Annotated in this window: 39 protein-coding genes and 1 pseudogene (2 of these 40 only partly in view); 16 read left to right on the top strand and 24 right to left on the bottom strand. The window is 50.1% G+C overall.

Annotated features, from left to right (window positions below):
• Together ACN4EK_RS00810 and ACN4EK_RS00815 are read left to right on the top strand one after the other, a co-directional pair.
• A protein-coding gene (locus tag ACN4EK_RS00810) for an efflux RND transporter periplasmic adaptor subunit (RefSeq protein WP_431655420.1) crosses the window boundary here: on the top strand, nt 1-1,176 show its 3' portion. The gene continues 177 nt to the left of window position 1, outside the view; the window shows 1,176 of its 1,353 coding nt (coding positions 178-1,353); its start codon lies off the left edge, out of view; the stop codon is at nt 1,174-1,176.
• Nucleotides 1,177-1,299: 123 nt separating this feature from the next.
• Nucleotides 1,300-4,620: an efflux RND transporter permease subunit gene (locus ACN4EK_RS00815; protein WP_431655421.1), complete on the top strand. Its 3,321-nt coding sequence runs from the start codon at nt 1,300-1,302 to the stop codon at nt 4,618-4,620.
• Here the strand turns inward: ACN4EK_RS00815 and ACN4EK_RS00820 are convergent.
• The 5 genes from ACN4EK_RS00820 to ACN4EK_RS00840 form a co-directional block, all read right to left on the bottom strand.
• Complete coding sequence (locus ACN4EK_RS00820) at nt 4,606-6,429, bottom strand: CHASE2 domain-containing protein (protein WP_431655422.1); 1,824 nt, start codon at nt 6,427-6,429, stop codon at nt 4,606-4,608. The two genes, ACN4EK_RS00815 and ACN4EK_RS00820, sit on opposite strands and share 15 nt — an antisense overlap.
• Before the next feature lie 2 nt (nt 6,430-6,431).
• Nucleotides 6,432-7,163: a DUF928 domain-containing protein gene (locus ACN4EK_RS00825; RefSeq protein WP_431655423.1), complete on the bottom strand. Its 732-nt coding sequence runs from the start codon at nt 7,161-7,163 to the stop codon at nt 6,432-6,434.
• Nucleotides 7,164-7,320: 157 nt separating this feature from the next.
• Entirely contained in the window at nt 7,321-9,690 is a 2,370-nt protein-coding gene (locus tag ACN4EK_RS00830; protein ID WP_431655424.1) for a CHAT domain-containing protein, read from the bottom strand.
• Nucleotides 9,626-14,068, bottom strand: a complete 4,443-nt coding sequence (locus tag ACN4EK_RS00835; protein ID WP_431655425.1) for a two-partner secretion domain-containing protein — start codon at nt 14,066-14,068, stop codon at nt 9,626-9,628. Before ACN4EK_RS00835 ends, ACN4EK_RS00830 begins: the two co-directional genes overlap by 65 nt.
• 160 nt (nt 14,069-14,228) lie before the next feature.
• Nucleotides 14,229-14,711: a MarR family winged helix-turn-helix transcriptional regulator gene (locus ACN4EK_RS00840; RefSeq protein ID WP_431655426.1), complete on the bottom strand. Its 483-nt coding sequence runs from the start codon at nt 14,709-14,711 to the stop codon at nt 14,229-14,231.
• A 473-nt stretch (nt 14,712-15,184) separates the two neighbouring features.
• Between ACN4EK_RS00840 and ACN4EK_RS00845 the strand changes: the two genes are divergently transcribed.
• Complete coding sequence (locus ACN4EK_RS00845; protein WP_431655427.1) at nt 15,185-16,111, top strand: lipid kinase; 927 nt, start codon at nt 15,185-15,187, stop codon at nt 16,109-16,111.
• Between the two features lie 29 nt (nt 16,112-16,140).
• On the opposite strand, the gene ACN4EK_RS00850 is transcribed toward ACN4EK_RS00845, so the two are convergent.
• From ACN4EK_RS00850 to ACN4EK_RS00860, 3 genes are read right to left on the bottom strand one after another with little or no spacing between them, the layout of a single operon-like run.
• Complete coding sequence (locus ACN4EK_RS00850) at nt 16,141-16,836, bottom strand: DevA family ABC transporter ATP-binding protein (RefSeq protein ID WP_431655428.1); 696 nt, start codon at nt 16,834-16,836, stop codon at nt 16,141-16,143.
• A 10-nt stretch (nt 16,837-16,846) separates the two neighbouring features.
• A complete protein-coding gene (gene devC, locus ACN4EK_RS00855; RefSeq protein WP_431655429.1) occupies nt 16,847-18,022 on the bottom strand; it encodes an ABC transporter permease DevC in 1,176 nt (391 codons plus the stop codon).
• Nucleotides 18,019-19,209, bottom strand: coding sequence for an ABC exporter membrane fusion protein (locus ACN4EK_RS00860; RefSeq protein WP_431655430.1), 1,191 nt, complete (start codon nt 19,207-19,209; stop codon nt 18,019-18,021). The genes devC and ACN4EK_RS00860 overlap by 4 nt, the downstream gene beginning before the upstream one ends.
• A gap of 90 nt (nt 19,210-19,299) precedes the next feature.
• Here ACN4EK_RS00860 and ACN4EK_RS00865 point away from each other — a divergent pair, with 90 nt between their 5' ends.
• Together ACN4EK_RS00865 and ACN4EK_RS00870 are read left to right on the top strand one after the other, a co-directional pair.
• Entirely contained in the window at nt 19,300-19,983 is a 684-nt protein-coding gene (locus tag ACN4EK_RS00865; RefSeq protein ID WP_431655431.1) for a TetR/AcrR family transcriptional regulator, read from the top strand.
• Between the two features lie 60 nt (nt 19,984-20,043).
• Entirely contained in the window at nt 20,044-20,826 is a 783-nt protein-coding gene (locus ACN4EK_RS00870; protein WP_431655432.1) for an ABC transporter ATP-binding protein, read from the top strand.
• Here ACN4EK_RS00870 and ACN4EK_RS00875 read toward each other — a convergent pair.
• The 6 genes and pseudogenes from ACN4EK_RS00875 to ACN4EK_RS00900 form a co-directional block, all read right to left on the bottom strand.
• Entirely contained in the window at nt 20,816-21,703 is an 888-nt protein-coding gene (locus tag ACN4EK_RS00875) for a sensor histidine kinase (RefSeq protein WP_431655474.1), read from the bottom strand. The genes ACN4EK_RS00870 and ACN4EK_RS00875 overlap by 11 nt on opposite strands.
• A gap of 93 nt (nt 21,704-21,796) precedes the next feature.
• Nucleotides 21,797-22,177, bottom strand: a pseudogene (locus ACN4EK_RS00880) (response regulator); the annotation flags it as partial.
• Between the two features lie 5 nt (nt 22,178-22,182).
• Complete coding sequence (locus ACN4EK_RS00885; RefSeq protein ID WP_431655433.1) at nt 22,183-25,470, bottom strand: PAS domain-containing sensor histidine kinase; 3,288 nt, start codon at nt 25,468-25,470, stop codon at nt 22,183-22,185.
• A gap of 238 nt (nt 25,471-25,708) precedes the next feature.
• The gene (locus ACN4EK_RS00890) at nt 25,709-27,658 is read right to left on the bottom strand and encodes an adenylate/guanylate cyclase domain-containing protein (RefSeq protein WP_431655434.1); all 1,950 of its coding nucleotides are present in this window, start codon (nt 27,656-27,658) and stop codon (nt 25,709-25,711) included.
• Between the two features lie 89 nt (nt 27,659-27,747).
• On the bottom strand, nt 27,748-30,882 hold the full coding sequence (locus tag ACN4EK_RS00895) for a GAF domain-containing protein (RefSeq protein ID WP_431655435.1): 3,135 nt from the start codon (nt 30,880-30,882) through the stop codon (nt 27,748-27,750).
• 537 nt (nt 30,883-31,419) lie between these two features.
• A complete protein-coding gene (locus tag ACN4EK_RS00900; protein ID WP_431655436.1) occupies nt 31,420-33,174 on the bottom strand; it encodes a PA14 domain-containing protein in 1,755 nt (584 codons plus the stop codon).
• 1,360 nt (nt 33,175-34,534) lie between these two features.
• Between ACN4EK_RS00900 and ACN4EK_RS00905 the strand changes: the two genes are divergently transcribed.
• Together ACN4EK_RS00905 and ACN4EK_RS00910 are read left to right on the top strand one after the other, a co-directional pair.
• Nucleotides 34,535-35,146, top strand: a complete 612-nt coding sequence (locus ACN4EK_RS00905; RefSeq protein ID WP_431655437.1) for a hypothetical protein — start codon at nt 34,535-34,537, stop codon at nt 35,144-35,146.
• Nucleotides 35,147-36,226: 1,080 nt separating this feature from the next.
• A complete protein-coding gene (locus ACN4EK_RS00910; RefSeq protein ID WP_431655438.1) occupies nt 36,227-36,562 on the top strand; it encodes a hypothetical protein in 336 nt (111 codons plus the stop codon).
• A gap of 108 nt (nt 36,563-36,670) precedes the next feature.
• On the opposite strand, the gene ACN4EK_RS00915 is transcribed toward ACN4EK_RS00910, so the two are convergent.
• The 5 genes from ACN4EK_RS00915 to ACN4EK_RS00935 all read right to left on the bottom strand — a co-directional run bounded on the left by ACN4EK_RS00915 (nt 36,671) and on the right by ACN4EK_RS00935 (nt 42,133).
• Nucleotides 36,671-36,826 (bottom strand): hypothetical protein, encoded by a 156-nt coding sequence (locus ACN4EK_RS00915; protein ID WP_431655439.1) that lies wholly within the window; start codon nt 36,824-36,826, stop codon nt 36,671-36,673.
• 208 nt (nt 36,827-37,034) lie between these two features.
• Nucleotides 37,035-37,421 carry a response regulator gene (locus tag ACN4EK_RS00920; protein WP_431655440.1) on the bottom strand — a complete coding sequence of 129 codons (387 nt, stop codon included), beginning with the start codon at nt 37,419-37,421 and terminating at the stop codon, nt 37,035-37,037.
• A 228-nt stretch (nt 37,422-37,649) separates the two neighbouring features.
• Nucleotides 37,650-38,030 (bottom strand): response regulator, encoded by a 381-nt coding sequence (locus tag ACN4EK_RS00925; protein ID WP_431655441.1) that lies wholly within the window; start codon nt 38,028-38,030, stop codon nt 37,650-37,652.
• 2 nt (nt 38,031-38,032) lie between these two features.
• A complete protein-coding gene (locus tag ACN4EK_RS00930; protein ID WP_431655442.1) occupies nt 38,033-40,198 on the bottom strand; it encodes an ATP-binding protein in 2,166 nt (721 codons plus the stop codon).
• Nucleotides 40,199-40,225: 27 nt separating this feature from the next.
• The gene (locus tag ACN4EK_RS00935) at nt 40,226-42,133 is read right to left on the bottom strand and encodes a response regulator (RefSeq protein ID WP_431655443.1); all 1,908 of its coding nucleotides are present in this window, start codon (nt 42,131-42,133) and stop codon (nt 40,226-40,228) included.
• 112 nt (nt 42,134-42,245) lie between these two features.
• Between ACN4EK_RS00935 and ACN4EK_RS00940 the strand changes: the two genes are divergently transcribed.
• Complete coding sequence (locus tag ACN4EK_RS00940; protein ID WP_431655444.1) at nt 42,246-42,851, top strand: DNA-3-methyladenine glycosylase family protein; 606 nt, start codon at nt 42,246-42,248, stop codon at nt 42,849-42,851.
• Nucleotides 42,852-42,972: 121 nt separating this feature from the next.
• Here ACN4EK_RS00940 and ACN4EK_RS00945 read toward each other — a convergent pair whose 3' ends face one another.
• From ACN4EK_RS00945 to ACN4EK_RS00955, 3 genes are read right to left on the bottom strand one after another with little or no spacing between them, the layout of a single operon-like run.
• Nucleotides 42,973-44,178, bottom strand: coding sequence for a glutathione S-transferase family protein (locus ACN4EK_RS00945; RefSeq protein ID WP_431655445.1), 1,206 nt, complete (start codon nt 44,176-44,178; stop codon nt 42,973-42,975).
• A gap of 49 nt (nt 44,179-44,227) precedes the next feature.
• Nucleotides 44,228-44,896 carry a response regulator transcription factor gene (locus ACN4EK_RS00950; protein ID WP_431655446.1) on the bottom strand — a complete coding sequence of 223 codons (669 nt, stop codon included), beginning with the start codon at nt 44,894-44,896 and terminating at the stop codon, nt 44,228-44,230.
• Nucleotides 44,893-46,137: a sensor histidine kinase gene (locus ACN4EK_RS00955; protein ID WP_431655447.1), complete on the bottom strand. Its 1,245-nt coding sequence runs from the start codon at nt 46,135-46,137 to the stop codon at nt 44,893-44,895. Before ACN4EK_RS00955 ends, ACN4EK_RS00950 begins: the two co-directional genes overlap by 4 nt.
• Nucleotides 46,138-46,385: 248 nt before the next feature.
• Between ACN4EK_RS00955 and ACN4EK_RS00960 the strand changes: the two genes are divergently transcribed.
• From ACN4EK_RS00960 to ACN4EK_RS00980, 5 genes are all read left to right on the top strand, one after another.
• Nucleotides 46,386-46,982 (top strand): hypothetical protein, encoded by a 597-nt coding sequence (locus tag ACN4EK_RS00960; RefSeq protein WP_431655448.1) that lies wholly within the window; start codon nt 46,386-46,388, stop codon nt 46,980-46,982.
• Between the two features lie 183 nt (nt 46,983-47,165).
• Nucleotides 47,166-47,348 (top strand): hypothetical protein, encoded by a 183-nt coding sequence (locus ACN4EK_RS00965; protein ID WP_431655449.1) that lies wholly within the window; start codon nt 47,166-47,168, stop codon nt 47,346-47,348.
• A gap of 28 nt (nt 47,349-47,376) precedes the next feature.
• Nucleotides 47,377-48,888, top strand: a complete 1,512-nt coding sequence (locus tag ACN4EK_RS00970; protein ID WP_431655450.1) for an efflux RND transporter periplasmic adaptor subunit — start codon at nt 47,377-47,379, stop codon at nt 48,886-48,888.
• A complete protein-coding gene (locus ACN4EK_RS00975) occupies nt 48,836-50,245 on the top strand; it encodes an ABC transporter permease (RefSeq protein ID WP_431655451.1) in 1,410 nt (469 codons plus the stop codon). The genes ACN4EK_RS00970 and ACN4EK_RS00975 overlap by 53 nt, the downstream gene beginning before the upstream one ends.
• A 9-nt stretch (nt 50,246-50,254) precedes the next feature.
• The gene (locus ACN4EK_RS00980; RefSeq protein WP_431655452.1) at nt 50,255-50,926 is read left to right on the top strand and encodes an ABC transporter ATP-binding protein; all 672 of its coding nucleotides are present in this window, start codon (nt 50,255-50,257) and stop codon (nt 50,924-50,926) included.
• A gap of 91 nt (nt 50,927-51,017) precedes the next feature.
• Here the strand turns inward: ACN4EK_RS00980 and ACN4EK_RS00985 are convergent, their stop codons facing one another.
• Together ACN4EK_RS00985 and ACN4EK_RS00990 are read right to left on the bottom strand one after the other, a co-directional pair.
• Nucleotides 51,018-54,149, bottom strand: a complete 3,132-nt coding sequence (locus ACN4EK_RS00985) for a CHASE domain-containing protein (RefSeq protein ID WP_431655453.1) — start codon at nt 54,147-54,149, stop codon at nt 51,018-51,020.
• Between the two features lie 485 nt (nt 54,150-54,634).
• Nucleotides 54,635-55,867 carry a TetR family transcriptional regulator gene (locus tag ACN4EK_RS00990; protein WP_431655454.1) on the bottom strand — a complete coding sequence of 411 codons (1,233 nt, stop codon included), beginning with the start codon at nt 55,865-55,867 and terminating at the stop codon, nt 54,635-54,637.
• 100 nt (nt 55,868-55,967) lie between these two features.
• On the opposite strand from ACN4EK_RS00990, the gene ACN4EK_RS00995 reads away from it, so the two are divergent.
• The 3 genes from ACN4EK_RS00995 to rpsU form a co-directional block, all read left to right on the top strand.
• Nucleotides 55,968-56,810, top strand: a complete 843-nt coding sequence (locus ACN4EK_RS00995) for an acyl-CoA desaturase (protein WP_431655455.1) — start codon at nt 55,968-55,970, stop codon at nt 56,808-56,810.
• Nucleotides 56,811-56,977: 167 nt separating this feature from the next.
• Nucleotides 56,978-57,277 (top strand): RNA recognition motif domain-containing protein, encoded by a 300-nt coding sequence (locus ACN4EK_RS01000; RefSeq protein WP_431655456.1) that lies wholly within the window; start codon nt 56,978-56,980, stop codon nt 57,275-57,277.
• 237 nt (nt 57,278-57,514) lie between these two features.
• Nucleotides 57,515-57,671 carry the 5' portion of a 30S ribosomal protein S21 gene (gene rpsU / locus ACN4EK_RS01005; RefSeq protein WP_431655457.1) on the top strand. Its footprint extends 29 nt past the window's final position, so only the first 157 of its 186 coding nucleotides appear in the window; the start codon lies at nt 57,515-57,517; its stop codon lies off the right edge, out of view.

The following is a 57,671-nucleotide window of genomic DNA, read 5'->3' on the forward strand; positions in this document are numbered from 1 at the left end:
GAAGGCACAATTCGCGCCGCCCGAGAATATACCGGCACAACTCAACCATTTCGGCTAGTGTCGCTGCGATCGCAGGTTGAGGGTCAACTCCTAAATTTAGACGTAACCGTCGGCGATGCCGTTCAACAGGGGCAGGTATTAGCGCAAGTCGATAGTACGGTATTAGCCACCAGTGTGACAGAAGCCCAGGCAGAAGTCGCCGCCCGTGAGTCAGAGGTGGCTCAAGCCCAGATTGGTGTCAGTGATGCCCGCACTCAGGTGAATCGGGCTCGCGCCGAACTCCAACAGGCGCAATCGGATCTGAAGCGGTTGCAATATTTAGTGGATCAGGGTGCTATCCCAGCACAACAGGCGGAACAAGCCAGTACCCAGGTTACAACCGCCGCCGAAACGCTGCGATCGGCGCAGGAACAGGTTCGCACCCGCCAACAGGCTGTCGTGGCTGCCCAGAGACGGGTCGCCGCTCAGCAAGCCGTGGTCAATCGAGAACGGGAACGCCAATCCTTTGCCGCCTTAAGTTCCCCGGTGACGGGTTCGGTGGTTGAGCAACCGATCGATCCGGGTAGCCTGGTACAACCCGGCACTGAAGTCTTGAGATTAGGTGACTTTAGCCAGGTGAAAGTTGCCGTCCAAATTTCCGAGTTGGAATTAGGCGATTTGCGCTTAGGGCAATCTGTCCGAGTGCGTCTGGATGCCTTTCCCCAGCAGGAGTTTAATGGCACAGTCACCCGCATCTCACCCGCCGCCGATCCCGTCGCCCGACTCGTCCCGATCGAAGTCACCATTCCCAATTCCAGCGGGCGGATTGGCAGTGGCTTGCTGGCCCGGGTGACGCTGAACCAAGCCAGTAATCGTCCCCGGATTCTAGTTCCAGAAACCGCGCTGGAGGTGAATCAGGAACGTCGAGGCGGCCAGGGTGGGGGCAATCAGCAGGCAAACCAGGGCGATCGTCGCCAGAATCAGACCGCCTCCAATCGGGGTACCGTATTTGTCGTAGAAGGGAATGGCAACGAAGGTAAAGTAACTGCCCGTCAGGTGACTCTAGGGAGTCGGGGAGACGGACAGGTTGAGATCGTTTCTGGCTTGCGGTCAGGAGAACGGTTTGTTGCCCGCAGTAGTAGAGCTCTGAAACCCGGTGATACGGTGCGGCTGAGTGTGCTTTCAGACGCGAGTTAGATACCAGACTGCCTTCATGGGTCAGTTCTGGCTACAGATACAAACGATCGCATCTCTAGACAGGATCGAATCATTCACCTTAACTAGCCTCTGCTGTTCATTTATCAGTTTGCTCCCAAGCGTATGACCCAAGCTCCTAACCCTACTGGCTTTAGCATCAGTGCCCTCTCAATTCGTCGGCATATCGGCACGTTGATGCTGACCCTCGCCGTGATTGTCGTTGGGGTGTTCTTTGTCTCTAACCTGCCCGTCGATCTCTTGCCATCCATTACCTATCCCCGAATTGGGGTACGGGTTGATGCGCCGGGAGTGTCGCCAGAAGTGGCTGTTGATGAAATTACTCGACCGCTAGAATCTGCCCTGTCGGCCACCGAAGGGGTCGTGCAGGTCTATTCCCAAACCCGCGAGGGACAGGTCAGTTTGGATCTGTACTTCCGACCTGGGGGCAATATTGACCAGGCATTAAATGATGCTACGGCAGCCTTTAACCGAGCAAGAGGGCGTTTACCCAGTACGATTCAGGAGCCCCGGTTATTTAAAGCCGATCCCTCGCAGTTGCCGGTATATGAAATGGCATTGTCGTCACCGACACTTAGCCCCGTTGAGCTTCGGGTGTTTGCCGATGAGGAGCTATCGCGGGAATTAGGTGTGGTTGAAGGGGTTGCCGCCGTTGATGTGGCAGGTGGGGTCGATGAAGAGGTGCGGGTAATTGTCGATCTGAATCGCCTGCAAGCCGTTGGTGTGGGGCTACAAGATGTGCTATCGGAACTGGAGCAGAGTAACCAGGATATCTCTGGCGGACGAATTCTGGGGGAGAATACTGAACCACTGACGCGCACGATCGGGCGGTTTCAAAGTGCGGCAGAAATTCGAGATTTGTCGTTTGAAGTAGGGGGAAATTCGACCGGGAGTAGCAATCAAACTGACACAGGCAACACAACATCCTCAGCCAATTCCTCCAATTCCTCGAACACACCCAGTCGTCGAGTTTACCTGCGCGACTTCGCTGAAGTCATTGATGGCACCGAAGAGCAACGGATTTTTGTCAATTTAAACGGGCAACAGGCGGTGAAGGTCAGCATTCAGAAACAGCCTGATGCCAATAGTATTGTGGTCGTGGATGGGGTAAAACGGCGGTTAGACGAATTGCGGCAGCAAGGGGTGATTCCCGCCGACATGCAGCTATTGCCGACCCTGGATGAATCTGTATTCATTCAAAATGCGATCGCCAATGTGGCGAGTGCTGGCTTAATTGGAGCGGGGTTAGCCGCGATCGCCGTCCTGTTATTCCTGGGTTCTGTCCGGCAAACCCTGATTATTGTACTGTCGATTCCTCTGGCAACCCTGGCAGCAATTATTTTCATGGGCATCTTTAAGCTATCGCTGAACGTGTTTAGTTTAGGGGGTTTAGCCTTAGGAGTTGGCATTGTCGTAGATAACTCGATCGTCATGCTCGAAGCGATCGCGGAAGGAGCGGGAGTCACCCCCGGACAGGAGAGCCAAACCCGGCTGAGTGCCAAACAATTACTCCGACAATCAATTCAAAGTAGTCAGGAGGTGGAATCAGCCCTGATCGCCTCCACCAGTACCAACCTCGTCGCCGTCCTCCCCTTTTTGCTGATTGGTGGCTTTATTGCACTCCTGTTTAATGAACTGATTCTGACGATTAGTTTTGCGGTCGCTGCCTCAATTTTGATTGCCATTACCGTAGTGCCGATGGCAACATCGCGGCTACTAGCCATTCGGTGGTCTACTGGAGTCAATCGCTTCTGGTTACTGCGGCAGTTTAACCAGCGATTCCTGGCAGCCACTCGCGGCTATGGTCAACTCCTGAATTGGGTGTTGGATCATCGGCTGTTCGTGGTTGGCTTTACGGTCGTCGTGTTTATCAGTAGTGGGCTATTCATGGTCAGCCGCATTCCCCAGGAAATTCTGCCCCGGATCAATACCGGACAGGCAAACCTGATTGCCCAGTTTCCGCCAGGAACCCCATTGAATGACAGCCGTAGGGTGATGGCAGAGGTAGACAAAATTTTGATGGAGCAGCCAGAAACAGAATACGCGTTTAGTACCGTGGGCGGCTTTTTGTTTGGCAGTAATACCAGTGAAAACGCCTTACGCAGTTCCAGCAACATTACCCTGAAACCGGGCAGCAATGTCGAACAGTTTGTGTCCAGAGTCACCCGAGAGTTCCGCAAACTGAATTTAGTCGATGTGCGACTGCGGATTAACCCGGGACAAGTCCGAGGTCTGGTGTTAAGTAACTCTCCGGTGCGGGGAGCCGAAGTGGATGTGATGTTGCAGGGAGTGGATGAACAGACGCTAACGCAGGCAGGACGGCAGGTACTTCAAACCCTGGAAGAAAAGGCAACGCTAGTCAGCTTCCGCCCCGATGCCGATCCGCGTCAGCCCGAAATTCAGATCCGGCGCGATCGCGAACGATTAGCCGCCTTAAATCTGACCACTCAAGATATCGGACAGACGATCGCAACTGCCATTCAGGGGAGTACGCCCACGCAAATTCAACGGGGCAATCGGTTAGTGGATGTGCGTGTGGAATTAGATAAGGCAGCGATTCGTCGTCCCTCCCAACTGGCAGACCTGCCCTTGTTCGTTTCTAATAACCGCCCAGTTCGATTAGGAGATGTGGCTGAGATTACCGAAGGTCAGGCTCCGGGACAAATTCAACGGATTAATCAACGACAGGTATTTATTATTGCTGGTAACTTAAATGAAGGTGCCAGTTTAGGGGATGCCCTTCAGCAAGTTGACCAGATTACCCGAGAGCTTGAACTCCCAGCCGGGGTCAGTTTTCTCCCCAGTTCGGCGGCTCAAAGTAATCGGGAGTTACAGTCCTCTTTGCCGCTGTTAGGGGGACTGGCGGCGTTTCTCGTCTTTGTCGTCATGGCAGTGCAATATAACTCGCTGATTGATCCGTTGGTGATTATGTTCACCATTCCCCTGGCATTGGTCGGTGGCATTTTTGGACTGTTCATTACCCAAACCGCGATCGGGGCAACCGTGATCGTCGGAGCAGTGTTGCTCGTGGGGATTGTCGTCAACAACGCCATCATCATGGTGGAACTGGCCAATCAGATTCGGGAACGGGAGGGCTGTACCCGCCGAGCGGCGATTTTGAAAGCGGCTCCCCAACGATTACGACCGATTTTGATGACGACGATTACCACCGTGTTAGGCATGTTTCCCCTGGCATTAGGGATCGGACAGGGCAGTGAGTTTCTCCAACCGCTTGGCATTGTCGTGTTCTCAGGGTTATCTCTCGCCACCCTGCTGACTCTGTTTATGATTCCCTGCTTCTACCTGCTGCTACATGATCTATTTGGCGGTAAGTGGTTCCGTCGCCAACGGCTGAGAACATCATCGCTCCCCCTGGATCCCGAATTCGTCGAACCCCAAGTCAGTGAGAAATCATCGCGTGGGTAGTTCAATAGTAACGACCCGATCGCGCCCTTGGGTTTTGGCTTGATACAGGGCTTCGTCAGCTTTACTAATGAACTGTCCCAGGGAAATCTCCGGAGTGGGCACGATACAAACCACTCCCAAACTTAAGGTGACATAGGCACTGACATAGGAGGACTCATGGGGAATTTGTAACTGCTGGACTTTGGCGCGAATCTCCGTTGCCAGTTGAATTGCCCCTGCTAAAGGAGTGTTGGGCAGAATCATGGCAAACTCCTCGCCGCCATAACGAGCCACACGATCGGCGGGACGTTTGGCAGTTAATTGGAGAGTGCTGGCAACCTGCGACAAACAGCGATCGCCCGCCGGATGCCCGTAGGTGTCGTTGTAGAGCTTAAAACAATCAATATCAAGCAAAATCAACGCTAGCGGCAGTTGCTCTCGCATCATCCGGTACCACTCTTGATTCAGGTACTCATTGAAAAAGCGACGATTCGCTACCTGGGTTAACTCATCGGTGCGGGCAAGGTGTTCCAGTAATTGATTGGCATTTTCCGCCGCCTGTCGGGCTTGTTCCAGGGCGTGATTTTTTTCTAACAGTTCCTGGGTTCGCTCCTGTACCTTCAGTTCCAGAATTTGGTTGGCTTGCTTGAGGGCTGCCCATGCCCAATAACTCCGACTCAGTAGCACTGAACCGATTAAGGCGAGTCCCGGAGAAACCGCAACGATCCACCATCCCTGAATAAAGGCAACGTAGGCGATCGCAAATACCCCGGCGATCGCGCCAGGAATGAAGATGATTGCCCCCCGTAGGGAACGGATCGACCAGCCCAAGCCCGTCCCTACGGCGGCCCACACCAGAATCCAGACCCATCCCCCCAATTCAGGAACGCCCTGAAGCAGCGATCGCCCCTCCAGAGCACTACTGATGATTTGAGCCGCTACATTCGCGTGGATCTCTACCCCTGCCCAGGTGGTATCGCCATCCGTGGAGTAGGGAGTATAGAAGCGATCGCCCCAGACACTATCCGCCTTAGCTCCCACTAAGACAATGTTGTCCTGAATCAGGCTCGCCGGAACCTGATCGGTCATGACCTGTTGCAAGCTGACGGTCGGAATGCCACCGGGAATTTGCAGGAAATTGGCTAGGGTTTGGTTACCGCGCGTATCGACTCGCACATAACCGCCAGCATTGGGATCCAGCCGACAAAAGCTGGCTTTACCTAACTCCGTACAGGCTCCGGCTTTGCCCCCCTGCGGCGTAATTCCCCGTTGACTTAAATAGATCAAGGCGAGTTTTGTGCCTAACGCGAGCTTGTCCTCGCCATGCTGTTCGATCGCCAACAAATTGCGGCGCACCTTACCATCCGCGTCTAGCAGGAGATCATTGACCCCGACCTGAGCGCGATCGCGCAGAATCGGCGGTGGTGACACCACGGGACCTTCCAGATTGCCAACGGCTTTACTAATGCCAATTACATTCGGAATCGTCTTAAACGCGGCTAACAATTCCGCATGTCCTGGTTCCACCGGCATATCCCGGTAAAGATCGATCCCGATCGCCGCCGGATGATCGCGGTAGAGGCGCTGTAACAGCTTGGCAAGCTGCCGATCCTTGAGGGGCCAGCGCCCTGCCCACTGAATGTCTGCATCATCAATGGTGACTAACACAATGGGCACAGTCCGAGGTTCAGGCGGTCGCCATCGAAACCACTGATTCAGAACTTCCCACTCTAGCAGTTGCAATGCCCCCGATAACTGCAATCCAATTACCGTCGTTGTCACCCCAACCGCGATCGCTGCCAAACTGCGCCACTGCGAAACCCGCTGCATACTTAATGGCTAACCTGAGTGATCCGAGTCGGAGCGGCGATCGCCCGTAATCCCGCCATGTTTAGTAAATCTGCCCATAGCCCAGCCAAAGTTTCATTACCCGATTGCGATCGCGATAGTTCCAGATAGGTATTCAGCGCATCGTACCAAAATCCTGCCTGGGCATACAGTTTCACCTGCTGTTCAGAAGTGGCTGCGGCTAATTGTTGCTGCTGCTCCGGAGTGAGAGGTTGCTGCCGAATCCACCCGCCGACTAACCAATCCTTCGTGCGCCGTTTTGGATCACAAACGAGAGCGGCTGTCCAGTAATAGGGCTGGTTGGACGCTAACGTGACGGCATTGGTAGGCAGCGTAATTTTAACGAGACCAGAGGTAGGAATAGGAAGATTCGCCTGATAAATCCCCTCTTGCCCCTGCGTAAACAGGCTGAATTCCAGCATCGTCGCGGTTGTGTTCGGAATATACACCCAAACCGTTGGATTCGTCTGGGTCGTTAGTCCTACACCCTGCGTGGGAGCTAATGCGATCAAGTTTTCTTGACTATTCGGTTGCTGCAAACAGATCAGATGGGTGGCTGGACGAGAACCACCTCCTGCCGTTCCTTTCGGAGTGCCTTGTCCGGGGGGAGAACCAAATTGGGCATGCGCTACTGGAGTCACCAGACCCCAGACGATCGCAGCCAGCAGTAGTCCAGTTCCTCTGGATAAAGGATGGGGGCAGATCATTCGTTTCATCTCAGTTTCCTCAAGTGAGCAGTTAAGCAGCACGAACATCCAATGGCTTGATGTTGACTTCTGCCAGGGCAACCGATCGCCCATCGGCAGGCATCAATTATTCTTCTTAACGAGGCAATCACTGTAGTAACTCATTTCAGTGCAGTTTTCAGTGATCTCATAACCAATTCCCTACCAAAATAAAGGGTGCCCAGTAGAACGGATGTTTGAACTCCTGAGATTGAATCAGCGTCAATTGAGCCGCGCGGATCGCCTGGGCTTTAGTGGCATTTGGTTGGATTAACGATTTGTAAAAGGCAGCAATAAAGGTCGCAGTTGAAGCATCATTCACCATCCATAAGGTCGCCAGGGTACTGAGTGCGCCCGATCGCACCGCCACTCCTGCCATCCCCAGGGTTGCCCGATTATCTCCTTCCGCCGTCTGGCAGGCACTCAGTACCAGCAATTCAATCGGCTTGACATCGGTCAGCGATCGTTGATTCAGCAACCGTTGCAAATCATCGATCGTTAACTGCCCATCCCAGGTCTGGATGTAAGTCTCTTCAGCCCTGGAACTAAACTGTCCGTGGGTCGCCAGATGCACGATATTAAACGGAGCCGTTTGCACCTGAGCGGTTAAGGCAGTCGCCGTAAACGATCGATCCAGCAACACTTGAGCCGGGATTTGTCGCTGAATCTCATCCACCTCCTGGCGTACCCCGGGTAATGGTGTGGCTCTATTCGTGCCCTCACTTAATCCACCCACCAGGGCATGAATTTGCTCCCGGTGTAATCGTTGAGGACTGAGTAATCGCAGGCTGGGAGCCAGGGCAATTTGGTACTGCTCAATCAAATACTGGTTGCCATCATGCAAGGCTGCCATCGGTAGACTGCGGAGCGCTCCATCAAGGACAAATACCAGGGTGGTGATGGGCGGCTGTTTCAGATCCGCCGCGATCGGTTGGATTAACCACTGATAGATCTGTTGGGCAGCCACTAACCGTTCTTGAGCAAAGGAGGTTTGGCGTAATGAGTTTTGCATCTGCTCAATGCCAGCTTCGATCGCAGCGCGGGGTAAGGCAGTGGCATAGTGGCGGAGGGGTTGCCCCGGTAAGGAGAGAATCACCTCCAGGCGATCGGTCAAAATCACCGGATAAATGACGGCGGCATTGGGGTCTACCTCATCAACAGAACGGGCAGTAGGGTCGAGACAGGCTTCCCGAAAGAAGTTATTCAATTCGGCTAATTGCAGGGATTCAATCACCTGACGCGCCTGTTTCAGTTCGGCTTGAGTAGCATTCGGTTGCAGCAACAAATCCACTAACTCCCGATAAACGGGTTCGACCTGATCGCGGAAGGAGAATTGCACATCCTGCCCGATCGCGACTAAATCATTGCGGAGGAATTGCAACGTGTTGACGGCTTCGGTGTATGCCTGAGTTGCCGCCGCTAAATTCGCCTGCGATCGTAAAATCCGCCCCAGTTGCCACTGCCACTGATACAGGATCTCAGGCACATTAATCATACGGGCGAGATCCAGAGCTTCCTGAGTCAGGCGCTGTGCCGCTTGCCACTGTTGCGTTTGCTCATACAACTGTCCCAATCGCCCGATCGCGTAGGATTGCGCCCGTCGATCGCCTAGCCGTTGGGCTTGCTGCGCGGCTGTCCCTAAAAGTTGGGCGGCTGACAGCGTTTGAGCGTTAATGGGAACCGTTGCCTGACTGATTAATTCGGCTAATTCAATCCGTCCATAAATGGCTAATTGCCCCGGTGGTAAAGTGTCCAGTTGGGCAGTAATTTGTGGCACTAACGCAGCGACTTCTGAACGGCGATCGAGTTGTTGGAGCAAGCGCAGTTGCCGTAGTTGTGCCGAAATTTGCAGGGGAGCCGCGATCGCAGCGGCCTGGTTAAAGTATGCCAGGGCTGGTTGCACCTGGGCTTGAGCCAGCAGGGTATTCCCGAGGTGCAGATAAGCCGCCTGGATATCCGGTGATGAATTCACCTGTTGGGCAATCCGCAAACTTTCGGTTAACATCTGTTGCGAGGATTGATACTCTCCGCTTAACCGCAGCACATTCCCCAACGTTAGCAGGGCATTCGCTTTCAGGGCGGAATCAGGTTGTTGCCGTTGGCTCGCCGTCACCTCCTCTAACACGGTTCGAGCCCGTCGATAATATCCCAACGCTTGCCATGCCTTAGCCTGGTTCAGTTGCGCCCCGATCGCTCCCTCTTGATTACCACTCTGGCGATATAGTTGCTCTGCTGCCTGCCAGCGTTCCAATGCGGCTTGGGGGTTCCCTCGCTCCAGAAGTTGCTGTCCTTGTTGATTCAGAGATGGGGCAGGATCAAGACGGACGATCGCCGGGAGTTGGGCGATCACAGGTAATTGCGGCAATCCCACAGTAATGAATATTCCCAACAACCCATACAGCAGCCAACGGCGGTAGCCAGTCCCCCAACGTTGAATCAACCCAATTGCCATATTATTGTCCTTCTCCGACCACAGCGGTCTGGCAGGTTTGTCCTGCGATCGGCGACGCGACGGCATCATCCTCCGTCACTAACGAGATGGAACCGTCTAAATTTCGCCGCCAACCCGTTGCCTCAGTAATCACATTAGAGTTCGGCAGCACTGCCCTATCTCCCTGCACCTCCCCATCTCCCCCCTCTGCTCCACCGCCCTGCCAAACGATCGTCTGATTTAACGCCTCCGTCGGATCGGGAGACACCCCACCCCGTCCGGTAATCACAAAGCTATTCCGGCGTTCTTGAGCCGAACAGGTTTGCGTCATTTGATTACTGGAGTCGGTGACATCAGTCGGTAACTGCACTAAGCCGCGACTCGGATCCACATTGGGCGTATTCAGCGTGACAATCCCATTGATGCCAAACTGTGAACTGGCGGTGATGTCGCTATCGGGAGTCAGTCGCGGTTGAAACCGTAAGCCGAAGATCCCCTGAGCCGTAATCTCAATCCGTCCACCATTCCCAGTAAACGCATTTGCCGTGATGTCGCTGTTTTCTCGCAACACGCCCACGACAAAGCCAGCGTTGATCCGAATGTTGCCGCCATTGCCTCCGGCTTGAGCGGTTCCGGCACTGGCAGAGATCAGACTATTGCGACGCAGCAGCAGTAAATCCCGCACTTGCATCTGAATATTGCCTCCCTGAGTGCTGGCGGTTTCCGCAAAAATAGTAGCGCGATCGTTCAGAATCACTCGATTAGCCGTCAGTCGAATATCACCGCCAGTTCCCAGCCCCCGGCTACCAACATTAATTCTGGCTCCGTCCTGCATCAACAATTCACCCGTATTCAGGACAATGTTGCCACCATTCCCCGTAGCTTGCCGACCAACAATCCAGCCAGTGTTAGCAAAGATGCCACTGGGGCTACCCGACATCACGATGCGATCGCGAGCAGCCACGGTAATATTACCCGCATCCCCTCGGCTTTCTGTCGTAGCAGATAATTGCCCCCGACTGGTCAGTTCCACGACTCTAGCCACAACATCGATATTGCCACTGCGACCATCACTGAAGGTGGATGCACTCACGATGCCCGCATCAAAGATTCGTAGCGTGTCTGTCGTCAGGCGAATGTTACCACCATCGCCAACGCCAATCCCCCGCTCGGTCGGGGTGCTGCTCCCTGAGATAATGCCACTGCCATTGCCAGCGATCGTCATCGTTTCTGCGGTCTGGGTCTGAATATCTCCAGCGTTACCTGCCCCCCGAGTCAAGGTTTGGATTCGCCCTCGATCGCTCAAGGATAACGATCGGGCAGACAAGGTAAGATTGCCACCATTGCCTGTGGCATCTCTGGCGACTCCAGTTGAAATCGAACTGTTAACCAGATTGACCTGATCGGTTGCCTGCACCGTTACACTACCCGCATTGCCCCATCCAGCCGTTTCCGTCGAAATGCGTGCCTGATCCGTGAGAGAGACATTATTTGCAAATAGAGCAATGTTGCCACCGTTCCCACTGGTATTCACTTCAGTATTAGCTAGGATGGCACTGCCTCGACCCGTTAAGCTCACTTGAGCAATCGGTTGAGTTGCCGTCCCCAAAGTCATGGTGCCCGCTTGCCCTGCCCCACTGGTACTCGTGCGAATCTGCCCACCATCCGTCAGGGTCAGGCGATCGCCCAATAGGGTAATTTCCCCTGCATTCCCTGCTGTTGTCGTTTCGGCACTAATCGCCGCCCGCTGACCAACCAACAGATTAGTCGTATTCAAACTAATCCGGCCACCATCACCATTCCCATTTGCTTCCGCCCCGATCGTCGCATTGTTCTGTAATGACACATTGCCAGCATGAATTTGAATATTGCCGCCATTGCCAATACTCTGATCTGTGGTGCGGCTAAAGATGCCACTTTCCCGCGTTGCCGTTCCTGCAATGACTAAATTGCCCGGTGTGCCTTGATCGGTAAGATTCAAGCGAATATTGCCCCCTTGACCATTCGCCCCAAATTCCAAACTGCTGGAAATATAGCTACCGTTGAGTAGTTCTAATCCACCGGCTTGAATATCGATCGTGCCACCCTGCCGATTGATGCCACGCGTACTCTCGAAACCGATGCTGACGTTACTAGCAATGCCAGTTCCGGGACTATCCGCTTCCATAGTACGGACGCGAAATCCTTCCAGGCTGACTAACCCCGTTGCCCGAATCGTAATATTGCCTGCCCGTGTCCCCACCCCTTCACCAAAATGATTGGCTAAAATTTCTGACCCATCTCGCATGGTGAGAGAACCTGTATTCAGGGTGATATTCCCGCCATTGCCGGTAGAAAACAAATCTGCAAAGGAGAAAATGGCACTGGGTCGATCGCCGGTTCCTACGCCAGAGAGTTGAGTTCTATCCGTAACATTGATGGTAATATTGCCACCATCGCCGCTGGCCTCGGAACGGCTACTGCTGCGAATCTGAGCGCCATTCTCTAAAAACAACGATCGAGCAGTAATCAACATACCCCCAGCATTGCCATCAGCAAAGGTATCGTTTTGCCAAGTTGTGTCAGCGAACAACCGAATATCGCCACCTGCCTGCACCACCAGTTGCCCACCCTGACCACTACCATAGGTATCGTTTTGCCAGGTCGCGCCAGGGAACAATCGAATATCACCGCCTGCCTGCACGACCAGTTGCCCACCCTGACCACTGCCATAGGTACTGACATCCGTTCTCCCAGTGGCAGTTATATCATTTGGAGCCGTAATCCGAACATCACCGGCCCAGCCGTTCTCGCTACTGCTATCAATCGCATTGAAGGTAACGGTGCTACCCGAACTGAGCGTGACATCCCCACTATCGTTATCGCCAAAGTAGCTGTAGGTGAGCAGATCTTGAACCACGATCGCCTGACCCACCGTAATGCTGAGATCACCTCCCGCTCCGAAGGTTGACCAGGTACTAATTTGATCGGCGGTGACGCTCCCCCCTGCTACTACGGTGATGTCTCCACCATTACCAAAGGTGATATCGTCATCGCTATAGGCCAGCAGGCTGCCGATCGCAATATTGCCATTGGCAGCGGTCAGGCGAATATTCCCGGCATTTCCATTCACTGTTTCTACATTCAGGAGTTGCCCGTTGCTGGTAATGTCACCCGCGCTGGTTACAGTGATTTCTCCCTGGGATGTACTAATTCCCTGGGTGTTGATGCTGCCACCCTGATCTGCCGTTAGCCGCACAACCCCATTGGGCAACGTGGTCACAGCCCCCTGTAAGGTAATGCCCGGATCTGTCACCAGTCCCGCTCCTGTGGTGCTACCGGGAACCACGCCACTATTGCTGGCATAGCGTAAGATCGATTGCCCCGATCGCACAATCAACCCAGGCTGACTATTCAGCACCCCATCATCTCCAATCAACGGAGCCGCCAGATCAGGAGCCGTAATGTCTACAGTGCCCTGAATCCGCACGTTACCGCCCGCTTCGATCAGTAATGATGCGCCAGTATAGTTGAGGGCTAAATCGACATCCCCCGTACTGGTAATGATCGGATCGAACAGACTGGTCAGCGTTGCCAACCCACCTGAGAGCGATCGCACTTGGAAATTGCCCTGACTGAGCCACTGAGCATCGGCAGAAATCACCCCATCACTGATCAGGCTCAAATTACCACCACTCTGAAATGGAATTTGAGCCGGATGGTTTAATGCCAGAATATCAATGCCGCGATCGCCCTGAATCGTTAACGCTTGACCGGACTGAGCCAGAAACGGTTGGGTCGGGGTATCCCGAATCTGCACTGTATCCGTAGCCAGTAGGGTTAAATCGCGTCCGGCTTGGAGAGTGCCCTGTAACTCCAACCGATCCGCCGCTAAGGTTAAATCCTGCCCGGTGGTTAATTGTCCGTGATTGACGATCGTGCTGCCGGAGGCAATTGTGCCTCGCTGTAAGCCGATCGGAACCGCAACGGTCAGTAATGGTGGAGTCAGCCGATCGGTTGTACTAAATTCACTCCCATCCGAGAATTGAATCGCTGTAGCCGTCGTAGTGATCAGGGAACCACGAATATCTAAGCTAGCACCAGCACCAAAGAGAATGCCGTTGGGATTGAGCAGAAACAGGTTAGCATTGCCCTCTACTCCTAATTTGCCATCAATTCTAGACGGATTGGCTCCAGTGATCCGGGTGAGAATGTTGGCAACACCGGGATCATGAAAATAAACTGCCCGACCATGACCCACATTGAATTCTAAAAAACTATGAAATAGGTTAGTACCAGCCCGAATCCCACTCTGGATCGTATCGCGATCGCCAGTTGAATGAACGGTAGACGATCTCGTCCCAAAGGTGGCATCGGGAACTAGCTGCGCTAGAGCAGGTGAAGCAAAGCCAAATAGTCCTAATGTAATCCAGACAAATCGGATGCTCCGCTGTAACAGAGCGAATGAAACTAAGTTGAAATTCATGATGCTTTCATCAGGCGATCATTGAGTTATCCGTTGGAACAGTCAAGGAAAGAGTAGAATCGCCACTGACTCATGAAACTAGAAACCATGCCAAATTATGATTTAAACTTCAAACTGAGATGAAAAAATCGAGTATTTAATGCTTTGAGAGTATATTATCCTAGACGACTCGCTCTCTACCGATCTCTGCACCCGCAAATATCTCCTTTAATATGCCCAATCCGGCGGAAACGCTTGACAACTGCTCATCTGTCAAATTGTTGAGTAACGTTGCGATCTGATCACGGGTTTTTTCCTGGCTCTGTTCTAGCTGTGCCGAGCCAACGTCAGTTAACTTGAGCGCTATATGACGACGTTCCTGTGGGCGTTCTGCCCGATCGATAAAGCCGCGTTGGACTAAGCGATCGGTCATTGCCGAAGCCGTTGCCCGTGTTACCCCTAAATGCTCTGCCACATCAGACAAGGACGCACCCGGATGAATATTGAGAAACGCCAAGACGCGAAACTGAGGCACCGAGAGCAGTGCCGCATTTTGACTACGCATTTCAGTCCGGATAAATTGCATGATGGGCAAAATTGTGTCCATTAACTCGGTAGCACAATGCTTGGGGGTAACAGTCTGAGCAAGTTGATCCGAACTCATGCGATCGCACGTCTCCTAACAGGTGAGCATCGAGGGATACAGCCGATGGCTGCTATTCAGTGGGTTTCAGCTATTGAGTGAAACACCGACTGCCGCCCGAACATCAAAATCCGCTAAAGATTCTGCTGAATCAATATTTAGCAAAATCCGCCTAACGTGATATATGGGATTGTAACGGTTGACGACAGGCTACTAAGAGCATCCTAACTCCTGATCACGTTTGCTACCCTCACCTGGCATCACCGCCATTGAATTTATTCTATGATCAATTGCTTGTGGTTAGGACTAATACAATAGTATTGTGAATCCCGATCGTAATAGCAGCAGGCTAACGCGATCCAAGTCCGAGCGAAAGGTCAGGGGGCTGAATTGCAACGATGTGCCGCAGCCGAAAATCTATCAGCCGGGACAGGCATTCAGCAAAGCAATTTCGGCATAGTGAATGCAGGATTCAATCATGGGAGGAACGATCGGTGGGAAAAGCATTGCTTGTCGTTAATCGCCGAGCGCGGCAGGCACAACAAAAGTTAGCTGATACCATGACCCAACTTCATGCCTGTGGTCTGGACTGGATTGAAGTTGCCCCTGCCCAATCATCGGACATCCCAGTAGCCATTCGGCAGCATCAGCATCAGGTCGATCGCGTGGTGATTGCAGGTGGAGATGGCACCCTAAATGCCGCGATTCCCGGTTTACTGGATACCCAATTACCCCTGGGAATTTTGCCCCTCGGCACCGCCAATGATTTAGCGCGAACATTGGGCATTCCCACCGATCTAGCCGATGCCTGCAAAATCTTGACCACTGGACAAGTCAACCGCATCGATATTGGTCAGGTCAACGATCGCTATTTCTTTAATGTCGCCAGTATTGGCTTAAGTGTGCAAGTCACCCACAAGTTGAACCGCGAGACCAAACAACAGTGGGGCATCCTGGCCTACCCGATCGCCGCACTGCAAGCCCTACGGCGATCGCGCCCCTTTTGGGCATCGGTCTGGCTGGATGATGGCGACCTGAAACGGATGAAAACCATGCAACTCGCGGTGGGGAATGGTCGGTATTACGGCGGTGGGATGACTGTTACGGCAGATGCGACGATCAACAGCCATTACTTCGATGTCTATAGCCTCAATCTGCAACACTGGTGGCAATTGTTAGCCATTCTGCCCGCCATGCGATCGGGCGATCATACCTCCTGGTCGTTTGTGGATGCCTTCCGCGCCCAAACCATCACCATCAAAACGGCTCACCCCATGCCCATCAACACCGATGGGGAGATTACAACCTACACACCAGCAACATTTCAGGTATTACCGCAAGCGATCTCTGTCTTCTGTGGTCAGCCAGTTGACTCGATCGCAGACCATTCGGCTCAGGTCGTTGTCTCCCAGGAGCAATAGATTTCTATGGATCGGCAACTGTAACAACTTCAGGCTGCTGCCAGGACAGAATTCCCGGTCAACTTGCCATCTTCCATCGTCACAATGCGATCGGCAATATCGAGAATGCGATTGTCGTGCGTGACTAATAGAATGGTGCAGCCCTGTTCTTTCGCTAAAGTCTGCATTAAGGTGACCACATCTCGCCCCGATTTACTATCTAATGCCGCAGTCGGTTCGTCGGCTAACACAATCTTAGGATGACTGACCAGAGCGCGGGCGATCGCCACCCGTTGCTTTTGTCCTCCCGACAAATCCTCTGGATAGTAATGTAGCCGATTGCCTAAGCCCACATGTTCCAGCATTGCCGCCGATCGCGTTTGCATCTCAGCGATCGATAAGTCAGGATGCAACTCCAAACCCATTTTGACGTTTTGCAGGGCGGTTAAACTATGGTGCAAATTATGCGCCTGGAAAATATAGCCGTTATGGCGGCGGGCTAAGGTCAATTCCCCGACACTAGCACCACATAATTCCTGCCCTAAGACTTGCAGCCGACCGGATTGTGCCGATCGCAAGCCCCCCACTAACGTCAGCAAGGTCGTTTTCCCGGAACCGGAAGGTCCGGTCATAATCACAATTTCACCTGCATTGATCTCTAAATTGACATCAAATAAAACTTGCTTGCGTAATTGACCCTGACCAAAGAAATGATTGAGCTGGTGAATCGAAATCACAGGAGACATAAGATTTTCCTCAGAACATATCCGCTGGGTCTGCCGATTGCAGTTTACGGGTGGCGATCGCGCCGGAAATCACACACATAATTACGGTGAGAACCAAAACGGCAATGGCTCTCACAGTGGTCATATAAATAGGTAACGCGGTGGCGTTTGCCGCTAACTGATACAAGCCGATCGGGAGCACAAAGCCGGGAATGAATCCCAAGAACGCCAGAATCAGCGCTTCCTCAAACACGATCGCGAGTAAATATTGATTGCGATACCCCATCGCCTTAAAGGTGGCGTATTCTTGCAAGTGGCTATTCACATCCGTTGACAGCACTTGATAGACAATCACAACACCGACTACGAATGCCATACCTGTGCCCATGCCGAAAATAAACCCGATCGGGCTTTCACTTTTCCAGAAACTTTCCTCAAACTGAATATATTCCTGATGCGTCAACACTTTGACATCATCCGGTAAATACGCATCCAACGCCATCGCCACTTGCTTGGCATCATATCCCGGCTTGAGATGAATCAATCCCAGACTGGCACTCGCCGCATCCCGTCGGGGAAAGAAGCGGAGAAAGGTTTGATCACTGGCAATCAAAATCCCGTCTGAGCCAAAGGATGCTCCTAAGGCAAAGGCACCTGAAATCGTCACGGTTCGCCGTTCCACTTCCGTTGTCACCCGTTGACCCTGATCAATTTTTGCCAGTGCCGCCTGGTAATTGCCGCGCGATTTGCGATCGAACAACACATAATCCGGCAGCTTCAGTTGATCCAGTTGTTGATTCACTTCCGGCAGGTTTAACGCGGGGCGATCGGGATTAAACGCAATCACCTGAATCGAAGTTTCTTTTTGCGTATCGGGATGCTTCCAGGTAATCACATTGGTATAGAACGGTTCCGCCGATGCTACGCCTTCAATATCCTGTGCCTGATACAGTCGTCGCCGCGAAAAGGTCGATAAATTTTGGGTATTGCGAGCTTGTGGACTGACTAAAACAATATCCGCATCTAACGCCCGACTCATTTTCGTGTTGCTGTCATACAAGGCATTTTGAAATCCCAGTTGCATAAACATCAACACATCCGCAAAGGCAATTCCCGATAACGCCACCAGGAGACGGCTCCGTTCGCGACTCAGTTGTAACCATCCCAGTGGTGTACGACGCTGGATCGTTTGTAGCCATCCGCTCATTGGGCAATCTCCGTTGTGACTTGCAAGTTGGTAAATTTCGCTGCTCGTTGACTTGATACGGTGTCCAACGCAATGTGAACTTCAATCACTCGACCATCAATATTGGTACTGGGGTCAGTATTCACCACCGTTTGCCGCTTCACCCGCGAATCAATCCGCTCCACCGTCCCGACTAATTCACCCGGAATCGAATCACTCGTTACCGTCGCTCGTTGTCCTGGTTTCACTCGATGAATGTCACTTTGGTACACTTCCGCGATCGCATACATTTGTTTCGTGTTGCCAATCTCGACAATGCCCTCTGTGCCGACCACTTCCCCAGCGCGGGTATGAATATCTAACACTTCGCCATTCTTGGGAGAGCGCACATAGGCTTGCGCCAAATTCGCTTGCGCCTGTTTCATCGCCGCGATCGCCCGATCCACTTCCGCCTGATTCGCTTGCACATCCACGGGACGCACCTCGGCAATTCGATCCAGATTCGCCTGTGCCTGGGTTAACTGCGCCGGACTGGTGGCTTGAATTCGGGCTAACACCGCTTTCGCTTCTTCCACACTTTTGCGAGTCGTATCCAGCGTTAACCGCCGCCGATCGAGATCCGATGCCGAAATCGCCCCTTCCTGATACAGCGATTGGTAGCGACTAAACTCAACTTCTGCGTTTTGCAACTCTGACGTTAATCGCGCCACCGTTGCCGCCTGCGCCTGAATATCTCCCTGCCGTTGCGCTTGCAGTCGCTCGATTTCCGCTTGTTGCGCCTTAATTTCGCCCTGCTTCGCCCCTGCCTGGGTAATTGCTAGCTTCGCCTGCGCCACCTTCACATCTTCCTGAGCTTGCTCGTATGCCGCTTGCAAGCGATCGCGGCTATCCAGAATCGCAATCACCTGCCCCGCTTGAACGCGATCGCCCGTTTGCACCAGTAACTCCTCCACCCGATTGCCACTACTCGATGTGGGAGCCGATAGCTGAATCACTTCGCCCTGCGGTTCCAGTCGTCCCATCGCGGTTACAGTGGTCACTTGGGGGGCCGCCATTGCCATTCCCGGAGTATCATTGGTCGCCGTCGATTGCGATCGCCAGACTCCATACCCCACCCCTGCCGCCACTACCACACAAGCCGTCGCCGCTAATCCCAGCCAGCGTCGAGATTTGCCTTGAGAAATGCTGTCGAGAGAACTTTGCAGCATGGATCAACTCCTGGTGACATTCAACTAAACTAAACTGTTTCGTTTCTCTTAGAACTAAACTAAACTGTTTCGTTTCGTGGTGTCAAGGGTATGATGGAATTACCATCAGTCAAAGGAATCGCGATCGTGAAGAGTGGGGAGCGGGAGTTATCACCAGAGAAAACAGCCACCATCTTGAATGGAGCCATGCAGGAGTTTCTGGAACATGGGTACGCAGGTGCCCGCATCGATAAGATTGTCGCTGCCGCCGGAGTCTCCAAAGCCACGGTATATCGGCATTTCCCCGATAAGGAAGCATTATTTACCGCGTTAATTCAACGGATGGCAAACAAGAAAGAGTTGTTTCGGCTACAAAATCCGCCATCCTTTGAGGAAGATCCGGCTACATTTCTCAAACGCTACGCGATCGGGATGCTGGATAACGTAGCGACCGATCCGCAAATTCTCACCTTTCTCCGCATCATCATTGGTGAATCTGGACGGTTCCCGGAACTCGCCCGAGCGTTTGTCCGCAATATTGAAAAGCCCAGTCTGGATTTACTGACGCAATACTTGATCAACCATCCTCAGATTCAAGTCGCTGACCCCGAAGTAGCTGCCCGCGCCTTCATTGGCACGATCATTCATTTTGTCATCCTGCGGGATGTTCTGCAAAGTGGCGACATTGTACCGATGGAACGCGATCGCCTGTTAGATCATCTGCTCACTCTAATCCTGGGCAAATCTCAGCATCAACAGTCGCGATCGTCCCCTGGTTCATCGGTAAGCCCCTAAAATAAAGATAGGAGGCACTGCCCATCCGGTATCGCTACAGCCCTCGGCAGTGGTTCAGCCATGACGAGTTCCCCTGCCCCGCGATTAACTCCAATCTTCTTCCCGCGATCGCACCCTCCAGGGCGCAGCCATGGTGAGCCATCCCTGGCGATCGCAGCAACCGGAATTGAGATGATCTTTAATCCGGAGGTGGAGCCGGTGCCAGTGCTGAAGGGCATTAGTCTGACTGTACCACCGGGCAAGATTCAGATGGTGATTGGGCCATCGGGAGTGGGAAAAACCACCCTGTTGCTAATTCTGGCAGGACTACTGACTCCGACCGCAGGGCAAGTCACCCTGTTGGGGCAAGAGATTACCCAAATGTCGCGATCGCACCTGACCCAATTTCGCCGCGACCATCTCGGGTTTTTGCCTGAAGAAAGTAATTTGTTACGAGCGTTGACGGCAGTTGAAAATATTGAGGTGACATTAAACCTGAAGGGGATTCATGGTCAAGCCGCCCAAGTCCAAGCCCGACAGCTTCTCGCCGCCGTCGGGTTAAATCGGTCAGCCGATCGCTTGTCCTGCGAATTATCTGGGGGACAGCAACAACGAGTCGCGATCGCCCGAGCCTTAGCCGGACAACCTGACTTGATTATTGCCGATGAACCAACCTCTGCCCTGGATGCAGAAAATGGGCGGATTGTATTGGACTTACTGCGTACCTTAGCCCAGGAACACAAGAGCACGATCGTTATTGCCACCCATGACTGGCGGATTCAGCCGTTCGCTGACCAAATTGCTTACCTGAATGATGGAGTCCTCCTGCCCACCTATCCCTCAGAAAGGGTAACTATTCCGTAACCGAGACTGTGCCCCGACCAGCCTCCCCAGCCGCCGCCGGATAATCCTGTTGCCGAATTGGGATCTCGATGACAAATTCCACGCCCTGGTGGGCAGATTCACAATAGAGCCGCCCGCCATGTTTCTCGACTACAATCTGGTAGCTAATCGACAACCCTAAACCCGTTCCCTTACCGACTGGCTTCGTCGTGAAAAATGGGTTGAATAACTTCGGCATGATATCTTCACATACCCCTGCCCCATTGTCCTGGATATGAATCGACACCCAATCCGGATCAATGACGTTAGTAGCGATTTGAATACGACTGGGTTGAGCCAGAATTTCTTCAAAGGAACGCTGTTGATTATAGTCGTCTAACGCATCAATCGAGTTAGAAATAATATTCATAAACACCTGATTGAGTTGCCCCGCATAGCACTCCACCAGAGGCAACTGACCATAGTTCCTGACTACCTCGATCGCTGGACACTCGGGTCGTGCCTTCAATCGATGATTCAGAATCGTCAATGTACTATCCAGCCCTTGATGTAGATCAACCGTTTTCACTTCGGCTTCATCAGCGCGGGAAAAGATCCGCATTGACTTGACAATTTCTTGAATGCGTTGGGCACCGGTACTGATTGAATTTAATAGCTTAATCAGATCTTCTTCCACAAACGCCAAATCCATCTCCTCTAATTTTTCAACAATGCGGGGAGTTGGAGTGGTATCTTCCTGGTAAAGATGGAGAAGTTCTAGCAAGTCCCGAGTGTATTCCTGAGCATGGGTCAGATTCCCGTAAATAAAACTGACCGGATTGTTGATCTCATGGGCAATTCCGGCCGCCATTTGCCCTAAACCAGACATCTTCTCGCTTTGCACCATCTGGAGTTGCATTTGCTGCAAGGTATCACAGGCTTGACTCACTTCAGCCACCTTTTGCTCCAACAGCGTATTTTTCTCCTCTAACCTTTGAGCTAAATCATGTAGCTTCAAATGTAATTTAACCCGAGCTAACACCTCTTCCTGTTGAAATGGTTTAGTAATGTAATCCACGGCACCCAACTGAAAGCCAGCAATTTTATGGCTGGTGTCAGACAAAGCCGTCATAAAAATAATCGGAATATGCTGCGTTGCCGGATTTGCCTGGAGTTGCCGACAGGTTTCAAACCCATCGATTTCCGGCATCATGACATCGAGCAGAATCAAATTAGGTAAGGCATATTTGACTCGTTCCAGCGCCGTTTTGCCAGATTTCGCCACCCAAACTTCATAGCCTGCTTGATCAAGGGCATCCGACAAAACGCCTAAATTGGCTGAATTGTCATCAACAATCAGAACCGTCGCCGTTAGTTGAGTTACAGAATCCATCGCTTTTACTTGTATGACTGAATCAGTACCAATATCTTGTCGTCTTGAAATTCTCTTGCTAACTGATTAAGTGCTTGGGCAAAAGGACGGTACTTGATATCCAGCGTTTCGAGATAAGCTGCCTGTTTAATAATGCCTTTAAAGTTTCCCTTCATTGCCAATTCATACAGCGTCTCCAGGGCTGCTGCGGGTGGCGCAATGAGTTCATTAACATTTGATTCTAGGGCAACTGACGGTGCTTGCGCTTCGTAGATCCACTCAAGTTTGAGCTGTTTTTGCAATTGTTGCAATAATTCGATCGCCTGAATCGGTTTGGGGAGGAAGGCATCGCCTCCAGCTTCAATGCTGCGATGTTGATCCGCCTCAAACACACTGGCAGAGGAAACAATAATCCTCGTATCGCTAAGGGACGACTCGCGAATCTGTTTAATCAACTCAAAGCCATCCAATTTCGGCATCAGTAGATCGGTAATCACAAGATCCGGTTGCACCTTTAAAGCTTGTTCCCAACCATCCTGCCCATCCACGGCTTCAAATACCTGAAAACCAAGGGGACTGAGTAAATTGTTGATCACCGATCGATTCGCCCATTTGTCGTCAACCACCAAGATCTTCGGGTGCTGATCCTTAATGCCAATAATCTGTCCATGCCGGTCAGTTTGAGCCGCTTTGACCCATTCTTCCGCTAACTGTAACTTAACATCAAACCAAAAGACACTGCCAACGCCAACCTCACTTTGAACTTGAATTGTACTATCCATTAAGTTGACGATTTTCTGGCTAATGGCTAATCCTAATCCGGTTCCTTCTGTTTGGCGTTTCACATCTCCCACCTGTTCAAACGGCTGAAAGATTTTCTCTAACAGGTCTTGAGGAATACCAATTCCGGTATCGCGCACCTCAAATCGAAGTTTTTGCTCTGAAGCATAACTAACCGTGAACGTTACACTCCCGGCATCGGTAAATTTAATGGCATTACTCAGGAGATTAATCAAGACTTGCCGTAATCGCTTCTCATCCGTCCGCACCCCGATCGGTAGTTCTGAGGGTAATTGGTAATGGAATTCAATTTCCTTCAGTTCAGCCCGGATTCGGCACATCTCTGCCACACCTTGTAGAAACGCTGGAAAGTGGAAATCAGTCAGCATTAGTTCCACTTTCTGGGCTTCAATTTTAGATAAGTCCAGAATGTCGTTAATTAGGGTCAGCAGATGGGAGGCACATTGATAAATCACATCAATTCGCGATCGATCCTCTTCATCAAGCCGCTTCGATCGTTGCAGAATTTGGGCATACCCCATAATGCCATTCAGGGGAGTCCGCAACTCATGACTCATATTCGCCAAAAATTCACTTTTAGCTCGACTAGCGGCTTCTGCTGCTTCCTTCGCTTGAGCCAGCGCCATCTCCGCTTGTTTGCGTTCAGTAATATCAGTGGAAATCCCACACACCGCATAGGGCGATCCATCTGCCGCCAGCAGCGGAAATTTTAGGGAAAGGTAAGTACGCACTTGATCCTGCTGCATGGCGTGTTCCTCCCACTGCATGGCAGTTCGTGCTTCTAATACCGCTCGATCGTTCACGTTATGAGCATCGGCAATATCCTGGGGAAACAAGTCATCACTGCGCTTGCCTAAAATTTCCTCTCGACTTAAGCCCAGCACCGTTTCCAGTTGGCGGTTAATCAACACCAACCGTCCTGCCAAATCTTTCATATAGAACATGGCGGGAGAGTTATCTAGAATTGCTTGTAGCCGTTCTTCACTTTGGCGTAGGGCAACTTCGGCGGCTTTTTGTTGAGTGATGTCGTTATTGATTTCTAGTTGCGCAAAGGGTTTCCCTGTTGCATCCCGCTGCAAGGTCCAACGACTAGCGACCATCACCTGGCGACCATCACGGGCAGTATGCTGCAATTCGCCCTCCCAGAATCCTTGTTGCAAGAATTGGGCTATGCAAGCCTCTAATGAGTCCGGAAAGGTGGTGTTCAACAACGTGTGAATATAGTGTCCCAAGACCTCTTCCCGCTGCCAACCATACAGGTTTTCTGCCCCCTGATTCCAATAGAGCACCCGATCGTCCATGTCACGGATGATGATACAATCGCTGGCTAAGTCTAAAATCTCCAGGGTTTGACGGAGAGTTTGTTCCGTCTGTTTTTGATTATGAATATCGGTGCAAGTGCCAACCCATTCAATAATATTGCCATCTTCCCCCAGGATCGGTAGCCCTCGGACAACAAAATAACGGTAGCTACCATCTGCGGCTCGCAAACGATATTCTGTGTCGTACAGAGTTTTTGTTTGGATAGCTTTGAACCAAATATCAGCCGTGTGATCGCGATCGTCTGGATGGATTGCATTTAACCAATTAAACCCTTTGACCTCAGCTTCGGTTTGCCCAGTAAAGGCTCGCCAATCAACCATATCTGAGACTCGTCCCTCGGCATCCGTTGTCCAAACAATTTGGGGAATTGCCGTGATCAGAGTACGGTAGCGTTCCTCCTTTTGTTGCAAGGCAAGCTCTGTTTGTCGGCGTTCTGTAATATCCGTATTAGCGCCGATCCACTCGCGAATGGTGCCATCCGGTTGCACAATGGGTACAGCACGGCAACTCATGTAACGGTATTCACCATCATGACGACGCAGCCGAAATTCCACTTCATACCGCGATCGCGTTGCCACGGCGGATGACCACACACTTGCCACATGGGCACTATCCTCTGGGTGAATTACGCTTAACCAGCCCCAGCCTCGATATTGTTCAAACGTTTGTCCCGTAAACTCGCTCCAGGTCGGTTGTTCAGTGACTAGCTCACCGACTGGATTCGTATTCCAGATAATTTGGGCACAGGCTTGCATCAGCGATCGAAACCGTTCTTCACTTTGCTTTAAAGCAACCTCAGCCTGTTGGCGCTCCTCCTCAACCCGCTTCCGTTCACTAATATCTTGAATCATGGTAATGAAGTAGGCTGGTGCTCCCGATGGATGGCAAACTAAAGAAACGTCAAGACTGACCCAAATGGTAGAACCACTTTTGTGAATGTAACGCTTCTCTACGGAATAGCAAGGGATGTCGCCCTTGAGCAACTGGTGGATCAGATCCCGATCACTATCCCGATCATTGGCATCAGTAATTTGTTGGAGAGGGAATGCCGATAATTCCTCACGATTGTAGCCAACGATGTCACACAACCGTTGATTTACCAGCAGACAGTAGCCATCCAAACTGACATGACAAATACCGATCGCGGCATGTTCGATCGTCTGGGAGGCTGCGGGGAGCAGGTTGCTCATAGGAAACTCTAATTTATTCAGAGGGAGAAATCTAATTAACGAGTTCAGTATTAATGATTTTTATTTTTGTATAAATTAGTTGTACCAGCGTTGCATCAAAAACAAATCCATTTTAGGTGCAGCAACGCCGCTTGTTTCAGCATGCCCCTTACTTTATCAAAAGTAACAAAACCGCTCAGCAGTTTCAGCAAATCTTTGTGCAAGTTGGTTGAAGAAATAAATTATCATCAGAGAGTTTTTACGGATGATTAACAAGCCAGTAGGTCGTCATCTCTCCCTTCCCTTTCACAGCAACCTGTCCCCGTTGAACCAGGTGATAGCGATCCTTCAGTAGCTCATACGTTGCGGCTGTCACCTGAATTTTGCCAGGGCACCCCAAAGATTCCATCCGGGAAGCAATATTCACAGCATCCCCCCAGAGGTCGTAAATGAATTTCTTCACCCCAATTACTCCAGCCACCACAGATCCAGAATTCATGCCTATCCGAATTTGTAACTGATCACTATACCTTGTCTGAAATTGTGTGATTACGGCTTGCATATCCAATGCCATTTGAGCGACGGCGACGGCATGATCGGGACGTGCTACAGGCAGCCCACCAACCACCATATAGGCATCGCCGATCGTCTTAATTTTTTCTAATCGATGTTTTTCTGTCAATTCGTCAAAAGCAGAAAATATTTGATTGAGTAGATTGACTAACTCCGTTGGCTTAATTTGAGCCGACAATGGCGTGAACCCAACGATATCTGCAAATAAAATTGTTACTTCATCAAACTGTTCGGCGATCGCACTGGTATCGTGCTTTAACCGCTCTGCGATCGGAAACGGCAGAATATTCAGTAACAAACGCTCTGACCGCTCTTGACTTTCCTTTAACGCCACATCCGTAATCTGACGTTCTAGCTCGGCTCCAGCCCTAGCAGCAAAAATTTTCAACACCAGTTTCCTGGTTTCATCATGCTCTTGCATAGGCTGTACATCCAAAACCGCAATATGCCCAATGATATCGCCCGTTGAGCTAACCAGGGGTATCCCGGCATAGCTCCGAGCCTGCAACGTTGCCAGATCTTGATCCTCGGGGAAACGCTCGATCAGGTGATCGCAATAGCAAGCATATTTGCCATCCATAATCACCTCCTGACAAGGAGTGCCTTGCAAGTCGTATTCCAGGTTTTCCGCAAAATCTTGATGCAACCAAAAGGCTAACGTGCGAACTCGGTTTTTTTGAGGATTAGCACATTCAGTGACAAATGTGTACCGCACTCCTAAAATTTTCGCTAAATGCTGCACACACGCTTGAAAGAAATCACTCCCTGTTTTGGCGGCGGTGCCTTCGACAATTAGGCGCAGAGCTTCTTCTCGACGTTTGCGATCGCTAATATCCCGTACTACACACAGCACTGTATTGGCAGCAATCGGTGAAATACTTGCCCAGGAATCGACCCTCCCCTGGGGCATCTCCAGGCGATATTCCACATCGATCGTTTGTTGGGTCGCTAACGATTTCTGAATTGCCTCCAGAATTAAATCTGCTGGCTCTTGGGGCAGGGCTTCGTGTAGCGTTTTACCAAGGCGTTCCTGCTGTGGTTGATATAACAAATCGGTCGTGGTGTTAGCAATCTTAAGATGTCGTCCTTCCGCATCCAACACCAGGATCAACTCATTCATGGCTTTGAACAGCGCATGGGATTCAGCTTTAGCCAGCTCTAATTCTACTTGAGTTATGCGTAGATTTTGGATAGTTTGTTGTAACGCTTGATTTTGAGCTTGTAATTGATGCTGGAGAGTTTGAATATTTAATTGAGTTTGGATTCTAACCAAAACCTCTTCTAATTGAAATGGTTTAGTAATGTAGTCCATCCCTCCGGCACGAAAGGCTTGCAGTTTAGCGTTGACATCATTGCCAGCACTGAGAAAAATGATCGGAACGGTGCAGGTTGCCGCATCCGCCTTCAGCCGTTCACACACTTCATAACCGCTCATTCCTGGCATATTGACATCCAGTAAAATCAGGTTTGGTCGCAAACTCTTGGCTGCAATTAAAGCCGACTGCCCATTGATTGCCTTACGAACCTGATAGCCTTGTTCGGCTAAAAACTCGGATAAGAAGCGAATGTTTTCCAGCTTATCATCCACAATCAAAATATCTGCCAAACCTGTACTGTGTTCGATCGACATATTCATTCCACCATGCTCCAACAACCCATCGCATCTGCATCCCCTTATCTGTTCTTACCGCTCCTGATCAAGGTCAGCACAGGGTTTCGCATTGGTCATATTCCAATGGATTGTGTGTCACCATCCGCTGACTCCTGAGCTAACATCATCAGTTGGTCAAATTGATAGTTCTCGACCAATCGGGTTAAAGCATTGCCCAGGGCGGCTTGGTCCTCAGGAATTTTAGCAATTAGTTTCTCTGCCTTGGCATCATCCCCTTGAGCCGCCGCCTGGTACAACTGTTGTCGCCATGCGATTGGCATCACTGCTAGAGCCGTTGCATCTAGAGTATAGTCTGATAGCGCCGCCCTATTAGCGGTTATAGTTGCCTCCGGTTTCTGGATCAAATATTCTACGCCTAAATATTTAGTCAGAATTTCCAGTAGATCTTCCCGGCGGAACGGCTTGCTCAAAAAGTCATCACAGCCTACTGCCCAAATCTTTTGGCGTTGTTCAGTAAACACGCTGGCCGTTAACGCCACAATTACAGGGGCATTCCCAACCTCGGAAGTAGCCGCAGTGTCGCCTGGATGGGCAGTTACGATCGCCGCCTGCTTAATCCGCCGGGTCGCTTCATACCCATCCATCACAGGCATGTGCATATCCATGAACACTAGATGGGGGTGCCATTCCTGCCAAAGGGCGATCGCAACCTTGCCATTTTCCGCCTCTCGCACCTCAAACCCCAGCCCAATCAACAGTTTATTCAGTAACAACCGATTGACCACGTTATCTTCAACAATCAAAATTCGGTAACTGGCTTGACCTGGGGCTAAACCCACCACATGGCTGAGGTCAGACAAGGCGTTCGTAGACGCATCTACGGCTAATCCTGCCTGAATCTGGAAGCTAAATCGGCTGCCCCGCCCCACTTCACTATCAACCCGAATCTCACCTCCCATCAATTGCACAAATTTTTGGCTGATCCGTAACCCTAACCCGGTGCCCTCCTGCGTCCCCTGCCCCACTTTGGTTTGAGCAAACGCTTCAAACAGGTGGCTGAGTTCATCGGCGGCAATTCCCGGTCCTGTATCTTCCACCTCAAACTGCAATAGATGAAGCGCAGCAGAGCCAGTCTGAAGCTGGTAATTTACCCGTAAAACAACGCTACCCTGTTGGGTAAATTTGATCGCATTGCCTAACAGGTTAATCAGCACCTGGCGTAGTTTATTTTCATCTGTTTTGATATATTGGGGTAGGGTGGAATCACAATCAAATCGCAACTGTAATTTTTTAGATTTAGCTTTTAATTGCAACATTGACTCTAAATTATCGAGCAATTGCCACAGGTCAAATTCAGTTTCGTTTAATATCGTGCGTCCCGCTTCGATTTTAGACATCTCTAAGACATCATTGATTAGCCCTAGCAAATGTTCTCCACTTTGGTTGACAATTTCTACATACTGGCGATGGTCGGAGGCTAGCTTAGAGTCGCGCCGCATCAACTGAGTAAAGCCCAGAATGGCATTCAGGGGAGTCCGCAATTCATGACTCATGTTAGCCAGGAACTCACTTTTAGCTCGATTGGCAGCATCAGCCGCATCCTTGGCTTGTTTCAATTCCTCCGCCTGGTGCTGCGTTTGGGCAAACAGTTCCGCTTGCTGTACCGCCACGCCTAACTGATTACTAATTTGAGTCACAATCCGCACTTCCGTCTCTTGCCATTGACGCGGATTAGAGTTTTGGTAGATCGCTAATAAGCCCCACAGTTGATGACCACAGAAGATCGGAGCAATAATATAAGCCTTGGCTTGCAGACGCTCTAATAACTGGAGATAGCAGTCGTCAAACCCAGCCTGGTAGATATCCGGAACACAACAATAGTTGGTTCTTTGGCGATACATGCCGCCTTCATTAGCCTGTAAGTAAGTATCCTGAATCAGGATTTCGGAACTATCCAGTTGCTTGGTCACACAATTGGGTTGATCTACTGCAATCCCAGTCAGTTCGGCATCAGTAGCATGTTCAGGTAGCAGAGGTTCCCAAGCCGCTACGACCGCTTCTGCCACTAATTCACCGCTCCAGTCGGGTTTAAACCGATAAATCAGGACTCGATCGCAGTCCACTGCCTGTCGTAATTCCGTGGTGGTTGCCTGAAAAATGGATTCTAATTTCAAGCTTTGGCGCATTCGCAGCACCACTCGATTAATCGTCTGGGCTTGCTCTGCCATTACTCGCAATGTCGATTCAGCCGTGATGCGTTCCTGAATCTGTGTCTCCAGCACCGTGTTGATTGACATCAGTTCCGAGGTTCGCTCTTCTACCCGAAACTCTAATTCCTCATAGGCACGATGTTTCTCGTCCTCTGCCCACTTCCGTTGCAATTCGGTCGCCGCTCTCGCCGCAAATACACTAAAAAAGGCTCTGGTGCGATCGTCAATCAACAATGGTTTCACATCCAGAATACAGAGATGCCCAATCACATGCTGATTTGTATCCAGCAGCGGTACTCCCACATAGCTCTCAGCTTCCAGGGTTTGCAGCATCGTAGCTGTGGGAAATGTCTGTTGTAACTGATTGGGATACGCGCATAGCGCCTTAGCTGCGATCGCCACCTGACAAGGAGTACCTGCCAATTCATACTCAATATTTTCGGTTAAGCGATCGCCAGACCACAGAGCGATCGTGCGTAAGGCTTGCAGCGACGGGTCAGCCGCCTCACACACTAGCACATAGGCAACATCCAGCCCTTTTGCCAAATTTTCTGCCAGAGCCGGGAAAAACGCATTGCCAGTCACGGAAGATGTACCAGCGACAATCATTTGTAGCGTTTCTTCGGTGCGCTGCCGTTGAGCAATTTGATCTTCTAACTGCCGATTAATTTTTTCCAGTTGCTCCGGAGTCTTCAGGGCGAGAAATTGGGGTAGTAACTCCACCAACCGCAATGCCGTATAACAGGAGACTAATGCTGTAAATGCTTGCTCAATGCCGGATATCCAGTAGTTCGGATACCAAAGAGTCCAAATATCTAAAACATGTCCCACTCCACACAGAACAATAAAAGCACCAAATAAAGAAAAAACTCCCGAAAAAGGAATATCACTTCGCTTGCGGACGAAGTAGATTAACATAGTAGGAATAGAAAAATACGCGATCGCAATCAGCGCATCACTGACTAGATGTAGTCCGACCAAAGGCGTTTGCCACAGATAGCAATGCCCGTGGGGAATATAACTCAAGTATGTTGACATCGTGAAAAAAAATTATATTAGCTATTCATCAGTTTAGAGGGATTACTAAATTATTCGTACATTCAAGCTATAGAATCTTTTAATATTAGTTGGACTCAGAAAATGTAATAAATAGTGACCCATAACCCATGACAGAGTAGTTGTCACAATGGGTCTAGAACATTTACATAACAACCCAGTTCGATGCAAGTGGGGGATAAAAACCAGCAACTCGTTCTAATATTCGAGAGTATTGATGGAGCTAATACTCAATTGTGATATTAAAACCTACGAACTATGATTTCCCGATCGAACGTTCAGTCAGTCATTTACAGCAGTCTTTAAATGTGAAGACGAGGAGTGGGGAGTGGGGAATCTTATAGCTTAATCAAATAAATTTTGCTATCAGGTGGCAAAACAACATCCTACTTCTTAGGAAGTGAAAATCTTGTGAAATTAATCCAAATCAACGATTTTTGCTGAAGCTGTCGGTTGTCAGGTTGAGAGAAGGTGATTGAGACTTGACTCCCCTGCTCCCAACCTGATCTGGCAAATTGGTTAGCTGGTCGATCGCGGAGTTAGTTTCACAACTAGCGGAGAGTCGGGCACCGTTAGGGTTAACTGAGTCGGGGAGGTCACTTGAGCCATAGCATCGGCAGATTCATTCGGTAAATAGGTGGTGGCTTGCTCGATCGCCGTATTCAGAGTTAATGTCACCTGATGGCTAGTGACTTGATCCGTACTGGGCACTTCTAACCACAACACCAGATAGAAATCGCCATTCTGCTTTTGCAACAGGGTTTGCTGGAGATAGTTGGTGTTGCCACTTAAGCGGTAATTCAATGTCCCAGGGGTGAAGTTGGTTTCCGTATCATCCAGTAATTGAATCAAGTTCTTCACCGCCGTAAAGGCAGGTTTCGGTGAGCCATCATAGCGAAGAATGCCAAAGTTGGCTTCCCCATCGTGGGGAATGGGCTTTTGATCAATCAATTCATAGGAGAAGGTACGGTAGATCCCCTGATTGAAATTATTCAGGAACACTCTGGGAATATATTTGCCCTGCACCGCCTCCGACACCGCGCGATCGTTGGTGGTATCTGCCGTGTGATATCCCGCTTCCGTGGCAATCATCGGCAGGTTACGAAACGGCAGCGATCGTGTACTCATTTCCTGATTCAAATTGCCATTCCCCGGATAGCTGGGATAGTTATAGGGGTGCATATTGCCATAATCGACCCACTGACTCAGATCACCCATTGCCTGACTGGAATCACCATAGACAAACGATGGTCCGATAACGGCAATATCCTGAGTTGCCGGATCACTATTGATCTGGTTATAGGTATCCCGCGTAAAGTCACGCAGATAGGCGACCCAGTTATCGCTGGTCACGGGTTGACCGTTGCGAGAATACCCACTTTGATACCACAGATCGAATTCATTCAGAATTTCAACCGCTTCAGTCCCCTGTGGAATAATGTTTTTGACAAAGTTCAACACCTGATAACCCGGTGGCTTAATGTCATAGGAGGCATCCGGTCCCACCCCAATATTGGGATCGATCACGACCGTGGTTTTGATCCCTTCACTGCCTAACTGATTAATCCGCTGAACCCAGGTGGGATCGCTGCCCCCATCCCGAATATGTTGAATTCCCGCTTCTTGTAGCCGTTGCTTAATCAACGAGAAGTCGCCGTAAGCGGTGTCGTAGTAGTGCAGGTGAGTATTAAAGCCGATCGAGTCTACAAACGTTGCTGCCCGTTTCGCCGTGTCGGTCACAGTCGCAAATACATCGGAGCCCGTTGGTGATAGATAGGTGGATGGAATGATCTCTTTAATCTGACTATCGCTTGACCACAGCAACTGACAGATCGCATCCCCCGATCGCTCGTAATACTCCAGTTTAATGTCATAGCTTTGCGCCGCCGCTAAGGTAATCGCGCCGCTATTCTCCGTCACGGCATGATCTGTCCAATTGTCAATCAACAATTGCCCATTTACCCATAACCTCACACCGTCATCGGCATTCGTGTAAAAAGTATAGGTTTCGGAGTATTGCGGTTGAATGGTTCCCGTCCAGCGGACGGAAAAATCGTCCTGCCCGATCGTGGAAGTTGGTGAACCCTGTGCCCAATCAAAATCAACACTGGCATCAACGCGCGTGGCTTGCAACTGATTGAAATTGCGACCGACATAATAGCTACCCTGTAGCCCCTGATTTGCCGCACTCGACATGGCTCTAACCGTCAATTCATTCGATGACGCATGCAAGGGCATTGCCACGAAATTCAGCGAATTAGGTTGTGTAGTCATGCCAAAACCATCGCGTTTACTTAGAACGCTGACATTTGAATCTAACAATTGTTTTCCCCTCAGAAATAGAGTGAAGTTTGTCTTGAGGGCAAACGCGGTTTGTAAAGCCCACCTTGGCAGTTTGCCCTTTTTCTTAACCAAACAAACATGTCAATCTAACTAAAGACAGAGAACACCCAAAAATAAGTATGGTGGGACATAAATGATACAAAGTTGATCAATTTATTCACGCAAAACAGGCATTTGAGAGAAAAAAGTAGACTGATACAGAAACAGATTTTCACTATTTCCTTAGGAAACAAAATCGGATTTCGTTCAGGAGAGTTTACCCTCAATGACTGCATGAGCAAATAAATTACACCGATCGCCTGAGCGCGAGTCAATGGTTGAGAACGGCTATGACACAGCTTGTAGAGCAGGTCAAGCAGCTAAATATTTTAAGCAAATGATTTCCTCCGATTTAGTTGTGTAGGACTTGCTTAAGGTGTCATCTCTCTAACAGTTGAATTCAGGCAAAATTCAACCATTCATAATAGTCTGGTTAGGGATTATGCACAAGTATTAAATTTATTTTCTTGATAGTGATATAAAGTAAGCTACAATCAAGGTAAATAAGCAAACTTATATGGCGATCGCGAAAATATAATTGTTCTCTCCTTCCCCGATCGACTAACAGCTAAAGTGTCAATCAAGCAATTAATGATCTCAGCCAGGGAAACAATCTAATTTGCTTGAATTCACCCAATTATTGCAATTAAACTGTATAGCGAACCAGGCAGACTTTGAAACATTTAGGCAATCACCAGCCCAGAGTCCACATTGGCAATGACCAGCCTGTAGCCCCTACCGTTGAACCCATAGCATTTAACCGATTGGCTTGGTTAGATTACTCGCCATATCGTCTATCGATGCAGTTCCTGTGCCAGTTTGATGTTGCTCCGTGTGCGATCGAGGGCATCCTGCCATCAGGGTAGACTGCCAACATTAGTGCAAGCGGGACAAAGATCAGTTTGCCCTCCGTTATGCATAGGAGTTGTCCTTATCATCGTTCTCCTGGGGCGGCATCCGTCCCCCAGCTCATGTAAACTCTGATTTAGCGCGGGCACTACAACAGAAGAGCATTATTTGACAAGCCATAAAACCAGGCAAGTAACGGACAACATCGGCAGCATTACCGTTATCACAACCCTGTGAGTCCAGAATTTGCGCTCAATCACAGTCTTCGGGTAGCGCAATCACCTCAAACAGCACTGGAAAGAGTCGATTAAAAAATTCAATTTCTAATCTGTCACCAATAATTGTTTCATTCTGGGATTTAAATCATAAAATCAAAATCATACATTAGTAGGATACTCAACCTATGGCAGTCATGACTAAAGGAGCAAGAGGTACAGCCGTCAAACAATCAACCCTGGTTGATGCTCACTCGGCTTTACAATCATTACCGGAGAAACAAAAAGAGGAGCTATCGCTTAAGCAAGCTGTTGCTAAACTCAAAGCCCCCCTGCAAGCTGCACTGGCTAAGGGATATAGTTATCCAGAGTTAGCCGTCATTCTTAAAGACAACGGCATTGTCATCAGCGCTGCCACCTTAAAGAACTATGTGCCGGTTGGCAAACGCAGCGGCAAACGACTCTCTAAAGGGACTAAATCTCAATCTGATGTTGCCAGTTTGGGGCAAGCCGACACAGCCGATGAGGACAGTGTTGGTCAAGGTTCAACCACTACTAAAGGCAGAGCGAGTCAGTCAACTGAAGCCGCTCCAGCCAAGTCACGGGGTGGCAGAGGGAAGGCAAAGACGACAACTGAAACCGCCGTTAGTTCGGATGAGTCGGAAAGCTCTACCGCTAAACCAACGTCTTCACGCCGGGGCAGCGCCGCGAAAGCTAGAACCAGTACCAAACAATCCACTGCTGGCAAAGCCAAACCGGCAACCGGTACTCGCACAAAGTCAACTCGGACTCGTAAATGAGTTAAGTTCAACTGTTGTACTTGGTGATACAACCGATCGTTACATAGGAGCAATTCGGGGCATGATGGCATAGGCGAATACATGGAACAACGTTTCCAGGATTTCGCAACCATGACCGAAACCAGGAATTCACTCAGATTTCAACTCATGATTGAGGCTGTTTTCGGGAACATTGTTCATTAGTTCATTCTTCACATCAGCACCGCCTGATTGAGTGAATGGACGATCGCCCCGATAGCTCCTAGCTACCGATTCATTCATGATCAATGGTTGTTCAAGTCTACTTAGCAGCACTTCGGATTGGTAATGGTTAAGATTCCAGCCTTTTCTCCTGTAGTGCTTACTAGATTCAGCCGACAATCTGCTAGATTTGGCTGATCATCGCTAATCGCATCTTTGGAATTGTGAAAATGTTGGGTTACTCAGGAGCATCTCTCAGCAGGCTCCCCTGGCATCAACCTTTCAACCACACAGGCATTCGTCAATCAAGCGGGGATCTCAACAACCCAATTGAATTTCTGTGAATTAATGTATTTCTTGTCTACGTTTAATAGAAAGGCATTACAGATTCTTGCAGGGATGCCGGTTCCACAAGTTTGTCCCACTTTTAGCTTTAACGTCTTAGATCAAGCGATGAGGTTGACCACGATCGCCATCGTCTTTGCCTAAAACGACTCTATATCAAACGTTAATCCAATCGGGGAGATGAAACACCCGTTCTCAGTCACAGGCTGATCATTGCCACCTCAGAAGCACTACCGTAGCATCCTGATAGCTGTCACCGTGACCGCGATCGCCGAACAACCTTAATTAAACCGTGTGGGAATTCAGTTGTTCCGTCAACTCCAGTTATGCTTTTAACGGCAAAGCGCCAGGTATTGCAGTCCTTCTAATGCCAGCAGAACTGAGAGTACGGCTGTAAACGTTCCAGCCTTGAGTCACAAGGTAATTGGTTCCTCTAAATAAAACCTGCTTTAGGCACGTCTTCATTCCCGATCGTCTAACTTGAATACCTTTGATTAACGCTTGATTACCTTTCAATCTATTTAATTGACGTTCACTACCTATGAGTCACTTCCAATGGAGCCACTCCTGATCTCCGAAGACTATGTCTGTTTCTTCAAGTTTTGGTTAGATGGACAAATACAAGCCGGAATGCGCTGGGAGCACAAATTATTTCGTCATTGCCGCACCTTTGACAAAAGCCATCGTCAGCAGGTCTATTCCCTGGCCTGGGCGTTGATGGAACACCAGATGCAGGTAGTGATTACAGCATCCAAGACAACCTATCAGGTCTGGATCAGCTTAGACAGCCAACCCACCTTATGCATCGAAGAACATCCCCCTGGAGAAACCGCCGATCCAGATCACGCTAACGTCCATTCACCCAGTGAAATGGTACCTTACCCAACCTAATCGGACGGCAATCCCTCAATTTGCTATGTACCCAGAACCCCTTGGGTAGGGTCAATTTCTCGGCTAAACCCAACCCGGATACTTTGTGAAGTTATTTCGTGCGTACCCCTACGCTAACACCATAGCAGCAGGGCGTTGGTTTAGTTTGACTAATGCAACTAAGCTGGTTGATGGGCTATAGCCATTCAGAATCGAGTTGGGCATTTCTTGCCAGCAGTGACGGCAAAACCAGTAGGTTTGATTGGCTCGAACGTGGCGGAGCATTTGATTAGAACAGCATGGGCAGTTAGCCATAAAGCCTCTTAAAAAAGGAAAAATTATGAAGCGCAGAATAGATGGAGCGGCAATCGAGTGGTTACTGATTCGTTGGCTGATCTACAATCTGACCCTAAAGATAAAAAATAAAAAATTGGTAAAAACCCCATCCTTGTTATAGCTTCGTTACAAATCCTAATATGTCTTAAATATCAGATTATGCAGTGCCATCCCAGCCCAGTAATGTGGAAATTTGCCCAGGCAAGAACACCGGATCGTAGGGATTAGTAATAACTCCTGCCACTTGATACCGCTGTAGTTGCTGGCGATCGAGCCATTTTGCCCTCGTGGCTAATAGGATGATCGGAATGGCTTGAGTCGCTGACTGCGATCGCAGTTGTTCCAACAGGGTCAAGTGGTGTTGTCCAGCTAACGGCAAATCCAGCACAATCACATCGGGTTGTTTGAGAGTAGCCTGCTGTAACCCATCGGTTGGTGATGTTGCCGTGAGGACATTCCAGCCCCCCAAATCACTTAAGCAGGCTTGTACCACCTCCAGCATGTTAGGCTCGTGGTGGATGACCAAAATTGTTTTAGTGGTCATAATTCAGCTTAGTAAACCCCAGAATCATTCAAGCTCAAAGGATAGAGAAACTAATCCTGAGATCCCCACGATCGTCCTACCTCTCTCACCTACACGCAGAAAGAGAATTGTGAAGGACATCCAATTCAATATCCTTCACAAGGCGATGGGATAGATAGATACGTAAGAGCAGGCTAAGGAATAATGGTAAAAAACTGGTAAAGATTTCCTGGCAAATAGAGGAAACTGTCAAACTACCCAGCCCAAAATTTCGGCAATCTCCTCTGTCAGGGTCATCGGTTCGATCGGTTTGGTAATCACACCCGTTACCCCGAGTTGGGCAAACCGATCGCGATCCGTTGGTAATACCTTAGCGGTTAAAAAAATTACTGGGATCGCCTGTGTGGCAGGATTTGCCTGTAGTTTTTCATAAACTTCAAAGCCATTCATTTCTGGCATCGACACATCCAGCACGATCGCATCGATCGCGTCTGTCTGGGCAATTTGTAAACCTTCTGCTCCCGATGCCGCCACCCTGGTTTGCCAACCGGCTAAGTCTTCTAAACACGCCTGGATCAGTTCGCGGAGGCGTTCTTCATCATCGACCACTAAAATCCGTCGAGCCGTCATGACTAATCCTCTCGGGGTAGCGTAAAGAAAAATGTACTGCCAGCTTCTGGACTACTTTCAGCCCAAATTTGTCCTCCATGCTGCTCAACGATACTACGGCAGATCGCCAACCCTAGCCCCGTACCCCCTTTAGACCGGGAATCAGAGGCATCAACCTGCTGAAATCGCTCAAAGATGGTTTCTAGTTTTGCGGGGGGAATGCCGCGTCCTTGATCTTTGACGGCAAAGAGAATGGCGGGGGAGGGGGAAGATAGGGAGGAGGGGGGAGAACTAGGGGGAGCGATCGCGTCGATCGGTTTAGCACTTAACCAAACGGTGCTACCGGACGGTGAAAATTTGATCGCGTTACTTAACAGGTTGGTCAGGGTTTGCAAAATGGCATCGGCGGCTGCCCAAACTGCGATATCCGTCGGCACAACGGTAAGGGTAATGTGTTGCTGAGTGGCAAGCACCTGCACACTATCCACCGCCTGTTGCATTAAATCGATCGCTGGACACCGGGTTTTCTCTAAAACGGCACGTCCCGATTCTAAGCGCTCTAAATCTAGAATATCGTTGACCAAATTCACTAAGCGATTGGTGTCAATCAGGGCAATTTCAATCATACGTTGAAATTTATCGGGCTTTTGATTGTAAATTCCAGTTTTTAATAAGCCTAAAGATAGTTGAATAGCGGCGAGCGGTGTGCGGAGTTCATGACTGACAATTCCGATGAACTCATTCTTAATTTGCTCAATTTTTTTACGTTCAGTGATATCTAAGACGATCGTTCCTACGGCGATCGCCTGATTAATTTCAGCAAGAATGGGAAAATAGGAAACTAACCAATCTCGTTGCACTCCTGGTTGGCTGGGTATCGTCCCGGATAATTCTAAATTAGACATGGGCTGTCCAGTGGTAATCACCTGTTGCAGGTTCGATACCAGTTCAGTCGCGATCGCTGGAAGGTCTGTATTCTGCTGAGTTAAATGAGCCGCGATCGGTAAACCATTCACGTCGGCTAAGGCTTGATTGATTTTGAGATACCGCAGATTTTGGTCGTGAATACTCAAACCAATATTGGCAGTAGAGGCAGCATTAAAAAACCCATCGAGTAACTGCTCCCGTTGCAAAAGTTCCCGTTGCAGCCTGACGCGATCGGTTAACTCCTGTTGCAGGCGATCGTTTGCCTGGATCAATTCGGTCGTCCGTTCGGCAACTCGCTGTTCTAACTCACTATTCAGTTGTTGCAGAGCTTGTTCAACTTGGCGGCGCTCGGTCAGTTCGGTCTGGAGTTGGGCAAATAAAGCGGATTGCTGAATGGCAATGCCTGCTTGTGCCGCTAACTGTTTGAGCAAATCAATTTCTGACGCTTGCCATGCTCGGGCAGCCGCACAATGATGGGCGATTAATAAGCCCCACAGGGTTTCTCCTAACAGAATGGGTACCACGAGATTTGCCCGCACTTGAAAATTGGACAGCAGATTGAGGTGACAGTCGCTAATTCCTGCCGTGTAAATATCGGCTTTAGCCGTGACTAAGCCTTGCTGAAACGGTTCAATATAATCCTGACCAAAACAAGGATCATAAATCTCGGTCGATAAAATGGCGATCCATTCACCTCCCACTGATTCCACGGCCACCCGACCACTCCAATTAGGGGCAAACTGGAAAATGATCACGCGATCGGTCTGGAGAAACTGACGCACTTCATCCACCGTCGTTTGCAAAATCTCCTGAAGGTTGAGCGATCGCCGGATCCGGTGCGACATTTCCATAGTCAATCGCTGTTGTTGCACCTGTTGCTGCCATGGTGCCGCCGCAGAGCGATCACCGGCGATCGAACCATCCGGTTCTGTTCTCTGGCGATGCGGAATGCGTCGAGTTAGCCAATCAATCCCTACCACCACTAGCAGCAATAGCGCTAATTGAGCAATCGCTTCTAGATACCTCGACGTGAATGGGAAGCGTGGCAACGACCAGACATCATTCATCAGTAATGTTGACAGAACAGCGGCAAGCACCCCTGATCGCCAACCGGCATACCCCGTACTGAATATCACAGCCAGATAAAACCAGCCACTCAGACTAGAGGCAAACCACGGTGATAGCCCCAGCGATAGCAACAGGGCGATCGTAGTCGCACTCAACGCAACCGCGTAAGGTAGAACGTATTGATAGCCCCTCATACATTTCTCTAAAAAATCTATATTAATTTAGCCTGCTTTCTGGCGAGATCTCCGACGTTCAATCCGGCTGAGCACTCGCGTCACTAATTCCGGCCCTAACACGGGTTTAGTAATAAAATCATCGGCTCCCGCCGCAAAGGCCTGTTGCAATGCGTCCGCGTTGGTATGGGCAGTCACCACCAAAACGGGGAGATCTCCCCATTGGGCATCCTGCCGTACCACCTGACATAATTCCAGTCCACTCACTAATGGCATTTCCAAATCTAACACGACTAAATCGGGCGCACTGGTGATGAGCACCTGCCAGAATCGTTGGGGTTCCGTTAAGGTGATCACATCTACCCCCCAAGGAGTCAGCACCGAGGAAAGGGCGGCTAAGGTGGTGGCATCATCATCCACCATCAACACCCTAGCTTCAGCCAGGGCAGGAGGGGGTAAGGTATGGGCGATCGCTTGAAAGATCTGTTCCGTCGTGGCGGGTTTATGGAGAAACTGCCGCGCCCCCAACCGGGAAACCGCTAAGCGATCGGCTAAACTGTCCCGCCCCGTAAAGATAATCACAGGGAGATTCGGCGATCGCTCCGATAACTCATGTAATAGTGTTAATCCATCTTCCTGAGTTCGCGGAAAACTTAAGTCCAACAACACAATATCTGGACTGGCCAAAGCTAACCGCGATCGAGCCGTTGCCAAATCAGCCGCTACTTTGAGCCGGATCCCCCAGGACTCAGCTTCTGCCTGTAACTGTTTGGTCAACGCGGTATCATCATCAATCACCAGTACCCGATAATTTTGCAACATCGGCGCTGGCGACACGGCTGCCCGTTTCGGCGATTGTGTCAGTTCGTGCTGTAATGCCGTGACCAGTTGAGCAAATTGGGCAATTTCCGGAGCTGTGAGGCGGCGATCGAAGCGCAACAAATGTTCTAGCGATCGTGCCAACTGGGAACCGTCTGGATAGCCAAAGGATGCCATTGAACCCGCCAGTTTATGCGCTTCATGCTGGGCGGCTTGCTGCAAGTCTGGAGACAGTTCATTGGTCAGCAAGGCCAACTTTGCCTGTTCGAGGATCGTGATCTGGGCTTTAAACGAATCCCGAAATCGCTTTAGAACTTGGTTAATCGCTATTGTGTTCTTGGCGCGAGATTTTGGTTGCTGGAAGGAACGATCGCCGACGGTAGCCGTTGGCTTGATCGCCGTCTCTACCCGTTGAGGAGCAGCCTTCAGGCGATAGCCCATGCCATAAACGGTTTCAAGTAAATCTTCAGTCAACCCCCCTGCCCGGAGTTTCTTCCGCACATCTTTAACATGCGTCACGATCGCGCGTTCCGTCGGCGCATCATCAAAGCCCCATAACCGATCCAGAATGGCACTACGGCTAAAAATGCGATCGGGATGACGCAAAAACAATTCCAATAGATTGTATTCAGTTGCCGTCAGCGGAATCACCTGTTCTCCTACGGTAACTCGCCCCGCCGTCAGGTCTACACACAGATCCCCCCAGGTTAAGGTCAAAGCGGAATTACGATCGCCAACCTGAGCAACACTCGCTGGAGTTTTAGCGACACCCGCAACTGCACTCCGCCGTAATAAGGCACGCAATTTGGCTAATAAGGCTTCTGGGGTGTAAGGTTTGATTACATAATCATCGGCTCCAGCATCTAATCCGGCAACAATGTCGGCATCAGTCGTTTGGCTGGTCAGTAATAGAATCGGCTTCTCGTAGCCCTGCGATCGTAATTGCCGACATAAACTAATCCCATCCAACCTGGGAATTTGTAAGTTCAGTAGAATCAGGTCATAGTCTACAGCACTGGCTAAATCTAATCCAGTCTGCCCATCTACCGCCAGATTAATCATGTAATGGTTCGCGGTTAGCATTTCTGCCAACGCTGTACTCATCACTGTATCATCCTCAACCAGCAGGATTTTCATGAGTTACTGAGTTTGGATGCAATACAGGATAATCTACCTGATCGGACAATCAGTTGGCTATCCTAAAAATATTGCTTTTCAACTGGCTTGACTGTGATTAGTATTGAATTATATGGATTATTCCATCGCGATCGCTGCCCTGCAACAGGCTGATCCTACCCTGGCTCGACTGATTGGACAGGTAGGAGAATGCCGCTTAGCTCAGGTGCAGCAATCGGGGGATGTCTTGGCGTGTGTGGCGCGATCGATCATCTACCAACAGCTATCAGGCAAAGCCGCAAGCACCATCTATCAGCGCTTTCTTCAACTCTATCCACAGCCATTTCCTACCGCCACGGCTATTTTAGAAACCCCCGACGATGTGTTACGGAGTGCGGGAATTTCCCGATCGAAAGCCATTTACCTTAAGGATCTGGCTCAACAGGTGTTGAATGGATTACCCAGCATGGCTGAGTTGGCACAGATGGAGGATGAAGCGATCATTCAAACCCTCCTGCCCATTAAAGGAGTTGGGCGCTGGACAGTCCAGATGCTGTTGATCTTTCGCTTACACCGTTGGGATGTCTTACCCGTTGATGATTTGGGCATTCGAGCTGGCATTCGCCGTACCTATCAGTTGCCCGATTTGCCCACAAAATCCCAAGTACAACAATTGGGACAACCCTGGCAACCCTACCGCACGATCGCCTCCTGGTACTTGTGGCGCAGTCTGGAGTAACTTTGAGGAAGGCGCTTTACACTAAAGACCATAGATGACTTTACGGTTACCCATCGCTAGCCGCACTTTGACCCCAAAATGGCTGCAACATTCAATGGTCGATCGACATGCCGTTGCAGATTCAGACTTTGGCGAAGTTCGCTGGATCTTGATCCCGACGGTGTTTTACCGGAATCGGAGTTCCTTGCCCATCACCAACCAAAGCCGCCGTTTCCTCCAATGCAGTTCTCAATCGTTTAGCTGCATAGATGGACATATCCCGTGGCACACTAATGCGATCGCGCAAATATCGTAGTGCCGAGTCTGAGCCGGGGGGAGGGGAACAACTCTCACCTGTCATCATTAAGGTCAGGGCACAGCGCAATGCTTGATCAACTACTTGATCATCGGCTGGGTTGACGCGAATCATGTTGGCGTGGTGCTTAATGACCCGATAGAGTGCTTCCTGACGAGAATTGGCTGGTTCTGGATACGTCGCATCTGGCAAGCCAAACCAGGGGCCGCGATCGACTCGCTGTTGGTTTAAGCGAGTTTGGGGTTCACCATTTTCCCAACAACCTCCCATCTGTGGCGGTAAATCATGGACGTGAGTGTGGAAATCACTTTGGGTACCGCGATAGGTCGATCGGCGTTCCATCGCATCAAACCAGTCTGCCAATCGAGGATTGACCTCACGCATTGAGTAGCCTTTGTAATAGTACAAACTGGCATTCATCCGTTCCACATAGGGCGTGAAGATGACATCCGCTGTCCCAAAGGTATCTAAGAAATAGGAACCAGGAGTACTAGCTAAGGCATGTTCGACCTTATTTACCACTTCAATAAATTGGTCGCGGTTCTGGCGTTCCTGTTGCGGCATGATGGGGGGATAGCATAACCAGGCACACCAGGCTCGAAACAGCAAGCGTTCCAGCCGTCGTAGAGACAGGACTTGGGGATCTTCCATCCCCTGCGCCAACGGGCCAAAGGCGTGTTCTAGGGCAAGCAAAATATCATCACTTTCGGTAATCAGTTGCCCATCGAGTTCCAAGGCTGGCAACATGCCCGATCGCACCTTCTGCTTGTACCAACGTTCTTTTTCCCCATAGCAAAACATGGTCACTTTTTCGATGCGATAGGGAATTTGTTTTTCTTCTAGCCACAGCCACACCTTCTGACAGTAGGGACACCAGGCATGGTGATCACGATAGAGGGTGACTCGCACTGCCGATTCACTCTGCCCAAATAACCGTAATCGCGCTTGGGCATTGGTCAAACCATTGATCGGATCAACTTGCCAGTCGGTCAGGGCGGCAAGTTCTGTCCAGGTTAGCGGGGCAATGGTCATAGGGGTGTCCTGAATGATCTCTCACAGTATTAGCTTACATCGGCTGTGATCAGGATGGCACTTGCAATAACGGTAAAAAGGCACTGGCTAACATGGCGGCTTGCGTCCGATCGCGCACATTTAATTGACTGAGAATGCGCGTAATGTGATTTTTTACAGTCCGTTCTGAGATAAATAGAGCTTCGGCAATTTCGCGATTACTGGCTCCTGCCACAATTAAACACAATACTTCTCGTTCTCTCGTCGTCAGTCCCGCCAGTTCAGTAGGCAAATGGACAGGTTGGGAAGGAACGAGAGGAGGGGGAGCCGCAATCGCTTTTTCTAGCAAACCCGGCCCCATTTGGGTATACCCTTTATGCACCGCGCGAATTGCCGCTGCGAGATCATCCGAATGGGTATCTTTGAGTAAATAGCCCTGTGCCCCCGCCCGAATGGCTTGCGAGACATAATCATCATCATCAAAGGTTGTCAGCACCAGAACTCTGGTATCACTAAACTGCTGACAAATCCGCTGGGTAGCCGCCACTCCATCCATAATCGGCATCCGCACATCCATTAACACCACATCAGGATGTAAGGCTTCGACTTGCGCGATCGCGTGCTGCCCGTTTTCCGCTTCCCCTACGACTTCTAGATCTGGCTTGGCTTCCAACAAGCTTTTCAATCCCTGCCGAATAATCATTTGATCATCGACTAGTAGCAGCCGAATCTTGGTCATAACACAGGCTGAGGTAATGGAATCACCACACTAACTTGGCACCCTTGCTGAACTTGACTGGTCAAAACAAACTGACCACCTAATGCCGTTGTGCGCTCTCGCATTCCTTGCAGCCCAAAGCCAGTGGTGTTGCCCGTTGGATCAAATCCCTGTCCGTTATCCATCACTTGTAGTTTGAGCCGACCCCGATCGTCCTGTACCACTATTGTCACCTGAGTTGCCGCACTATGCTTATAAATATTCGTGAGTGATTCCTGCACAATCCGATAAACGGCGGTACTAATTTCTGTGGGAATCGATTGAGTCAGTTGAATTTGGCAACTTGGAGCAATCTCAGTCACACGTTGAAACTCCTCTACCGCCCTGAGAATGGCTGTTTCTAGCGATTGCCCTTGTAACGGATTCGATCGCAGGGTGGCAATCGATCGCCGCACTTCCTGCAACGCCCTAGACCCCAATTGTTTTGCTTCTCGTAAAAATGACTCAGTTTTTTCAGAGTTGGGTGGCAAAAACAGTAAGGCATTTTCTAACTGAATACTTTGTGCAGTCAAGGCATGACCTAACGCATCATGAATTTCACGCGCAATCCGATTGCGCTCTTGTAGCGTTGCCTGATCCTCAATCCGTAAAGCATATTGCCGTAACTGATCATTTGCCAATAATAATTTTTCGCGGCTCTGACGTTCTGCCAACAGTGCATTAACTAATAATAAAATGAATAGTAAGGCAAGTCCAAAGGTGACCGCCGTATTCAGTTTCAGCGTCAGAATGGTACTGGCGATCGCTTCCGGAATCTCTCCGCCCGGTCGTCCTCGGGGAGGGGGCGGTGGCATCCCCAGAAATTGCATCATCAGAAATGCGACGAAGACTAACCCCGTGACGATTAACCGACCCGCTTGTTGAAAAATCAGACAACTACGAATGACGATAATCACTCCCAGTAATGGGAAAAACCCAATGCGGTTATCCAGGCTAAAGAGGAGAAATAACAGCCCAAACTCCGCCCCGGTATACAAAATTTTGTGACGCAGGTTAGCGATCGGCAATCGGAAGCCCATCAAACCAAAGCCAATCAAACAGGGAATGAAATACCATAACGCCGCGAAATTAACACCAAACCGATGCGGTCGGATGGCAAGTAGTAGCGTAATCCCTAACAGAATCCATTCCAGGTACACAATGACGTGAAAGGAATGATTGGGGAAGGGACGAAACCACGCAGTAGATGAGTGACGGAGCATGGCAGAAAACCAGGTGTGGCAAGCGCAATCATGATCGGAGATAGTCTCTACTCTAGGTTAACGAGGGCACTAACACCAGAGATGTTTTTCCCAACTGATCGCAGGCATGACTGTGACTAAACTCCTATCGCCAATAGGACTAAAGTCCTAGATCAGGTTGGGAAGTTTGAACGATGTCTAACCGAGCGATCGCCCTCTAGGATTTGAGTGTCGATATTCATTCGACGACCAAATTATCAGGAACGACAATGAATTCACAATCTTTACCCAATCTGCTTTCCAGTCAAAAACTGCTGCCTCTGATGGCTGGGGCAGTGGCGATCGCTCTGGCGATCGGGAGTGCGATCCCCGTGGGTGCCCAATCTACCACTCCCAATACTCCTAATAACTCAACCGAACGTCCTCAGCGCCCTAAACCTAACGTCCTGAATCTGACTTCCCAGCAACAGGAACAGATGAAACAAATCATGGAATCTAGCCGGACTCAGATTGATGCCATTCTCACGGCGGAACAAAAGGCACAACTCCAAGCCGCGAAAGCCAATCGCCCTAACTTCCGTCCCGATGGCAACGGTAGCCGTCCCAATTTAACCGCCGAACAAAAGGCACAATTACGCGCTAATCGGGGCGATCGCCGTGGACCAGGTGGTGGTTTTGCCAGCTTAAATCTGACCGCCGAACAAAAGGCACAAATTGATGCCGTGATGCAATCGACCAAAGCCCAAATGGATGCGGTGTTAACGCCAGAACAACGGCAACAGAAACAGCAGTTTGAACAGCAATACCAACAACGCCGCCAATCCCGTGGTCAAAGACCTCAGTTCTCGCAATCCCGGAACAATTAAGCCACCGCCCTGATCTTGGCGGAAAGCGAACCCAAAGTCCCTCAACATTGGGGGATTTTGGGAGTTCAACCTTGCCCCCTCAGCCTATGAGTTCGTGAAGTTGTGACAACTGGATTAAAGCAACCACGATCGCCCAGCTTCGCAACTCCGACACCCTGAATTCCTGCTGTATCAGAGGTCAGTATGCTACCCCATCTCAAGCCCCTGCGGATTTTGTGCTTATTCACGATCGTCGGCATCACCGCCTCAGTCATCCCGATCGCCCCCGTTACTCACCAACCTGTTCCCGAAACATCTGTATCGAAACACACCCTACGATTGCTAACCCAACTTGATTTCAACCCATTCAGTCACGATCTAAGATAAGGGGGAAGTCGCTGTGGTATCCGATTGGATGAAGTGGAAGTTCAGATTACCCACCTGGTTGTTAGGAGTGCTGGTTCTGAGCCTACTAGGAACTGGAGCCTATGTCGCCTATAGCCAGGTGACAACGACACAACGACAGGCAACCCGCCGGGGGGGGCAAACCGTCGCCGTAGAGCGTCAAACCCTACCAATCACAATCTCAGCCAATGGCACAGTGCAGCCAGAGCGATCGGTCAACGTTAGCCCCAAGAACTCGGGCATTCTCCAAGAACTGTTGGTCAAGGAGGGCGATCGGGTTGAGGCAGGACAAATTCTGGCTCGAATGGATGCCTCTAACCTCCAGGGACAACTCCTACAAGCCCAGGCAAACCTCGCCTCTACCCAAGCCAATCTGGATAAACTACTGGCAGGCAATCGTCCCCAAGAAATTGCCCAAGTCCAAGCGCAACTTGCGGCGGCTCAAGCTAATCTCGATCGCTTAGTTGCTGGCAATCGTCCCCAGGAGGTTGCCCAGGCTCAGGCACAGTTAACCTCCGCCCAAGCCAATTTGCGGCAGGCTGAACTCACCTTCAACCAAAATCAACAGCTTTACAGTACCGGAGCGATCTCTCAGCGTGAGTTAGATACCTCTCGCACAGGCTTAGACACCGCCAGGGCACAGGTGGAGCAAGCCCAGCAAGCCCTTAACTTGCAACAGTCTGGTACTCGACCGGAAGAGGTTGCTGCCGCCCGCGCCCAGGTCGAACAACTCCGGCAAGCCCTCAGTTTGCAACAGTCTGGTTCCCGTCCAGAGGACATTGCGGCGGCGCGTGCCCAGGTTTTGAATGCAGAAGGGGCATTACGCACCATTCAAACGCAAATTAACGATACAGTAATTCGCGCCCCCTTTAGTGGGGTGATTACTCGCAAATATGCCGATCCGGGAGCCTTCGTGACTCCGACCACCTCCAGTAGTGCGGAATCCTCCGCCACCTCGTCCTCGATTCTGGCACTGGCTGCCACCAATCGGATTGAAGCCAAAGTCGCAGAAACCAGTATTCCTAAAATCAAAGTTGGGTTACCTGTGACGATTACAGCAGATGCGTACCCGAATCAAACCTTTACGGGGAAAGTAGTCCAGGTCGCTACTCAATCGACTGTGGAGCAAAATGTCACCAACTTTGAAGTTAAAACCTCGGTCGTAGATGCCAAAAACCTGTTACAGGCAGGGATGAACGTCAATGTCGAGTTTCAGGTGGGCACTCTCAGTGATGCCTTAGTGGTGCCGACCGTGGCGATCGTCCGACAAGACCAGGGTAGCGGGGTATATCTCATCGGTCAGGAGGAAAATCGTCGTCCCCGCTTTCAACCCATTACCACCAGCGTCACCCTTGATGATAAGACGGTAGTGGAGTCGGGTCTGAATGTGGGCGATCGCGTACTACTCAGTTTCCCGCAAGGTGAACGTCCTGCCTCTAGAACGCCTTCGATCTTCCCCGGTATGGGTGGTGGACCTCCGGGAGGTGGCGGTGGCGGCGGTAGACGGGGTGGCGGTGGTTAGGCAAGGGCAGGAGATGGGAAAGATGGGGAAGATGGGGAAGATGGGGAAGATGGGGAAGATGGGGAAGATGGCGACGGTGGTGCAGCCTAAGGTAGCGGTAGGGGCGCGAATTCGACCGACTAAAGTCTCCTGGCTGGAAGTGGCGACCATGGCTGTCGAGGCGCTCTGGAGCAATCGTCTCCGTACCAGCCTGACGATGCTCGGCGTGATTATTGGGATTGCATCGGTGATTATGGTGACTTCGGTGGGACAGGGGGTGCAGAGAGCCACGGAGCAACAAATCCAGGCATTAGGCACCAATGTCATGCTGGTGTTGGCGGGAGCGGCTCGATCGGGGGGAATTAGTCAAGGCTCCGGCTCGGCAACGACCTTAACCTGGGAGGATGCTCAGGCAATCGCCAGACAGGTTCCGGCAGCGGAAGCGGTAACTGCCTATTTACAACGCGGGGGTCAGGTGGTCTATGGGGAGCAGAATGAATCCACAATGATTCTAGGCGTTGATCTGGCGTATCCTACGGTCAAAGAAATCCATCCTCAAGAAGGGCAGTTTTTTACCCAGGATGATTTAGATAATGCCGAGCCTGTGGTGGTGTTGGGAAGCCGCGTTAGAGATGATTTGTTTGGCTCCGGACGACCCGCGATCGGCAATAGTGTACGGATTCAAACTGGGCGTTATCGGGTGATTGGGGTGATGGAATCCAAGGGGTCTGTCGGGGGACAGGATCAGGACGATCGCGTGTATATTCCACTGACCAATATGTCATCTCGGATTGTTGGCAATAATTCCCTCACGGGTACTGCCATTAGTGGAGTCTGGTTAAAGGCAGCAGACCAGGCTGAACTGGAAGCGGCTCAGTTTCAAGTCACCAATTTATTACGAGTACGCCATAATATTTATCCTCCTAATCCGGATGATTTTCGGATTAGCAATCAAGTTGACATTATTAACACCTTTAGCAGTGTCGTGGGATTATTTACGATCTTAGTCAGCGCGATCGCCGGGATTTCCCTGGTCGTCGGTGGCATTGGCATTGCCAATATCATGCTGGTGTCTGTCGTGGAACGCACCCGAGAAATTGGGATTCGTAAAGCGATCGGGGCAACGAACAGCGCCATTCTGAGTCAGTTTTTGACGGAAGCGATGATTGTTTCTCTGCTGGGGGGAGCCTTGGGAGTCTCGATCGGGGTGGGGCTGGCGTTTGCCGCCTCCCGCTTATTTCAATTTCCGTTTGTGGTGTCCCTGTTCTCGATCGTTGCTGGACTTTCCTTAGCCTTAGTAGTGGGATTGGTGGCGGGAGTAATCCCTGCCCGCAATGCGGCACGCCTCGATCCGATCGCAGCCTTACGGAGTGAATAAAGCATTGTTATGGCAACCATGATTTGGATGGAGGATATCATTAAAACCTATCGGCTGGGTGAAATGGATGTCCCGGTGTTAAAAGGGATTAATCTAACGATCGAGGAAGGTGAATATGTGGCAATTATGGGAGCATCGGGTTCCGGCAAATCCACGTTGATGAATATCATTGGTTGCCTCGATCGTCCTTCGGATGGACATTATGTGCTGGAAGGCAGAAATCTCACCAGCTTAAACAATGAGGAGTTAGCCTACATTCGCAATCAACGGATTGGCTTCGTATTTCAACAATTCAACTTGCTGACGCGATCGACGGCCTTAGAAAATGTCATGTTACCGATGGTATATGCGGGCATCCCCAAATCCCAGCGACGGCGACGTGCCGAGGAAGCCTTAGTCCGGGTTGGGTTGGCAGAACGGCTATTGAACCGTCCCAATCAGTTATCCGGCGGACAACAGCAACGGGTGGCGATCGCTCGGGCACTGGTCAATCGTCCGGCGTTAGTGTTAGCTGACGAACCCACAGGCGCACTTGATACGCAAACCTCCCATGAGGTGATGAATCTGCTGACGGATTTAAACCATCAAGGGATTACGATCGTCATTGTCACCCACGAACCGGATGTTGCTGCCCAAACCCAGCGCACCATACATGTCAAAGATGGGTTAGTCGTTGATTAGTCCGCTACCAGGAGCGATCGCGCCGCTAAGACCTGCTGAACAACGGGACTGATCGCTTGCAAGTCTGTCCAAGGACAGCTGAATCCCAACATTAGGATTTGAGATGAGTACATTCGACGATCGCCTGCACCAAGGCAATGGGATTAATTGGTTTGGTTAAGTGATATTGAAATCCGGCTGACAATGCCTGCTGTCGATTCAGTTCGCCAGCATACGCCGTTAACGCGATCGCGGGAATCTGTCCGCCCTGATCTGCCGCTAACGATCGGATCTGACGAATCAACTCATAGCCATCGGCTTCGGGCATTCCAATATCACTCACCAACACATCCGGTTGGAAACTGGGTAAAATAGCCAATGCCTGTTTAACCGTTGCCGCCGCTGTCACCGTTGCCCCTGCTTGGGTCAATACGGTTGTAATCAACTCCCTCGCATCAGCTTCATCATCCACGATTAAAAGTTTCATCCCCTTTAGAGCTTGGGATGGTGAGAGCAGTTTTTCTAAGGATTTAGTGGGTACATTTAAAGTCATTTTGTCTAAGGGAAACATCGCCACAAACGTCGCTCCCTGATTTTCACCATCACTGTTCACATAAATCATGCCCCCATGTAACTCTACTAAATGTCGCACGATCGCCAAACCTAATCCTAATCCACCATAATGACGAGTGGTTGAACTATCCGCCTGCCGAAAGCGATCGAACACATACGGGAGGAAATCGGCGGGGATCCCACGACCAGTATCACTTACCGTCAATTGCGCTACAGTTCTTCCTAACTTACCTCCAGATTCTGCCACCGATGCTGGTAATTCAACTCGTTGTAAATTCACTTGCACTTCCCCCATCTCTGGTGTGAACTTAATCGCATTTGAGAGTAGATTCCAGACAATTTGTTGTAACCGATTCGCATCTCCTTGCAAAGTCAGCGATGTATCGAGTTGCGATCGCACCGTAATTTGTTTTGCCGCTACATTAGGCTGAACTGTTTCCATGACAATGTCTACGATCGCCGCTAAATTAACCTCCGTTAAATGTAATTGAAGTTTCCCAGTAATGATTCGTGAGACATCCAGTAAATCTTCAATCAATCGCATTAATGATTGGGTATTGCGATCGATGGTTTCCAGCGCCCGAGCCGTCGTTGCCGCATCAAACTGGCGAGTTCGTAATAACTGCGTCCAACCTACCATAGCATTTAGCGGAGTCCGAAGTTCATGGGACAGCACCGCCAGAAACTCATCCTTCATGCGATTCGCCTGCACCAATTCTTCCGTTTGTTGCTGCAATGTTTGGACGAGATATGCCCGTTCTAAAGCGGTCGCAATTTGATCGGCTACCACCTGTAACAAGGCTAATTCATCCTCCCGAAAACACTCTCGCTTGCAAGTACCAAACGCGATCGTTCCAATCACCTGATCACCCGACAGCATGGGATAACAGGCATAAGCTGCCAAATGTAGCGATCGCAGTAATGTGGTTTTCGGATCGGTTGATTGTTGCGCCTGTTCAACAATACAGGGCTTACCCGTTTGAGCCACTAAGCCACAAATTGTATCCTCAATTCGCAGGCAGCGAATCGTTTCGGCAGCAGCAGCAGGAATACCGCTATAGGTGTTGAGCAATAGTTTTTGACTGTTGCGATCGATCAAATAATTGAAATAAATTTCTAAGTCCAAGTGATTAGAGAGTTGACTAAACAAACTACTTATAAAGTCGGTTGGTTGGTCATGCAACAGCAGACTACTTGACATGGCATACAGCAAGCCCAGTCGCTCATTGCTACGTTTTAAGGCTTGTTCAGCTAATTCGCGTTCTGTAATATCCTCATGGAGTAGCACAACTTCCCGAATTTGCCCGATCTGATCTTTGACTGGATAGATATAAGCCTGTACCCAGCGCGGAATCCCGGTAGGACTGTCTGGCAGAGATTGCTTCGGATCATATCGGACTGGCGGAATCGCCGTTGCCCGCCCCGCAAAGGCTTGCTTAATATAGGGCATGAGGCCCATTTCAATCAGTTGCGGATCTTGGAGCAGATTGTAATGATCGAGCTGATCCAGGGTTAATCCCCACAATTCTTCCCAGGCACGATTTACCTGCACTGAAGTCCCATCGGGAGCCAGAATTTGAATACTCAGAGAGGATTGCTCCACTAAAGTCCGAAATCGCACCTCTGACTGGCGTAACCAAATCGCTGTTTGCTCGATCGTCTGACGGGCGCGAACCTGTGCCCAGGTCAATCCAGACAATACCAAGCCACCTAAAATACCTGCCAGTAAAATGTAACGGGCATAGCGGCTTTCAGATGCCTGCTCCAGGCTCAATCGCGAGGCAATGACCAGACTCCAGGTGCGACCAGCCACATTAATTTGTCGCACTGCCCTAAACTGGGACGGATGGCTAGCTAAACTGGGATGGGGACTACGGAGCAGGGATTCGGGGCGCAGATCAGTGCCATCGTAAACCCATACATTCACCAGTCGTCGGTTTTGATACCGAAAAATTCCTTCAAACAGATCATCTGCCCGAAAGGGACTATAGATAAAACCCTGAAGCTGCGATCGGCGTTCTGCCAGGGTAGCGGGTACCGTGTTACTCCGATAAATCGGTGAATACAGCAAAAAGCCTGCCTGTTTTTGGGGATCAATTTCCTGTACCAACGTCACCCGCCCGGAAACCGCCGGTTGTCCAGTATCTCGCGCCTGCTCCATCGCCGCCCGTCGTGTCGCTTCCGTAAACATGTCATAGCCAATCGCCGCCTGGTTGCGACGATCCATCGGTTCCAGGTAAATGATCGCGTGATACTCGCTGCGAGGAGTTTGGGGACGAATGCTAAAGTTAGACAACCCCTGGCGGCGCATGTCTGCCGTTAAATCGGGAAGCTGCTCCGGCTGAAGACGGATGGTGTAGCCAAACCCTTGAATACCCGGATAATGTTCCCGGAGTTTTAACTGGGCAACGAAGTTTTGAAAGCTCTGGCGACTAACGGTATCGCTGGCGGCAAATAACCCGGCTCCCGATCGTAACAAGGCGGTGTAAGTAGTTAAACGTTGCTGAATTTCAGCTTCAGTTCGCTGTACCTCATTCTCAAACCGCAATTGGTCTTTGCTTCTAGCCGTACTCTCAGCATAATGAGCCGAAAGCGCCGTCAGGGATAGGGTTCCTATTAGGACAATATAGGGTAACCAGTGGCGATGTAGCTGAGTTAGGCGGTTAGCCATACATTCACCATCCAGCTAAGATGAGCGATCGCTGAATCCACAAAGCTGCTCCAGCTTGATATACAACGAGCTTAGGGAACTCCCAGAATTGGGGGGCTAGGGGGGCTAAATGCGGGATTTTGAGGTGGTTGAGGAGCTGTGTATACACTGTAGCCTTGCCAAGGTGGGGATCGCTGAGGGACGCATAGAACAAACCATACCTTTTCAACTATCCTCTGAGACGAATCATCCACGAAATCGTATTGCCATGTTAAAGGATTCTGATGCCATTTCACACTCATAATTAAGGCAATTTATCACTTTGCCTTTAACCCGTATTATCCGTATTTCCATGCAGAAGTGGTTTAAACCCTTGCCAGAGCCCCCTACAGCTATCTAATTTCAATTGTAAAAGCAGTTGTTTTTAGTAGATGTTTTTCCCATGGTTTTGATACATTTATTGGCAGTTACAAACACAGTCCGAGCCAACCCAGAGATTGTCGCGACTAGGCTTTTTGGTCTAATTTGATCACGGCTTCGAGGGCAGCTTTCTCCTGTGCCCGTTTCACATAGGGCTGGAATTCTGCCACCGTCCAGCCGGTTAACAAACAAAGCTGTTCCGCCGTCATCCCTCGCATCAACATTTCTACACACCAAGTTTGTTGAGCTTGCTCGATCGCCAGCACTTGCCCTTCTAATGAACGTAACCCTTCTGTCCAGAGGTGCCATTGTTGACGGAACTCTAGTTCAGATAACGGATCTCCAGATTGATTTAAGAATAGAGCGGATTGTTGATCCTTACGGCTTTTTAGCCATTGTGTCAGTGGGTTGTGAGTATAGGAGCCATACCGCTTGCCCATAATCCATTGGTTAATTGGCACTAATCGCTCATTGCGTGGCTGCACCTGGAGGAGTTGTTGATGGGCATGGCTGAAATAATGCGATCGCTTTAAGCCCACCATCTCGATTGGACTTAGTCCAGCACCAAACAAGACATACGCCAGCGCATAGTCTTGTAATCCGATTTTTTTTGTCCGTTGTAAAATTAATCGAACGGTATCAGCCGATAGGTCTGCCACTTTGAACAGCCGAACTGGACTATGACTCACCGAATTGGCAGGCTCAGGCAAGGGCGATGTCGCCGATACTGCTCCATGCAGAAACAGCGTGACTAAATTCTCCAAAAAATCATGGCGATCTTGCCAGAGGTGATGTAACTCGCTGGTAAACTCAATCACGGCATATCCCAGTAACATGCCATTCAGTAAACTTGCCAGTTTTTCTGCCGGAAGATAGGTGTGTAATTGCCCGCGATCGATCACAGTTTGAAAATATTCCGCCACATAATGATTCGCCTGGGTAAACCCCCGTCCTAAGGCTTGGCGGTTTTCGGACGGAAAATGTCCGGCTTCCCCCACCACCGATCGCACCACCTCCGGGACGCGATCGAGGGCCTGCAAACAGGCTGTGGCATAGGCTTTGAGGGCTTGATGAATACTATTAGCTTGTTCTGCTTCTTGAATTAACGCTTGTCCTAATTGGGTAAAGACAGCCGCATCTTCAATCACCGCCAGCAATAGTCCATGTTTACTACCAAAATGCCGAAATAACGTGACTTCATTCACGCCAGCCGATTCCGCAATTTGCTTGGTGGTCGTGGCAGTCACACCTTGAGCCGCAAATAATTCTAGAGCCGTGTGGATTAAACGCTGTCGGGTTGGATGGGGGGAGGCAGGCATGGGGGAAATGCAAGTGACACTTGCAGAATAAAACAATAATTGTTAGGCTACAGATGTAAGTAACACTTGCATACTCTCTGCTACTGTAACAAGGATTTTCATGACCTCTCATCCAGTTGCCACCGCTTCCGATCGCGGTGATTCATTTGTCCTCAATTGGACAAATATTGCATTTTTCACGGTATTCCATCTGCTCGCCCTCTCCGCGTTCTGGTGCTTTTCCTGGTCAGCCTTAGGCGTTGCCATTCTATTGCATTGGCTATTTGGCAGCATCGGCATTTGTCTGGGATATCATCGGTTGCTGACTCATCGCAGTTTGCAATTACCTAAGGGCTTAGAATACGCGGTCGCCGTGATTGGTGCCTTGGCGCTGCAAGGAGGCCCGATCTTTTGGGTATCAGGACACCGTCGCCATCACCTGGATACCGAAGATATTGATAAAGACCCTTACTCCGCCCGCCGGGGATTTTGGTGGAGCCACATGCTCTGGCTATTCTACAAACGTCCCGAATTCTTTGGCTATGAGGCATACCGCCATTTCGCCCCCGATCTCGATCGCGATCCCGTTTATCGTTGGTTAGATCGTTACTTTTTACTGTTGCAACTCCCGCTCGGTGTGGGGCTATACCTGTTAGGGGGCTGGTCATTTGTCGTATACGGCTTGTTTGTTCGCGCCGTTTTACTCTGGCATAGCACCTGGCTGATCAACTCCGCCACTCATATTACAGGCTACCGCACTCACGATTCTGACGACAACTCTCGTAACCTCTGGTGGGCAGCCATTCTCACCTATGGCGAGGGGTGGCATAACAACCATCATGCCTATCCCAATGTCGCGAAGGCTGGCTGGAAATGGTGGGAAATTGACATGACTTGGTGGGCGATCGTGCTCCTGAAACAATTGGGTCTAGCCCGTCGCATTGTCTTACCACCAACCAGTTAAGAGATTAACTTGACGTTCAGCAATTCTTTTAATTGGCTTAAGCCTTCATTTAGGAAATCCATGCTAGGCTTGGGGCATCTTGGAAATTATTTTCGGTTGGCTAACCTTGTTCACAGGCGATTCTCCGAATTTAACTCTCCACCCAAATTTGATTCGGAGGAATCACGATGTCTATCTACGTTGGGAATTTGTCTTATCAAGTGACCGAGGCAGGAATTTCCGAAGCGTTCTCTGAATATGGCACTGTTAAGCGAGTTCAACTACCAACTGACCGGGAAACTGGACGGGTTCGGGGATTTGCCTTTGTGGAAATGGAAACTGAAGCGGAGGAATCCGCTGCGATCGAAGCCCTGGATGGTGCCGAGTGGATGGGACGCGATCTCAAGGTAAACAAAGCCAGACCACGTGAAGATCGAGGATCTTCTAGAGGGAACTGGTCAAACAATAATCGGTCTTCTCGCTACTAACTCACGACTAAACAGTCAACTAAGACCAAAACATGAGAGTCTTGAGGGTAGACAAGGCGTCTACCCTATTTTGTTTATCTCTGCTTGAGTCAAGCTGTTTGCCCATTCAGCTAGAGATCAGGAGTCAGAACTCAAGTGTTCAATTGATGTGAATTTTGCAGATTTTTGACCTGTCAAAGTTGAGTTTGACAGCACCTTTGCTCAGTTCACATGCTCGTAAATTCAATAGGAGATCAAATGGCACAAGTAATTCTTGGTGAAGATGAAGGAATTGAATCCGCTTTACGTCGCTTCAAACGTAAAGTGATCAATGCTGGAATTTTTCCAGATATGAGAAAGAATCGCCACTTTGAAACCCCAATTCAAAAGCAAAAGCGCAAAGCCCTAGCCAAAC

This window comes from Pantanalinema rosaneae CENA516, assembly GCF_050753385.1.
Classification (GTDB): Bacteria; Cyanobacteriota; Cyanobacteriia; order Leptolyngbyales; family Leptolyngbyaceae; genus Pantanalinema; species Pantanalinema rosaneae.

What these genes read in the sequence shown, in the direction of transcription:
- ACN4EK_RS00815 (WP_431655421.1), top strand. Translation starts at nt 1,300, where the DNA reads ATGACCCAAGCTCCTAACCCTACTGGCTTTAGCATCAGTGCCCTCTCA.
- ACN4EK_RS00820 (WP_431655422.1), bottom strand. Translation starts at nt 6,429, where the DNA reads ATGCAGCGGGTTTCGCAGTGGCGCAGTTTGGCAGCGATCGCGGTTGGG.
- ACN4EK_RS00825 (WP_431655423.1), bottom strand. Translation starts at nt 7,163, where the DNA reads ATGAAACGAATGATCTGCCCCCATCCTTTATCCAGAGGAACTGGACTA.
- ACN4EK_RS00830 (WP_431655424.1), bottom strand. Translation starts at nt 9,690, where the DNA reads ATGCCGTCGCGTCGCCGATCGCAGGACAAACCTGCCAGACCGCTGTGG.
- ACN4EK_RS00835 (WP_431655425.1), bottom strand. Translation starts at nt 14,068, where the DNA reads ATGAATTTCAACTTAGTTTCATTCGCTCTGTTACAGCGGAGCATCCGA.
- ACN4EK_RS00840 (WP_431655426.1), bottom strand. Translation starts at nt 14,711, where the DNA reads ATGAGTTCGGATCAACTTGCTCAGACTGTTACCCCCAAGCATTGTGCT.
- ACN4EK_RS00850 (WP_431655428.1), bottom strand. Translation starts at nt 16,836, where the DNA reads ATGTCTCCTGTGATTTCGATTCACCAGCTCAATCATTTCTTTGGTCAG.
- devC (WP_431655429.1), bottom strand. Translation starts at nt 18,022, where the DNA reads ATGAGCGGATGGCTACAAACGATCCAGCGTCGTACACCACTGGGATGG.
- ACN4EK_RS00860 (WP_431655430.1), bottom strand. Translation starts at nt 19,209, where the DNA reads ATGCTGCAAAGTTCTCTCGACAGCATTTCTCAAGGCAAATCTCGACGC.
- ACN4EK_RS00865 (WP_431655431.1), top strand. Translation starts at nt 19,300, where the DNA reads ATGATGGAATTACCATCAGTCAAAGGAATCGCGATCGTGAAGAGTGGG.
- ACN4EK_RS00870 (WP_431655432.1), top strand. Translation starts at nt 20,044, where the DNA reads ATGACGAGTTCCCCTGCCCCGCGATTAACTCCAATCTTCTTCCCGCGA.
- ACN4EK_RS00875 (WP_431655474.1), bottom strand. Translation starts at nt 21,703, where the DNA reads ATGCAACTCCAGATGGTGCAAAGCGAGAAGATGTCTGGTTTAGGGCAA.
- ACN4EK_RS00885 (WP_431655433.1), bottom strand. Translation starts at nt 25,470, where the DNA reads ATGAGCAACCTGCTCCCCGCAGCCTCCCAGACGATCGAACATGCCGCG.
- ACN4EK_RS00890 (WP_431655434.1), bottom strand. Translation starts at nt 27,658, where the DNA reads ATGAATATGTCGATCGAACACAGTACAGGTTTGGCAGATATTTTGATT.
- ACN4EK_RS00895 (WP_431655435.1), bottom strand. Translation starts at nt 30,882, where the DNA reads ATGTCAACATACTTGAGTTATATTCCCCACGGGCATTGCTATCTGTGG.
- ACN4EK_RS00900 (WP_431655436.1), bottom strand. Translation starts at nt 33,174, where the DNA reads ATGACTACACAACCTAATTCGCTGAATTTCGTGGCAATGCCCTTGCAT.
- ACN4EK_RS00905 (WP_431655437.1), top strand. Translation starts at nt 34,535, where the DNA reads ATGGCAGTCATGACTAAAGGAGCAAGAGGTACAGCCGTCAAACAATCA.
- ACN4EK_RS00910 (WP_431655438.1), top strand. Translation starts at nt 36,227, where the DNA reads ATGGAGCCACTCCTGATCTCCGAAGACTATGTCTGTTTCTTCAAGTTT.
- ACN4EK_RS00915 (WP_431655439.1), bottom strand. Translation starts at nt 36,826, where the DNA reads ATGCTCCGCCACGTTCGAGCCAATCAAACCTACTGGTTTTGCCGTCAC.
- ACN4EK_RS00920 (WP_431655440.1), bottom strand. Translation starts at nt 37,421, where the DNA reads ATGACCACTAAAACAATTTTGGTCATCCACCACGAGCCTAACATGCTG.
- ACN4EK_RS00925 (WP_431655441.1), bottom strand. Translation starts at nt 38,030, where the DNA reads ATGACGGCTCGACGGATTTTAGTGGTCGATGATGAAGAACGCCTCCGC.
- ACN4EK_RS00930 (WP_431655442.1), bottom strand. Translation starts at nt 40,198, where the DNA reads ATGAGGGGCTATCAATACGTTCTACCTTACGCGGTTGCGTTGAGTGCG.
- ACN4EK_RS00935 (WP_431655443.1), bottom strand. Translation starts at nt 42,133, where the DNA reads ATGAAAATCCTGCTGGTTGAGGATGATACAGTGATGAGTACAGCGTTG.
- ACN4EK_RS00940 (WP_431655444.1), top strand. Translation starts at nt 42,246, where the DNA reads ATGGATTATTCCATCGCGATCGCTGCCCTGCAACAGGCTGATCCTACC.
- ACN4EK_RS00945 (WP_431655445.1), bottom strand. Translation starts at nt 44,178, where the DNA reads ATGACCATTGCCCCGCTAACCTGGACAGAACTTGCCGCCCTGACCGAC.
- ACN4EK_RS00950 (WP_431655446.1), bottom strand. Translation starts at nt 44,896, where the DNA reads ATGACCAAGATTCGGCTGCTACTAGTCGATGATCAAATGATTATTCGG.
- ACN4EK_RS00955 (WP_431655447.1), bottom strand. Translation starts at nt 46,137, where the DNA reads ATGCTCCGTCACTCATCTACTGCGTGGTTTCGTCCCTTCCCCAATCAT.
- ACN4EK_RS00960 (WP_431655448.1), top strand. Translation starts at nt 46,386, where the DNA reads ATGAATTCACAATCTTTACCCAATCTGCTTTCCAGTCAAAAACTGCTG.
- ACN4EK_RS00965 (WP_431655449.1), top strand. Translation starts at nt 47,166, where the DNA reads ATGCTACCCCATCTCAAGCCCCTGCGGATTTTGTGCTTATTCACGATC.
- ACN4EK_RS00970 (WP_431655450.1), top strand. Translation starts at nt 47,377, where the DNA reads ATGAAGTGGAAGTTCAGATTACCCACCTGGTTGTTAGGAGTGCTGGTT.
- ACN4EK_RS00980 (WP_431655452.1), top strand. Translation starts at nt 50,255, where the DNA reads ATGGCAACCATGATTTGGATGGAGGATATCATTAAAACCTATCGGCTG.
- ACN4EK_RS00985 (WP_431655453.1), bottom strand. Translation starts at nt 54,149, where the DNA reads ATGGCTAACCGCCTAACTCAGCTACATCGCCACTGGTTACCCTATATT.
- ACN4EK_RS00990 (WP_431655454.1), bottom strand. Translation starts at nt 55,867, where the DNA reads ATGCCTGCCTCCCCCCATCCAACCCGACAGCGTTTAATCCACACGGCT.
- ACN4EK_RS00995 (WP_431655455.1), top strand. Translation starts at nt 55,968, where the DNA reads ATGACCTCTCATCCAGTTGCCACCGCTTCCGATCGCGGTGATTCATTT.
- ACN4EK_RS01000 (WP_431655456.1), top strand. Translation starts at nt 56,978, where the DNA reads ATGTCTATCTACGTTGGGAATTTGTCTTATCAAGTGACCGAGGCAGGA.